The sequence below is a fragment of the Thermococcus sp. genome (assembly GCF_027011145.1).
Classification (GTDB): Archaea; Methanobacteriota_B; Thermococci; order Thermococcales; family Thermococcaceae; genus Thermococcus.
On sequence record NZ_JALVAO010000045.1, the window covers coordinates 1 to 54,179 of the forward strand.

Here is a 54,179-nt window from a genome sequence, read left to right on the forward strand (position 1 = left end):
GCGGGCACTGTCTCAGCTTTACGTTCCTCAGGCGGGAGACTTTGGTTTTTGAATGCCACCCGCAGTTTGTACAAACTAAAACGACCTCGTGCTCAAGGAGTCTCTTCCTGAAGAGTTCTACCAGTTCATCTCTCTCCATAACGCCTGAGAGCAGAAACTCCCCGCTTACCGTCATGTTAAGCCTGGCCAGCTTTGAAGGCTCTTTTCTGAGAGTCGTCTTTACCCTCAGCGAGCCGGCCTTGAGGAGCTCCATGACGAGTTCGGCCCTTTTGATATCCACCTTGTCATGGTAGAGCTCGTTTAAGGTCTCCCGCTCAATCACCGTTCCCTCGAAGAGCCTCTCTATTCTTCTTATCTTCGCGTCCCTTCTTAAAGCCCCAAAGCGCTTCGCCACGTTGAGCATTCTCCAGCGGTACGCGTGGGAATCCCTAAGGGCGCGCGAGACCATAAACTCAACGTTCCCCGGTTCCTGATAGAGGTATCGCTTAACTTCCTCCGGGTTAAGCTGGAAGGGTGTCTTGAACACTATGGCGTGTCCCTGACTCCTCACAGAGAAGACCCTTCCGTAGCGGAGGATTAAAAGCGAGTGCACTATTCTACCGATGGCCTCGTTCGCCCTGCTCCCGAAGTCGGCGTGGATTATCAATGCTTTCGGCGTGCTCTCCACAACAATATCCCTGTCGGTTGGGAACGGCTCATCTTTGATTTCTTCAAAGGCCCTTCTGAGTTCCTTTTCCTCGAACTCAACGCCCTCCAGAAGCTCCTTTGCCCTATCAAAGTCGAAGGCCAGCTCCCTCCTTAGCCTGCCAACATCGAGGGCAACGCCAAAGGGAACTGGAATCATCTCGCCCTCCCAGCTTGGAATTGCACTCTCAAGGCTCTTGCTCTCGCGAACCTTCAAGAGTCTCGCCTCTTCGTCGATTTTGAGCACAATCCAGCTCCGTCCGTTCATAACGAACTCCATGCCCTCCTCAAGGTCCATAACAAAGCTTTCGTCGAGCCTGCCAACTATGTGCCCGCTCTTTGAATCGAACACCCGCCAGGAAACCTCGTCTGGAATCGTCGAGAGGTTCTCGTAGTAGTACTGGAACGCCCCCCTGCGGAGGTAGAGGAGGTTTTTCTCCTCGTCGAAACTGATTAGCCTAGCCTCCTCGAGGATGCTCAGAACGTCAAGGTAGTCCTCCCAGCTCAAATCTCTGTACACGTAAGCCCTCCTCGCTATTTCATAGGGCCTCTCGCGGGGGAGTTTCTTATGCTCGATTAACAGGCCTACGACGAAATGTGCCAAAACGTCGAGGCCACCGATGGGCTCAACGGCCTCAAAGCGCCCTTCAAGGGCCCTCTTGGCTATGATTAGGCTTTGAAGGTAGTCCTCCACGTTGGTCGCTATGATATAACCTTCGCTTACCTCCCCAATCCTGTGCTTTGCCCTTCCGACGCGCTGAACCAAACGGTTGACCTGTCTCGGGCTCATGTACTGTATCACCACATCGACGTCGCCGATGTCTATGCCGAGCTCCATTGATGACGTGCAGATTAGGGCTTTGATTTTTCCCTCTTTGAGGGCTTTTTCGGCCTTAACACGCGCCTCCTTTGAGAGCGAGCCGTGGTGGACCTCAACGGGTTTTCCCCAGGCTTTTAGGCGGTGCGCCAGAACCTCCGCGAACTGACGCGTGTTGGTGAAGACTAGGGCCTTGCCGTGGTTCTCCACGATTTCCCATAGAACCCTGAGACGAGCCGCTATCTCCGGCGAGACGCTCAGCCTCTCGGCCAGCTCCTTGTCCTTTTCCTTCGGCTCTGGATAGAGCACGTGAAAGCGGTAACCCTTTTTCCAGTTTGGCCTGACTATGACTTCCCCCTTCAGCCAGTCCCTCACCTCGTTTTCGTTGCCAACCGTTGCGGTCATTCCTATTCTCCTGAAGTCGGCAATCTCGGCTAAACGCTCAAGGTTGAGGAGGAGCTGTGCCCCGCGCTTGTTGTCCACAAGCTCGGCTATCTCATCGACGATGACGAACTTGACGTTGCCGAGATGCTTTCTCAGGGATTTAACGGTCAAGATAACGCCGAGGGTTTCAGGGGTTATGATGAGCATCTGGGGAGGGTTCTTAACCTGCTTCGCCTTTCTGTACGCTGAAGTATCCCCGTGCCTGACCTCGACGGTTATTCCGAGCTTCTTTCCCCACCATTCGAGCCTCTCGAGCAAATCTCTGTTGAGGGCCTTGAGCGGGGCTATGTAGAGGGCGGAAATCGGCTTGAGGCCGTTCTCAAGGATTTCGTTGAAGACCGGCAGAACCGCCGCCTCAGTCTTTCCAGAGCCGGTTGGGGCTATAATCAGAACGCTCTTCCCCGAACTAACCTCCTTAAAAGCGTCCTGCTGGAGCCTGTTGAGCCTCCCAAAGCGTTCCCTGATGGCCTTTCTCAGGAGGGGGTGCATGGTCGTGGGTTTTGAATTGGGTTTATAACCATAACCACTAACTTTATAAGGCGATATATCGTTCGACATATCGGTGAAGAACATGCAAGTCACAAGAAACGGCGAGACTTATGACCTGAGCTACGCCAAAAAGGCCACCCTTGTTGTAGTTCTCCTGCCCCTACTGGTTATGTACACTGAAGCGATGCTCACCCCGGCGTTGCCGACAATACAGAAGGAGTTCGCGGTAAACCCGAACGACGTCAGCTGGGTTCTCACAATTTACCTCCTCGTCGGAACAGTTAGTGTGGCAATCTTCGGAAAGCTCGGCGACATGTATGGAAAGAAGAAGATGTTCCTCGTCGCGCTGGGATTCTACACTCTGGGAGTTATCCTCAACGGCTTCGCCCCGAGCTTCCAGTGGCTCCTCGTAACGAGGGCCATACAGGGCTTCGGAATGGCAATCTTCCCGCTCGCTTTCAGCCTCGTCCGTGAGGAGTTCCCGCCCGAGATGGTGCCCCAGGTTCAGGGAATGATAAGCGCGATGTTCGGCGTCGGTATGGTTATAGCCCTTCCTCTCGGAGCTTATGTAACACAGCACTGGGGCTGGCGCTGGACGTACCACACAGCCTCGCCGTTTGCAGTCCTGATGTTTATCCTTGCATGGAAAGTTCTCAGGGAGAGTCGTTACATAAACCCCGGAAAGCTCGACTGGCCCGGCGCGCTCTTCCTCACCTGGGCGGTTGTTCCGGCCCTTGTTGCTGTAACCCGCGCCCCAAACATCGGCTGGACGGCGGGGGAAACGCTTACCCTCTTTGGGGTTTCCTTAGTTGGCGCAGTCCTCTTGGTCATCTGGGAAAGAAGGGTTGAAAACCCGATACTTCCCCTTGGCATTATCACTTCCCGGAACCCGGCAATAGTGAACGTTGGAATAATGTTCGCCGCCTTCGGCATTTCCATGATGAGCCAGGCGAACACCTACATCTTCCAGATGAAACCCCCCTACGGCTTCGGCAAGAGCATCCTTGAGAGCGGTCTCCTCATGACCCCCATGGCAGGCGTTATGCTAATCGTCGCTCCAATCGCCGGAAAACTAATGCCAAAAATCGGCGCAAAACCACTGGCGATACTCGGTGCGCTGACTGCCAGTGCCGGTCTTGGAGTCCTGGCCAAATACGCCCCCCAGCTCCCGCCGAACCACCTCTGGACGTTTGTTGGTCTGATAACCCTCGTCGGGACTGGGATAACGCTAATGAACATCTCCCTAATCAACGTCCTTGTGTTCAGCGTTCCGCAGAGGGTCATGGGTGTAGCTACCGGTGCGAACAGCCTCTTCAGGAACTTCGGCTCGACCTGGGGGCCTGCAATAGCGGGAACCGTCATGAGCACCTATTACGTGCTCTTCCACCCACCGGGGGCTCCCTCGTGGGTCAAGATAAAAATCCCGACGACGAAAGCCTACGAGGTGCTTTTCGGGACCTCTGCGGTGATATACCTCTTCCTTGCTATCCTTAGCCTGGCTATAGTCGAGGTGATGAAGGGTGGCAGGATTCGGGACGTTAAGGCGGGCGAAAATGAGGCGCTGATTAATAATGGCTCTTAGAACTTTTTTCCTTTAATATCACGTTTTTGACACTCCTTTTGAAGTTGTCACCTTTCAAGAGCATTTTTCGGCCAATTCGCTGGTTGAGAGTTCTCTGGAAGTTTTTAGTAATGTTTTGTTATTGTGGCACTAATCGTTTTATTCTGCGGTATGATTTGTAACGAAATTTTTTCGAGATATCCAGCGGGGCAATGATCACACCTGTATTTAGCTGAATCCTATGAAAATGCGATGTTTTGTTTGAAAACGTGTTGTAAGGCCGAAAAACTCCATTCAAAGCCCGTTTGTGTTTCTGGAAGTCTCGTGTATGGTTTTGTGCATTGGTGAATTAGGGGGATTATGCGAGCTTGGGTTGGTTGTTATTCCCGTTAAAACACCTGAATTCGAGGCTTCTGGCGGGAGTTTTAAGACCCCTTTGGAGAAAGGCTTATAAGATTCGAGGGTTTTTATTCCTTTGTATGATCCAATCAAGGAAAATTCCGCCCTGTTGCAATAAGACTCTAGAAGAATTGAAAGCCGTGCCCGACGAAGCACTCCAGACTACACCAAGCAGGTTGCAATAAGACTCTAGAAGAATTGAAAGTGGATGAAATTGTCGTTGGGATAAAAGGGTTGGCTAGTTGCAATAAGACTCTAGAAGAATTGAAAGCAGGGCAACTGTCTTCCAATCCACTCCAAAGTACCTCGTTGCAATAAGACTCTAGAAGAATTGAAAGAAAATCATAATCAGGAAACTGATAATCCCCCGCAACGTTGCAATAAGACCCATCAGAACAATCAAAACCCGAGGGACAACGCTTATCAAATTCCTTTCCGAGTTTTACCCTGGTGGTTGTATGAAGGCCCGCGTCATCGAGCGCTTCAAGTTCGAGTCCGCCCACGCGGTTCTCATAGACGGCCAGGCAGAGGAAATTCACGGACACACCTTTAGACTCGAGGTGGCCGTCGAGGGAGAGCTGAAAAAGGATTACATCATGGACTTCCTGCAGTTGAGGGCTATCGTGGGAGATGTCATTAAAAAACTCGACCACCGGAACCTGACGGCGCTCTTCGAGAACCCAACAACCGAGAACATAGCCCTCTGGATTGCCAGCGAGATTGAGAAAAGACTTCCGGATGGTGTCAGGCTTCACCGTTTGAGGCTCTGGGAGGGTGACGAAAACGGAGTTGAGTTGGAGTTCTAGGTTCAAACGTCCTCTGCGAGAGCTTCCGTGATGTTCTCCGCCATGACGATACTGTTTGTTTTCTCAAACGAGACTTTTCCTGAAAGAGGAACCCCCACGGGAATGCTCTTTTTCTTATCTTCTGTTATCTCCCAGCTTATAAGGTCCCCTTCCTCAATCTGGAGAGCTTTTATCAATCCGGCTGGCCCCTCAATTATGTACTTGGCAGGTTTTTTTGGTGAATAGACCCTCCATCTCTTTGCCCGTCTAAAATCAACGACCCTCTTCGTTGAATCCAGCCAGATGACATCGATGTCACTCAGCATAAAAAACATATGAATCGAGGCGTTAAGCCTGCTTTCAACCGGCAGAACGAAAACGAGGGAGTAGTTAACGTTGCTAACGAGCATTAATCCTCTAAACCGCCGGAAAAAGTTGTCAGCCAACCTAACTGCTCCATGCCAGACCCGGTTCTTCGTCTCGTTGATTATCATACTTCCGGGTAGGAGGTTCAAATTAATAAGCCTGCCGGCGAAAAACTTTTAAATAACAAAATGTTACTAAAAAATGAGAACGGGAAGGGGGTGGTGGGAATGGCCGAGGAGAAGAAGGTCAGGACCCTTGAGCAGATTCAGGACGAGATTAGGAGCTACCTCGGTGAAATTGAGTACCTCAGGAGCCAGGTGGGTGCAATCGACGCAACAATCGCTGACCTCAGGACCGTTGATGCAACATTGGCCTACATAAAGGACAAGGGCAAAGGAAAGGCAATATACATTCCACTCGGTGGCGGAATCGCGATAAAGGGCAAGATTGAGGATCCTGAGGACGTTATAATGGACGTTGGAGCGGGAATCCTCGTTGGAGCGACAATTGATGAGGCTAGGGAGAACATCGAGAAGAGGATAAACGCCCTCATGAACCTCCGCCTGGCCCTGCTGAAGAAGATTGAGGAGGACACGAGAAAGGTCAACGAGCTCCTTAAAGAGCTCCAGGAGATGAGCCCTGAGGAGAAGGAGTGATTCTTCCTCGGCCATTCCTTTTTAATTCTCTGGGGGTGGTGGTATGGAGGCAGTAAAGGCCTACGAGCTCCAGCTTGAACTCAGACAGATTAGAGAACTCAGAAAAGCCATCGAGCTCAAGATAAAGGAGCTTGAATACGCGGAAGGAATAATAACAGCAACAAAATCCGAGAGGAAACTTTACAGGGCGTTCTCAGACCTGCTAGTTGAGATAACCAAGGACGAGGCCATCGAGCACATCGAAAGAATGCGCCTTGTCTACAAGAGGGAACTTGAAAAACTCAAGGAGAGGGAGAAGAAAATAATGGAGGAACTCTCAAAGCTCACTTCTTAAGGCCTTCGGCTATCTCAAATCCTTTCTCGAGAGCCCTGACGTTTATCTCTTCCGTCCCGTGGGGGACGGCGTCCCTTACTGCCTTTTCTATCGCTTCCCTGCTTACTATTCCAGTAACACCCACTAATATTCCAAGGGTTAAGATGTTCATGGTCAAGCTCAAGCCCGTTGTTTCCTCGGCTATCTCCGTGAGGGGGAGCGCTATGACGTTGAGCTTCTTTTCGAACTCAAAGTCCCTATGTGGCACAAGATCTTTCTCGACGATAACGGTTGCCCCCTCCTTAACCGTGTGGAGATACTTGGTGTAGGCCTCCTGAGAGAAGAACACGGCGTAATCCGGGTGGAGCGTTTTAGGATAGTCTATAGGCTCGTCGCTTATAACAACCTCTGCCCTGCTCGCTCCACCCCTCGACTCTGGCCCGTAGCTCTGGGTCTGCACCGCGTAGAGGTTCTCGTACACAGCTGCCGCCCTTCCGAGGATGACACTCGCCAGGATAACGCCCTGCCCGCCGAAACCGCTGAAGAGGACTTCCTTCCTCATTGCTCCCACCCCATCATCTTCTTGGCGCGCTTTATGTATTCTTTATACTCCCTAACGAGGCCCGGCCTGTCCCTGTCAACGAACTCTCCTATGACAATCTTGCCCTCAAGCTCCTCCTCGCTCATCTTCTTCGCTTTGGCGAGCGGAACCGTTATCTTCTGATACCAGCGAATTAGCTCCGGAGCGGTCTTCATCCTGTTCCTCCTTCCAAAGCTTATCGGACATGGCGAGAGAAACTCGACGAGGGTGAAGCCCTCCTTGCTCAGGGCCTTCTTTATGCTGTTGATTCCCTGGAGGTAGTTGAAGACCGTCCATCTGGCCACGTAGTTGGCTCCCGCCGAGACGGCCAGCTGGGCGATGTCGAAGGGGTTCTCAAACTGGCCGTATGGAGCGGTTGTTCCCCGGAGGCCCTTGAGGGTTGTCGGAGCCACCTGCCCACCCGTCATTCCGTAGGTGAAGTTGTTGATGAGAATAACCGTAACGTCGAGGTTTCTCCTTATGGCGTGGATTAGGTGGTTTCCTCCAATGGCAGCTGAATCACCGTCTCCCATGAAGGCGATTATCTTGAGGTTTGGGTTGGTGAGCTTTATGCCCGTTGCAAAGGCCAGAGCCCTGCCGTGAGTGGTATGGAGGCCGTCGAAGTTCACAAATCCGGGGACGCGGGAGGAACAGCCTATTCCGCTCACCCAGACTATCTCGTCCTGGTTGAGGCCGAGGTCGTCTATGGCCCTCAGTGTGAACTGGAGAACGCTACCGATTCCACACCCGGGACAGAATATCGTTGGGAGCATGTCCTTTCGGAGGTATTTGTCGCGAATCTCGTAAGCGGACTTCAAATACATCATCCCACCACCCTCTCAACTATCTCCATGGGCGTGTGAACCTCACCGCCTATCTTGCTTATCAGCTCCACCTCGGCCTTTCCATTGGCACCTTCCTTCACGAGGTGATACAGCTGTCCGAGGTTCATCTCGGGAACGTAGATTTTCCTCACCTGCTCGGCGAGCTCTTCAACCATCTCAAAGTCAAAGGGCCAGATTGTGTTGAGCTTGAGTAGGCCGGCTTTAACGCCCCTTTCCCTGAGAATCCTCACTGCCCTTACCGCGGAGCGGGAGACTATTCCGGTGCTTATTATCGCTATCTCTGCATCTTCAAGCATGAACTTTTCGTAGCTTATGATTTCGTCTTTGTGGTCCAGTATCTTCCTGAAAATCCTCCGTATGAGCCTCTCGTGAATTTCCGCATCGACGGTTTTCGGCCTTCCGCGCTCGTCGTGAGTTAAGCCGGTCACGTAGGTGCGGTAACCCTTACCGAATATCGGCATAGGAGGAACTCCATCTCCGTGGGGGTCTCCGAAGGGGAGCTTAGCTTCTTCCTCGTTGGCGGGGAGCTTCCGGTTAATGATTTCAATCTCATCGGGATTTGGAATGTAAACTCTCTCACGCATGTGGGCTATCTCCGCATCAGTAAGCAGGACAACGGGAGTTCTGTATTTTTCCGCGAGGTTGAAGGCCCTAATCGTGAAGTCGAATGCTTCCTGAACGGTTGAGGGGCTCAAAACGATGAGCATGTGGTCTCCGTGCGTTCCCCAGATTGACTGCATTATGTCCCCCTGAGCGGGTAGGGTTGGCTGGCCCGTTGAGGGCCCACCGCGCTGAACATCAACGACCACAATCGGCGTTTCGGTCATTACGGCATAGCCAAGGTTTTCCTGCATGAGTGAAAAGCCCGGACCGGAGGTTGCAGTCATGGCCTTTGCACCGGCCCAGGAGGCGCCGATTATCGCGGCTATGCTCGCTATCTCGTCCTCCATCTGTATGCTCACTCCATCAACGAGGGGCATGTAGAGGGCCATTGCCTCGAATATCTCGCTGGCCGGCGTTATTGGGTAGCCAGCGTAGAAGCGACAGCCAGCAAGGATAGCCGCCCTCGCTATTGCCTCATCACCCTGTATGAAATCGGACTTCCCAACGGGAAACGGATACCTCATTTCAATCCCTCCTCAAATCCGGCTTTAAAAGCCTTGATGTTTATATCCTCAGTCCCCTTCGGGACACGCCTCTTAATGGCTTCTTCAACGCTCTCTTTCTTAACGACTCCCGTTTTGGCAACCAGATAACCCAGAGCCACCATGTTAACCGTTAGGGCAAGTCCGGTAGTTTCCTCGGCTATCCTCGTGAAGGGAGCACCTACGTAGTCCCTATCAGGCTTAACGAGGTCTGTCTCGATGATAAGGAGACCGTCCTCCTTGAGCGAGTCCTTAACCGTGTCGTAACCGAGCTGGTGAAGGGCAACGAGAACGTCAGCCTTCGTGACTATCACGTCGTAAATCGGCTCTTTGGAAATTATAACGTCCGCTATGGAGTGACCGCCCCTACTCGCTGAACTGTAGTCCTGGGTCTGGATGACGTTCAACCCCTCTATCGCAGCAGCTTCCCCCAGAATCACGCCGGCCAGAACAATGCCCTGTCCTCCGATACCGGCGAGTCTAATCTGCATGAGTCACACCCCCTTAAGCCCAAAGTGCTCCTGCACCTCGTCAATCAGCTTGTTAAGTTCCTCCGTGAACTCGGGCCTTTCTCTGTTAACGAACTCGCCGATGACGAACTTACCCTCAAGCTCCTCCTCGCTCATCTTTCTGGCCTTGCTTATCGGGACGCTGTTCTTCAGGAACCAGCGGAGCATTTCAGCGGGCTCTTTCATCCTATTCCTCCTTCCGAACTGCACAGGGCACTGGGAGATGACCTCAACGAGGGAGAAGCCCTTGACGGTCAAAGCCTTCTTGATGCTCTCGATGAGCTGATAGACGTGGGCTGTCGTCCATCTCGCGACATAAGAGGCTCCCGCTGAAGCTATCGTTTCACTTATCTTGAGGGGATGCTCGATGTTCCTGTAGGGGGTTGTGGTTGTCTTTGCTCCAAATGGTGTCGTTGGAGCAACCTGACCACCGGTCATTCCGTAGATGAAGTTGTTGACGAGGATTACCGTTATGTCTATGTTCCTCCTTGCCGCATGCAGGAGGTGGTTTCCTCCTATGCTTGCCAAATCGCCGTCCCCGCTTATGACGACGACCTTCTTGTCCGGAAGACCGACCTTAACGCCGGTGGCAAAGGCTATCGCCCTTCCGTGGGTCGTGTGGAGTGTGTCCGCTAAAAAGTAGGGCGAGGCTATCCATGCCGAACAGCCGATTCCGCTGACAACTACCAGGTCCTTGGGGTCTATCTTCAGCCCGTCAACCGCGTTGGCGAAGGCGTTGAGAACGGTTCCACCGCCGCAGCCTGGGCAGAGGGCCGTGGGAAGGGCCTCTTTTCGGAGGTACTTGATGAGCGGATACTTTGAGTAAATCTCCTTGGCCATCAGGCAACACCCCTAATCTCGCGAAGGATTTCCTCAACTGTTAAAGGAACTCCACCTATCTTGTTGATTCCCTTTAGCAGAACGTCGTCGTTGACGAAGCGCTGAACCTCAAGAATCATCTGGCCGAGGTTCATCTCGGGAACGAGTATAGCCCTAACGCGCTTTCCTAGTTCCCTCATTCTCTCGCCCGGGAACGGATGGACTGTCTTCGGCACGAAGAGACCCGCTTTGATGCCCTCCTCTCTGGCCTTGAGAACGGCCCCAAGGGCCGGACGAGCGGTTACGCCCCAGCTGACGACGAGGATTTCAGCATCTTCCGTGAAGTGCTCCTCGTACTTCTCGTAAACGTCCCGGTTCTTCTCTATCTTCCGGTGTATTCTCCTAACGAGCCTGTCATGGACTTCCGGAGTGTAAACGTCCCTCAAACCGTTTTCCTTGTGGGTCGAACCGGTGACGTGGGTGAAGTAGCCGTGACCGAAGAGTGGCATGGGAGGAACTCCATCTCCGTGGGAGTCTCCGAAGGGGAGCTTGGCCTCTTCCTCGTTGGCAGGAAGCTTGCGGTAGGTAATCTCCACTTCCTCAACGTCCGGAATCTTGACGAGTTCGCGCGTGTGGGCAAGAACGCCGTCGAAGAGCATAACCACAGGTGTTCTAAGTTTCTCAGCTATGTTGAAGGCCCTTATGGTTTCCCAGAAGGCGTCCTGTCCGCTGGTTGGGGAAACGGCAACTATCGGGTGGTCACCGTGGGTTCCCCATCTGGCCTGGAAGAAGTCTCCCTGCGCTCCCTTCGTTGCCTGCCCCGTTGAAGGACCGCTCCTCTGTACATCGACAAGAACGAGTGGCGTTTCGGTCATTACGGCATAGCCAAGGTTTTCCTGCATGAGTGAAAAGCCCGGGCCTGCTGTGGCAGTCATGACCTTAAGGCCCGTCCACGAGGCGCCTATCATCGCCGCTATGCTCCCAATCTCGTCCTCCATCTGGAGGTAGTAGCCACCTAGCTTGGGTAGCTCTCTGGCCATCATTTCCGCTATCTCGCTCGAGGGAGTTATTGGATAGCCAGCGTAGAAGCGACAGCCCGCGAAGATTGCGCCGTAAGCAACTGCCTCATTTCCCTGCATGAAGTAGTTGCCGGGTTTGTAAAGCTTTTTAATGAGCCTAATCTGCTCCGGCTCGTCGCCGCGGATTATCATGAGTCACCACCTTACCGCGATGGCAAAGTCCGGGCAGAGAAGTTCACAGAGCTTACACTTGACGCACTTCTCGGCGTGAACAGGTATAGGATAATGAACGCCCTTTTCACTGAGCTCCTTGCTCCACTCGAAGACCTTTCTCGGACACATCTCGACACAGATTCCACAACCCTTGCAGAGAAAAGTATCAACGTCAATCTCAACAATTCCTTCCGCCTTTCCGACGACAAGATAGCCGTTTTTTTCGACAACAGTGTTCGCGTTTTCCGCCATCAACATCACCCCTCAACAAGGCCGTTTACGTTTGTCAACATTTAAAGCTTTCGCGAATGGACATTGATGTCCAGAAAACATGCATTCGAACAGGACCGTGCATTGGGAGAGAAGTTTAGAAAAGGCCAATAAAATTCCGAAACGATTACCAAGTTAGAAGTTGCCAGTCGAGGAGGCCGTTCTCGACGATGTAGCTCCACCTGTCCTTGCACTCCGGTCTGAGGTTCTCAAGGTAACTGACGTCCTGCGTTGCTGAGAACTTCTTTATGGCCTTTCCTATCACCCTGTCGTAGTCAGTCAGGCAGTTGTGGGGTCCCCTTGGCGAGCCAGCTCCGACGGGGTCGCTGAGGATTCTCTTGTCTGGAAAGCGCTTCTTAGCCCATATGAGAACTTCAACCGCACTCCATAGCCACGGGGGTCTGTACTCCTTCTTCTCCCAGAGCCTTTCGTAAAGCGTCCCCTTCTGGATGTCGGTGATGTTTATTGAGAAGGTATCCGTATAAGGCTCGGCTTTGATTATGCTCTCCTTGGCGTCCCTTATGCCGTCCCTCTCGGAGAGGAATATCGGCTTGAGCAGGAGGTAGGTTTTCACCTTTGCCCCCGCCTTCCGAGTTATCTCCGATGCCCTGACGAAGTCCTCGAAGGTGTTGCCCTTGTTTATAGATACATCGGCAATATCGTCGTTCGCGGTCTCCAAGCCGATAGCGACCTCAAAGTGCTTGTCTGGAACTATTTCGGCGAGCTCTTTAACGGCATCGTATCTAACGAGCTCGCTTCTGCTCTCAATAACAATTTCCTCGACGTTGTCCATCTTTGAAAGAATCTCGAATATTTTCCTCCTGGTTTCTGGCTTTAGCTCACCGTTGTCTAGGAAAGAGCCAGATGTGAATATCCTGACCGCGAAGGGCCCTTTTTTACCCTCGATTTTTTTGAGGGCCTCGTGGACGTAGTCCACTATTGCCTCCTGGCTCCACTTTGTCTTGGGTGCAGAGGTTGGATAGGCGCACATGTAGCAGGCTTTTCCTATTCGGAAGCGGTAGCACCCTATAGTCGGGAGGATTATGAAGAGCGCCTTTCCGGGCTTTCCAGCCACGTTGTCCTCGCTCGTCCAGTACGTCATGCTCTCACCTATTGGTCAGCTTGTGGAGATGGTTTTTAAATATGGTCTATTCGCCCCTGTATGCTTTTAGATAGAGTTCCTTAATTTCTTCGACGCTGGGCTCAACGGGGTTGAAAGCTACCAGTCCATCGCGGTAGGCCTTCTCCGCCATCTCGTCCAGCCTCGCCATGAACGTTTCTTCATCAACGAGCTCCCTCAGTTTGGGAACACCTGTTCTCTCGTTGAGCTCCCTGACTGCCTGAAGGAGGTCCCCCCAGTCCTTTAAGTTGAACTCCCTCGCTATCTCGTCGTAGCGCTTCCTCGCGTATTCGCTTTTGCTTGCGTTGAACTCGATAACGTATGGCAGGAATATCGCGTTTAACAGTCCGTGCGGACCAATCCAAGCCGCTTTGTGGCTCATAGCGTGACAAAGACCGAGGCGCGCGTTGAGGAAAGCTATCCCAGCCATCGTTGAAGCGTAGTGCATCTTCTCCCTTGCCTTTTCGTCGCCCTCAAGACTCCTCTCAAGGAAAGCAAAAACGGTCTTTATCGCTTTTATTGCCATTGCATCGCTGAAATCGTTGGCTACCTTTGTGGTGTACGCCTCTATCCCGTGAACAAGAACATCCAGCCCGGAGTTCCTCGCGACTTCCCTCGGCATCGTCATCGGCAACCTTGGGTCGAGTATAGCCACATCGGGCGCTATCTCGGGCGTTACTATGTTGTATTTGATTCCGTTCTTTTTCAGAACGCTTGCCGCCGAGACTTCGCTTCCAGCCCCGCTCGTTGAGGGAATTGCTATGAGTTTCGTTTTCAGCTTCGGAACCGGCTTGGGCCTTGAAAAGCGGTCCATGAAGGCTATCTCCTCAAAGTTCAGCTCTGGGGCGTCGTAGAAGACCTTCAAGGCTTTGGTGGTGTCTATCACGCTTCCTCCGCCGAGGGCAATTAGGAGATCCGGTTTGAACTCCCTAACATCCGGCAGGAACTCCTCGATGACCTCGACGCTCGGCTCAGCTGGAAGGCCAGTAACTGAGAACACCTCCGCGCCGGCTTCCCTCACGTAGTCCTCGGCCTCGCTCAGGAAGCCGTGTTTTTTCATCGAGTTTGATGCGAGTATGAGAACTCTCTCGTGGTTTCTCACTTCCTTTTTGAGTCTCTCCAGAGAGTTCCAACCTTCAACGACCTTTGTCTTCAGCCAGAACATAAACATCACCATTCAGAATTTTCATGAATACCTTTTAACGTTCACGGGAATTTTTTGAGGGTGTATTACGAAATTCACATTTCTACAGCCTTATTTCTAGAATGCCCCTATAACATCTTGTTTTGAACTTTAAGTTTGGGAAATACCTTTAATCCAGTTTCTGTACTTTTTTCGATGATTGTAAAAGGAAAGGTAGTTGGTGAGAGGGGAATCGCGAAGTTCAGGGCAGAGAAGGACGGTAGGATAGTAAAGGTCAAGGCGGAGTTCCCAGAGGGAGAACCCCTTGAATACTCCGTTGGCTGTCCGTGCCTAGAACCCCTTGAGCTGGTCGGCCTTCTTTTGCCTGCCTTCGAAGAGCGCCTTGGTAAGATAGAGGGTGTTTTTGTTGAGGAAGTTCAGGGTAAGAAATCCCTTAAATCCCTTTTTGAGAGAGTTAGAAAAATTTTTGAAAAGCAAAAAATAAATATTTCATCCTAGGTTCTTGAACAGTCTCTTCAAGTTCCTCTCAAAAGGTGGCCAGACAACGCCCCTGTCAGTTATTATGCCTGTCAGGTACTTATGAGGCGTAACGTCGAAGGCCGGATTGTAGACGTCGACATCGGGGGCAATCTTACAGCCACCGCAGGTCAAAACTTCTTCGGGCTTTCTCTCCTCAATGGGTATCTCCTTCCCGCTCTTAAGCGAGAGGTCTATTGTTGAGAGAGGCGCCACCGTGAAGAACGGTATCCCGTGCTCCCTCGCGAGGACGGCAAGGCTGTATGTTCCTATCTTGTTGGCAAAGTCGCCGTTCGCTACAATTCTGTCCGCCCCAACTATTATGGCATCGACCTTTCCCTGTTGCATCACGAAGCCTGCCATGTTGTCGGTTATCAGCTTGAGCGGAATGCCGTCGTAGTGGTACTCCCAAGCGCTCAGACGGGCGCCCTGGAGAACCGGTCTCGTCTCATCCACCCAGAGGAGCTTAAGCGTTCCATCCTTGTGCATTACCCTCAGAACGGCCCCAACAGTCCCGAGCTGGACTGTCGCTAAGCTACCGGCGTTGCAGTGGGTCAAAACGTTTCCCTCCGGTAAAACTTCAGCGCCGTAGTGCCCCATCCTGAGGTTTGCCTCAACGTCTTCATCGGCAATCTTCTGGGCTTCGCTCACGATGAGGCGCTTTATCTCCTCCAGCGGACTCTCGAGGTGCTCTTCGACAAGCTTCCTAATCCTGTTGAGTGCCCAGAATAGGTTCACCGCCGTGGGTCTCGTGTTCTTGAGCCTGTCGTAAGCGGAATAAAAGCCATCCATGAACTCCTCTTTTGTCTTTGCCTTTGAAGTATCTGCATAGAGTGCCAAACCGAAGGCGGCAGAGGCTCCAATCGCTGGAGCACCGCGAACCTTCATTGTAACAATGGCTTCGGCAACCTCCTCAACCGTTTTCAGCTCAATCATCTTGAACTCCCGGGGAAGGAGCGTCTGGTCAATCATGATGACCTTTCCCTTCTCGTAGCGAACACTCCTGGGGAGTTTCGTTAGTTCCTCCGGCTTATACCTTACCTCCACAGCGACCACCCCAAAGGGTTTAAGGCATCAACTTAAAGCTCCTTCGGTGATAAAAATGGTCAGGGTTTTCGTAACCGGCCCGGCAGGGGTTGGAAAGACGACACTCGTCGAGAGGGTTGCAAGAGAAGTTGAGCGCTGGGGTTACATCGTCGGAGGCATGGTAACGCGAGAAGTTAGAAGGAACGGAAGGCGCGTGGGCTTTAAGATAATCGCTTTGGACACCGGAGAGGAGGGAACCTTGGCGAGCCTCCGCGGGACCTCTCATCTGCCCGGAGTCCCTTTTGGGAAATACATCGTCCACGTTGATGAGCTCGAGCGGGTCGGTGTTTCGGCAATAAGGCGCGCGTTAGTTGAGGCCGACCTGATTGTTATCGACGAAATCGGCCCGATGGAGTACAAGAGCGACGAGTTCATCAAGGCCGTTGGGGAGGTTTTAAAATCCGAAAAACCCCTTTTGGCCGTTGTTCATAGGAAAATGGCGGACAAGTTTAGACCCCTCGGAAGACTCCACGTTCTGAGCTTCGAGAACAGAAACAGGGAATTTGGAATAATCCTCGATGAAATTATGAGAGAACTAAAGGCTAGAGGTTGAGGCTGTCCTTACAGCTCTCACAAATCCACCTCTCCTGACCCTCGATGTAGACCTTGTAGAGGGGCCCGTACTGACCACAGAGTTCGCAGATTCCATAAACTTCAGTCTCCTCGACTTCTTCCTCCTCTTCTTCGCTGTTCATCGCGTTCAATGCCGCGAGAAGGTCAGCGGCAGTGACAAAGCCCAGAGGCTTTCCAAGTCTCGTGACGAGGAGCCTTCTTATTCCCTTTTCCATCATCTTGTCTATCGCGTCACTTATATCGTAGTCGTCCTCGATGGTTATTGGGTTTTTGGTCATAACTTCGCGGACTTTGACGGTTTTTGGGTCGCGTCCCTTGGCGACGACCTTGTCGAGGATATCCCTGTCCGTTATGACTCCAACGATTTCCTCGTTTTCCACAACGACGGCGCTCCCGACTTTGTGTCTTGAGAGTATCTTCGCGACCCTTTCAATGGTGTCGTCGGGTTTTACAATCACTGCCTTTCTCTTGACTACCTGCCCCACGGTCATCATAGCATTCACCTCACAGCGGGGGTTGGTTTGAGTTTCTTAAAAACGTTTCTTAACGAACCACCCAATGGAAGCCACTAAGGCAAAGGTCGCTAAAGCCAGAATTATCGGGATATAACTTCCGGTAGAACTAGGTTGACTGGGAGCTCCCTTTGAGAAAATCCTTATGGTTTCAGTTTGAGCTTTCGAGCCCGTGTAGTGCTTCTTGGAGAGCCAATAAACGAGTAGCGAAAGCCCCGTTGCAATGGAAAGGGTTATTACCTTCAGCCTGTCAAAGGGCATAGTTTTTTCCTGTTTGGCTGGTCTTGGTAGCAGAAGTATTGGCCGGCTCGAGGCTCGGTAAAGCTTTACCTCCTGCAGTCTCTTTCCATACTTCCTCCCAGAGACCTCAACAAGACCCACCCGAAGGAGTTTGTCGAGATGATACGAAACCGTTGACATCGGCATCTTCAGTTCCTTTGAAATCTCGCTTATCGAGAGCTCTCGCTCGCGAAGAAGCCTTAGAATCGCCATTGCCTTCTCGTTGGCGAGAACCTGAGCCAGCTCTTTGACCCTTTCGTCAGTAACGTCTATGGCCTCGTACTCCAAAGGAGCCACCAGAAAGAGGTATGGGTTGATGCTATTAAACCTTTACCAATAAATCCGAAGGAAAAGGAAAGGAATCAGATTCACGGCTTCTCGAGAATGATCTCGATGGTTGAGGTGTTGGCAGTCCTACCGTCGGCGGTTGGAAGCTCTTCAGTACCTATCTTGATCTCCTTGACCCTGACCTCAGGAAGGAACCTGTTCCTGACAATCTCAGCGACGTCAACGGCCCTGCTGATAGCCCTACCGCGAGCCTTGATGCTAACCTCCTTGGCACCCTCGTTGAACTGGGTGATAACGGCCAGGACGTAGTTCATAACCGGCTTCTTTCCGATGTAGACAACGTGCTCCTCAGCCATTTCTGGCACCTCCGGAAGTTTTGTCGTTAGGCTATCGCCGAGATATAGTTAAATACTTTTCGGTTCTGTCTCTGTTGAACGACTTTTATGTAAAGGGTTCATATCAAAACGTCTGTTTGTTAGGGGGCATAGCAAGAAAACATTATTAATCGAATTTATTGTCAGGAAAATAGTGATTACAATGGCAATTCACCCCATCGATTATCGATACGGAAGCGAGAAAATGAAACGAATATGGGGCGAGGAGAACAAACTCCAAAAGCTCCTTGACGTTGAGGCGGCCCTGGCGAGGGCACACGCGAGGCTCGGCAACATACCGGAAGAAAGTGCCCGCGTTATATCTGAGAGGGCCAACACGAAGTGGGTAAAGCTCGAGAGGGTGAAGGAGATAGAGGCCGAGATACACCATGACATAATGGCCGTTGTCAAGGCTTTAAGCGAAGTCTGTGGCGAGCATGGGAAGTACGTTCACCTGGGGGCAACTTCAAACGACATAATAGATACCGCCAACGCCCTCCTCATAAAGGAAAGCCTTGGGCTGATTGAAAGCTATCTTAGGGAACTCCGCGACGTTTTGATGAAGCTCGCTGAAGAGCATAAGTACACCGTCTGCATCGGAAGAACCCACGGTCAGCATGCCGTTCCAACCACATACGGTATGAAGTTTGCCCTCTGGCTCGACGAGGTGCAGAGGCACCTTGAAAGGCTGGAGGGGATTAAAAAACGGGTTCTCGTGGGTAAAATGCGCGGTGCCGTTGGGACTGCCGCCTCCTTTGGCGAAAGGGCCCTTGAGATTGAGAGGCTCGTCATGGAAGACCTTGGGTTAAGGCCTGCCCTAATAACGAACCAGCTCGTCCCCCGGGACCTGTATGCAGAGCTGGTGATGTTCCTGGCGTTGGTTGCGTCAACGCTCGACAAGATAGGCCTCGAAATCAGGAACCTCCAGAGGACGGAAATCCTCGAGGTGAGCGAACCCTTCGGTGAGAAGCAGGTTGGCTCGTCAACGATGCCCCACAAGAGAAATCCGATAAGAACCGAGAAGGTCTGCGGTCTGGCGAGGGTTCTCTACTCCAACGTTATTCCCGCTTTGCTCAACAACCCTCTGTGGCATGAGAGGGATTTAACGAACTCCTCGGTTGAGAGGGTTATTCTCCCCGAGAGCTTTGTCCTGCTCGACGAGATGCTCAGGGTTACGATTAGGGTTCTTAAAGGCCTAGAGTTCTTCCCGGAGAACATAGAGAGGAACCTCTATCTTACGAAGAATCTCATAATGGCCGAACCGCTGATGCTGAAGCTCACTGAGAGGGGCATGGGGAGGCAGGAGGCACATGAGCTTGTTAGACAGTTGGCGATGAAAGCTTTCCGGGAGGGAAGGGACTTCCTTGAAGTCGTTAGAGAGAGTGGGGAAGTTAGAAAGTACTTAAGCGAGGAAGATTTGGCCTCCCTGAAGCCGGAGAATTATATCGGCGTCGCTCCTGAGATAGTGGACAACGTGCTCCGCTATGTCCGCGAGCGGTCTCTCTGATTTTTCTAATTTTTACTACCAACTCTCTTGATTTTTGAGAGAGTGTTTATTATCTAAAACATTAATTTTATAACTTGATTAATTATTAATAAAAAATTTCTAATCACAGTTCTTATTTAACAAAATTCAATTTTATAATTTGTTCTGAGCCATAAAGTTATATCGACCTTTTGTTTATGTTTAATATATAACTCTGAAAAGTATTACAAAATCCGGAAAATCTACCATAGAAAGTGGAAGACCACGAGTAATTTGGGATATTCCTTCTATGGGCCAAATCGATGGGTATAACCAAACTAAGCCCGCATTAATCCCAATTTTCCTTATTACAATTCATCGTAGTTAATAGTGTTGCCAGTTGTGTTCGCGGTTGAATCTGGAGGGCATGCACTAAATGGAGCTAGTATATACTGGTCAGACTTTTACCTCAAACCGCTATGGGCTTCATTGATTAAAGCCGTTTTAGTTCTTTCCCCTGCTGACAAAAGTCCATTGATAAAGGCACCTTATAATGTATAGCTTTGTGCATAGAAATTAGATATAAGGTACATTATATCTCAAATTAATGACCTAAAATATACATTAACAATTGTGGGAACCCCAGATAGGTGGATAATCAGAGAGGTGTTCTTTATGAAGAATATATGGGTAGATGATAGCTCATGCAATAATCCTTTCTCTAGTTGGGAATTGGTAAGTTTTACGGCATGGTAAACGTTGCACTAGGCTGTTTTCTTAGTGTAACTCTAACTTGCATTATTGGGGACAGTTTTCATAGTGTATGGAGCGATAGTTAGCCTTCGTTCGGGTGTATAATTAGGTAAGAGGGATTATGAAATTATATCTGCAATGTATTTTTATCTCCATAAATAGCTCCTCTACTCCACCTCTGGCTTTTTTTAAATTCTTAAACTCATGCATTTCACACCTCTTGATGACCACGTTTAATTGTAACTCGCTCTTGGTTCGTGTAATGGGGGCGTTGAATACTGTTTTTATCCCTAATGAGTTGACATTACTGTTGTGGCTCCTTAGGGCTCCTAGTGGGTGCTTGTATTCATTTTGACGGGGATTTTCTTTGTATTTTAGTAAATTTTCCAAATTTTTTACTTGTTAATTTAAGGTACATATTTTTATTTGTAGTTTTGTTTTATTATTTGTTAAAATTTTATTAAATAGAAAATTATTTAAAGTTATATTATAATTTTGTTGCATTCCTAAATATTTACATTTTAATTTAGTAATAACTCACCTAAAAATCTGGGAGATAAATCCAGCACTGAATTAGGGCAACCTAAAAAATAAAACTTTGCCCATATTCCTCTAATCCCTAAGAATGCCCCTATCAATTTAGAATTCGTGAATTAGAATAGTTATCGCTCTTCTTTGGTTCCCTTCGGAACCTCATTTCCCTGAGGAAGGATTATCAGCTCCCTCCCCTCAACGAGCATCTGGGCAACCTTCTTTCGAGCAGAGTTCAAAGCCCTCCAAACAGTGCCCCTGGAAACACCCATCCTTTTTCCAGCCTCCTCCTGGGTTAGGCCCTCGTAATCAACGAGCCTTAGGGCTTCAAACTCCTCATAGGTCATGAATATCGGGGGCTTTGGCTGAGTAACCGGAGGGAGTGCGGGATAGAAGTGTCTGACCTGAGGAATGAACCCAATCATTCTCATCTTCCGCCTCCTTCCCCTTCCGCGTCCCCATCCAGGTCCTCCCATTGGCATTTCCAGTCCTCCTTTTGCCTCAATTTGTCCAGTTAGGGTTATAACCTTAACGGGAAAACGGCAAAGGGTGGGAGTATGTTCAGGCTGGTGGAAAGGAAGATAGGCTGGCACAAAGACTTCGACAGTTCGCACTTTCTTGCCCTGCCATACGAGAGCAAATGCCTCAGGATACACGGCCACACCTACAATGTTGACGTGGAGATATGGGGTGAGCTTAACGAGAACGGCATGATATTCGACTTCAACCACCTCAGCAATCTAGTGAAGCTCCTCGACCACCGGATTCTAGTCAGCGAGAAGTGGGTTGTCCAGCGAAGCGGGGGCAGGGTCACAGTCGAGAAGAACGGCAAGAGGATAGAGCTCCCCGAAGACGAAGTCGTAATCCTTGACAAGCCCAACGTGACGGCAGAATACATAGCGGAGTGGTTCGCGGAGAGGATAGCCGAGAAGGCGGGAGAAAACGTGAAAAAAATTCTTGTCAAAGTTTGGGAGGACCCAAGGAGCTACGCCGAGGTTTTGCTTGAGCGTTAGTTTTTCCCTCTATATCCTTTTTCAATTCGTTGACCCTCTCAAGGAGTTCGTGGTAGTATTCTTCATCGAACTTCTCCGAGGCTTCCCTTGTGAGGTCCTCGATAAGCTTTGCGTAGGCAAGAGCCATGTCTCCCTCCTCGCGCTCGGCTATGAGGGGTAACATGCTAACTATGTAGCCGATAAAAGACCCTAAAACCCTGTCCCACTCCTTTTCAAAGCCATTCTCGAGTAGCCACCCTTTGAGGGTTAGGAAAACCTTTATGGCTGGCTTCACAACGCTGTAATCCCCAAAACGGCGGTATCTGATGAGAAGATACTGGAGCAGTGAGAGAAGAACTCCTCCAACCGCTTCCTTTCCCACGGTACTCTCGGCAAACTTTTCAAACTCGGAGAGGCCCTTTTTCCCGCTCTCGAGGAATGCTTTCAGGAGGTTCGGATACGGTGGGGAGTATTGCCTGAAGTCGACCTCGTCAAGTTCTTCAAGTTCGGGAAGTATCGCCATAATAGCCTCTTTAACCTCCATCGAACCACCCAAAGCGTTAAATTGTTGCGCTTTTATTAGCTTTGGGGTGGAAACATGGAGTTTGAACCGGGAAGGGTCTTTCTACTCAGGGTTCCGGAAGGGGTTGACCTGCTCGATTTTGTGAACGGTTTCGCCGAAAAGAACGGGATAAAAACCGCCATAGTTAAGGGCATTGGCTCGCTCAGAAACCCTGTGGTTGGGTATTACTCCGAGGAGATTAAGGCCTACAAGAGAATCGAGCTCTTTGGGACGTTTGAACTGCTGACACTGTTGGGTAACGTCAGCATCAAGGATGGGAAACCCTTTGCGCACCTCCACGTTACCCTCGGAAACGCGAACGGCGACGTCTTTGGCGGGCACCTCATGAAGGGGGAGGTCTTTGTTGCGGAGCTCTACGTTCAGGAGCTCGTTGGTGAGCCGCTGGTAAGGAAGGAGAGAGGTAATAACCTCAGCCTCTGGGACGAAGAACCTTTGTGAACCTTTTCCATATTAGTGTGTAGTGCCACGCAACGATTCCGAAGACCCCTACGAACTCGGCGGGTGCAACTCCGGCAAAGTGGTTCCTTGCCCACGTTGCCAGAACCCAGCCGGTGATGAAGAGCGCGACGGTGAACACTGCCAGGCCCTTCTCTCCAGACAGGCCAATCCCGATTCCGGCTATGAGAAGACCAAGGCTTGAAAAGACGAAGAAGCCCCAGCTGACGTAGTAGTGTGGTGAAGTTCCCTCGGGAAATATGCCGATTAGCGCGAGGAAGCCAAGGCCGACGATGAAAATGGCAATTCCTGCCTTCTCAATCAGATTCCTGACTTCTCCCAGAAGGCCAATCGCGTAGTAAATTGCCAAAACCGCAGAGATTACAAGGGAGACGTTTAGAACCCAGTTGTACCTGAGGCCAAGCCTTCCGAGGTCGCTTATCGCGTTTTCCGTGAGTTGCCACCAGGAGCGGTTCAGGAAAACACCCACCCCAATTCCCGATAGCGCGACAATTGGGGCTAGGATTCCCGCGTAGAGCGGGCTCTTTCTCATCGCCACCACATTCGGGTAAAATCAAGGAGACAAAAAGGGTTGCGCTTTGGACATCAGAACACCGAGTTAAGCCTTCCTCCGTCAACCGGAATCATGGCGCCGTTTATGTAGCTTCCCAGCTCGCTCGCGAGAAAGGCCACGAGGTAGCCTATCTCCTCAGGCTTGCCGAGTCTTCCGAGGGGTATCGGCTTTGCATAATCTTGGAGGGCTTCCTCAACGGTCTTCCCTTCCCTTTGGGCCCTGTCCTTGGCCAGCTGTATCATCCTGTCTGTTCTTATTATGCCCGGCATTATCCCGTTGACGGTTATCCCCTTCGGCCCGAGCTCCTTTGCTAGAGTCCTAACGAGGCCGGCCATCGAAATCCTGACCACGTTGCTGAGGGCTATGTTGGGTATCGGTTCCTTTATGGCCACGCTCGTGGAGTAGACTATCCTGCCGAAGCCCTTCCTCTCCATCGCCGGAACGAGGGCCTTTGTCAGGTAGACCGCGGGGTAAAGGAGTAACCTAACGGCGCCTTCCCAGTCTTCCATGTTCATCTCCATAAAGTAGCCCGGCCTTGGCCCGCCGGTGGAGAAGAAGAATATATCCGGCTCGCCTATGTTTTCGAGCTCCCTCACCGTTCTCTCAAGGTCTTCGCGCTTTGTAAGGTCTGCAACTATGTAGTGAACCTCAACGTCGCTCTCCCTTCTTATTCTCTCCTTCGCCTTCCTCAGGTTCTCCTCGCTTCTGGAGAGCAAAATCACGTCAGCACCGGCCTTTGCGAGAACCCTGGCCACGCCGAAGCCTATACCCTTACTCGATGCAGTCGTGAAGGCCAGCTTTCCGGAGAGGTCTATTCCAATCATCGGGGCCACCCTTAGTAATTCGGACCTGAAATAAAAAACCTTTGGGGCGGACGTTTGACCTCGGGTTTAACAAGGGGAAGTCAAAATTCTCGCCAAAAACCTTAAATAAAAGGTCGTTTTTGCTCCGTTAAGGGAAATCCAATGAAGAAGTTTCCGGCGTATCTCGCTTCTTGGGAGGACATTGAAAGATGGGCTAAGGAAGGGGCATGGAAGGTTCTGGAAGATGGCTGGAGGCCGGACGTTATAGTCGGTCTTGCCCGCGGTGGATGGGTTCCGGCGAGGCTCTACTGCGACTACCTCGGCGTTAAGGACCTGGTGAGTCTCAAGGTCGAGCACTGGGGCGTTACAGCGACACCGGACGGCAAGGCCAGGCTCAAGTACGGTAGCAACTACAAGCTGGAAGGCAAGAAGGTTCTCATTGTCGACGATATCAGCGACACAGGTGAAAGCCTAACCCTCGCGAAGAACTACGTGGAGAGCCAGAAGCCGGAGGAGATAAGAACCGCGACGCTACTCACAATCAAGGGCTCGCGCTTCAAGCCGGACTACTTCGGCGAGGAGATAGACTGGGCCTGGATAGTCTTCCCATGGAACTTCGTTGAGGACATGATTAACCTGGTGAACAACATCCTTGAGGAGAAGGAAGCGGTTTCTACCGACGAGATAGTCGAGCTCTTCAGGGAACTCCACGGTATGGACGTGCCAAAGGGCAAGCTTGAAGAGGCTCTCAGGATTGCAGAGAGGAGGAAGGTTTTTAAGTTCCGCGACGGGAAATGGCGCAAAGCCTGAGGGAGTGGTATTTTGGACAGGGAAAAGAAAGTTCAGGAAATCAGGAACCACAGCGTCTACGCGCGGGAAATCTACGACATGCACAGCGAGAGCATAGACAGCGTCATAGACAACTACGAAAGTTTAAAGGAGGACTACCTCAACGACCACTCCCGGGCGAGAATCGTTCGGATAGTCTTCAACGAGGACAACGGCCTGCCCCTGGCTATAGAGTTCAACAGAAAGGACGACTCCTTCAAGGGCTTTACGATAGCCATCGGCAAGCCACACATAAAGAGCGATAACCTCGACGAAAAGAAAGGGGAAGGTCAGGAAGAAACCGGCTGAACGTAGAACCCCAGTTCTATTCCTTCTTTACTCCATATCTCGTAACTGCTGAGGTAGTAGGTCGGGTTCTCGAAGAGCGCCGTCAGGTTCCTGTTCTCGCCGGCGACCCAGACTAGGTAGTTGCTCTCGTTGTATGGATTCCTGATGGCCATTAAAACGCTCGCCCCGGAAACGTTCTTCAGGCTTCCAACGGCGACGGTAACGTTCCCATAGGTCTTTTTCAACGTGCTGTTCTCTCCAAGAAGGAGAAAACTCGTGACGTTCCTCGTGTGGGTCAAAACCCACTCTCCATTCATTTTTTCGAAGCGGAGCGGAAACTTTTCGTCGAGTTCATTTACAAGCCGGTTCGAGACAGGACCACCGACGAGTACGATAACTCCCTCGAGGTCGGACTCCGTAACGTTAACGTCCGGTTTCACAACGACATTTACCGGCGACGTCCACTGAGAGTAGAACTTCTCAAGGTTCTCCGCTATCCTTTCAGCGGTCTCCTTGTCTTTCTCAGTCCCGCTCGGGTCGGGATTGGCCGTTCCGTAAACGACCACAACCCTACCAAGTTCGGCCCCTCTGTCGAAGGCCCTCAGGGGTGTAACCGGAACTTCCCTTGAGTAACCCTCGCTGACGTTCTCTGGTGATGCAAATTTCCTCATCTCGTCGAGGATTTCCCAGACGTAGTCTGAGAAGGGCCTTCCAGTTTTCCTGCTCAGCTTTGAATAGTAGGCCGTCCTGTTGAGGAGCCACCCGACCCAGAACTCGCCCCAGGCCTTCTGCATGTTGATTGCCAGAAGGGTGTAGTTCTCGTCTACGTGACTTATCGCGTAGTCCTCCCAGGCGTCGGCAAAGCCCTCGTAGAGCATTCCAGTTCTGCTCCAGAAGTGCATGTCGTATCTGCTGAGGTAGGGCATGTCTTTCCTAATTGCATCGACAAAGTAGGTAAGGCTTGTCAGGTTTGGATACGAGTAGATTTCCGGGACAGTGACGTCATGCCCGAGCTCGTGGTAGATAAAGCCTAGGTAGAGGAGCTCGTTTAGGTTTTCGCTCACAACGTAGTCCCTGTTGAGGGGCAGGCCGAACATGGTGTCTCTCGCCGTTTTGTAGCTCCAGAGGGTTCTCTGGGGAGTTCTCCTCACGAGGGGAAGCATCCCACCGGCACCCCAGATCTCCGTGCCGTTGATTTCGGGGCTGAAGCTGTGGCCGTGAACTGCGACGAGATATGGATGAAGGAACTCGTAGGTAACGTTGTGAACCCCCGCGTTTCTGGCCATGAACTCATCGGGAGGGAGCATTCTGAGGGCGTTCTCATAAATCCTCAGGTCCTCAGCGTAGTAGTTCTCATGGGCCTTGTAAAAGGCCGTGAAGTTGGTTTCTCTCGCGAACTCCCCGAGGGCCGGGAGAAAAGTGTCCTCGAACCACGGGTAGTTGAGTTGCGTTAGGGGTTCAATCTCAGGGGGATTCGAGCAGAGCAGGAGGTAGTACTCAAGGTTCATAAGCAGGTAGTCCCTTTCGGGAATGTTTCTCGCCTGAGACATGTATGCCTTCAAGAGTAACACCGCCCTTGAGTCTCTGAACTTTCCGAAGTGCTCCTCGACATCGGCCAGATAGCTTCCCCTGTTTATGACGAAGGTGTCGTTTCCAAAGGCGAGGTAGTAGACTATTCCAAGCAGTTCAGCGTTCGGGTCTATTTCAACGCTGACGTTGGGAGTAACCCTAAGTGAAACCGTTCCAGGGATCTCAAGCGACATCATAAAAATCGCCAGAATTACCCACGCGAGGAATCTTTTCATGACATCACCTAGTGGTAGTGAATGGAATGGGTTATAAGGGTTGCGGGGGAGGTTTTAAAACGGACAGTCCGACATGGGTTAGGGTGACCTAAGATGAGAAGGGTGTTAATAGTAATTGCCCTGCTGATGATTGGCCTCGTTCCAGTGAACGGTGTCTCAGCAGAGAAAAGCGTTACTGTGGTTGCTACAATAGCACCAATAGCCTCAATAGTTCAGGAGGCGTTTCCGGGCGTAAACGTCGAAGTTATAGTCCCCCCGGGCGTGGACCCCCACGACTACCAGCTGACGGCTCAACAGGTCGAGCTGTTGTCCCGGGCGGGAGTTATAGTGACCACCGGGGGACACCTGCCGGTTGAGAAGAGGATTGCCGAGCTTGAAAAGGAAGGAACGATAACTGGGAAGGCCCTCTTCGTGGGTGACTACATGAAATACGGCTTTCACTATGCAAAGGAATACTGGTATCACAACAAGGACAACCCACACGGCGTCTGGCTCGACCCATATAACGCTATAGCCATAGCAGAGGCCACTGAAAAAGCGCTGATTGAAGTTGACCCGGCGAACGCGCAGACTTATCAAAGGGACTTCGAAAAGTTCGGGGAGAGGGTTCTGGCAATAGTTAAGGCCTACAAGTCCCTCGCACCAAAAAACGCCACCGCTGTAATCCAGATGCCCCCCGATGAGTACGCCCTCGACTGGCTCGGGATAAAGGCTATAGCGTCAATAAAACCTGAAGAAGAAGTTCCTGCCGTTGGTGTCGATGAACTACTCCCCCAGGCTGAGAGGAGCTCGCTTATAGTCTACGGCTCCGACAGCCCGGAACAGCTTAAAAAAGCCTCTATTGAACTTGCCCAAAAGAGCGGAAAGCCCCTGGCAGAGATAACGGTCTTCTGGAGTTCCGGAAACTATACTGAATGGCTGATAAAGAACACAGCCTCGATACTCAGGGCAATATCAACTCCAAAGAACGTGGAGAAGCCGGAAAAAAGCGAAAACACCGCCGTTACCTACGCTTTCCTTGCCCTTGTTACGGGTGTTGTTCTGGGGACAGCTCTCGGGGTGATATTGAAAAAATGAAAGAATCACTCGCGCTTGTAGGGCCTTCCGTCCCACTTGGGTGGCCTTGCCCTTCCTATTATTCCCGCGACCACTATCAGTGTCACCACGTAGGGCAGGGTCGCTATGAACTGCCAGGGTATCGTTCCGGCGAGCCATGGGTTGTTCTGAATGTAGATGGCGAAGTTGTCGAAGAATCCGAAGAGGAACGCTCCTCCAAGGGCTATCAGCGGATTCCAGCCACTGAAGACCATGTTGGCCAGGGCTATGAAACCCCTTCCAGCGGCTATCGTCTTGGTCACCGTTCCAAGCCAGTCTACGCTGAGGTAAGCCCCTGCAACTCCAGCTAAGGCGCTCGCTATTAAAACTGCAGTGAAGCGGTAGAGCTCGACGTTTATTCCGAGTGCATCGGCCGCTTCGGGGTTCTCACCAACCGCCCTTATTCTCAGGCCGAATGGCGTCTTGAACAGCACCCACCAGGCTATTATCGCGACCGCTATAGTTATTGGCACGAGGGGGCTCAGGGAGTTTCCGAAGGCGTCCATCCACAGCGGGCTAATTTGGGCATTACTGGGAACCTGGTGCTGGCCGGCGGTTCCCCAGTAGGCCCTTATTCCAAAGGCCACCGCACCGTAGCCAAGGAGGTTGAGGCCTATGCCGGGAATCACGTGGTCGCCCTTCAGGTAAACCGTCAAGACGCCGTGGAGGACACCGAAGAGGAGTCCGATAAAGGCACCGCCAAGAAGGCCAATCCAGCCGTTGCCGGCTAACTCTGCAAAGATTGCCCCGAAGAATGCCCCGAACATCAGAATTCCCTCGTAGCCTATGTTGACGACACCGGCCCTCTCGCTTATCACCGCGCCTATGCTCGTCAGGGCTATAGGAACCATCGCCGCGAGTGACCCGAGGAGAAGGCTGATTACCATTGTCTCGTTCATGCCTTCCCCCTCCTGAAGAGCTTTGCGAATATGTCGAGCAGACCGGGAACGGCAACGGCTATGATGATGATTCCCTCGATGACTTTGACCATCTCAAGGGGAACGTGGGCGTACTGTTGCATTGCCGTCGCTCCAGCGCTCAGCGCTCCGAAGAGTATTCCCGCAAAAATTATGCCGAGCGGATGATTCCTTCCGACAAGAGAAACGCCTATTCCATCGAAACCGTAGCCGTAGACGTTGGCCAGTCCCTGGGTTATTGCATAGCTTGGGGGCGTGCCCATCACTATCCCTGCACCAGCTAATCCCGCGGTCATTCCTCCAATGACAAAGGACCAGATTGCCGAGCGCTTGGGGTTTATTCCGCCGTATTCCGCCGCCCTCGGGTTCTGACCACTGGTTCTGAGTTCGTAGCCGAGTTTGGTGTGCCACATCACCACAAAGACAATCACCGCGGTTATTATTGCGATTACAAACGCCCATGAAAGGCTCGTGTTCTTTACAAGGAGAGGCAACCTTGCCGAGGGGGGAACTGGAAGTGTACTGTTGGGGTCCTTAGGGTTGTAGTAAACGCTGACGGCCAGCCAGCTGACGAGGAAGAAGGCAATCCAGTTGAACATTATCGTTGAGATAACTTCGTGAACTCCGCGGTAGACTTTAAGAACTGCCGCTGGAAGGGCCCACAGGGCTCCAATGAGAAGGCCAGCTAGGAGGCCCGCTATTGGGTTCTGGAGATACTGGGTTACTATTATAGCCGCTATCGCACCGAAGTAAACGGTTCCCTCGGCACCGATGTTAAAGAGCCCGGTTCTAGCACCTATCGCGAAGGTTATCGCCGTCAGTATTAGCGGGGCGGATTTGCTCAGTGTTTCCGCAATACCGTCTATTGATCCCAGTGAGCCTTTTATAAGCCAGTAATAGGCGGAACCAGCACTATAGCCACTGAACCAGAGGACGAGTGCTCCAACAAACGCACCTATGAGGATGGCTAGAACGCTCTCAGCAACGGGCTTTGCGTATCCCCTGAGCTCATTTTTGAGGCTCAACTTTAACACCTCCCATCATGAGTCCAATCTGTTCTTCGGTAACTTCATCGGGTTTCACTATGCCCATGAACTGTCCTTCGTACATTATGGCCATCCTGTCGCTGAGCTGGAGAACCTCATCGAGGTCGGCCGAGACGAGAAGAACTGCCTTGTCTTCGTTTCTCAGCTTGACCAAGTAGTTTCTTATGTACTCTGTCGAGGCAACGTCAACACCGCGCGTTGGCTGTGCCGCTATGATAAATTCCGGCTTCTTGCTTACTTCCCTCGCCACTATGAGCTTCTGCTGGTTTCCACCGCTCAGGCTTTTAACTGGTGCCTTGGTTCCCGGAGCACTGACCTCGAACTCCTCAATCAGCCTTTTCGCGTGTTCTTCTGCCCTGTTCCAGTCGAGTAGAAAACCCTTCGAGAACTCCTTTCTCCAGTGCATTCCGAGGATGGAGTTCTCGGTTACTGTCATTTCCAGAATTAATCCCATGTGGGTTCTATCCTCCGGAATGTGGGCCATTCCCATGTCGTAGAGCTCTCTGGGTTTTTTGCCGGTGATGTCAACGCCTTTGAGGTAAACCTTGCCCTTTTCCACCTTTCTCAATCCCGCTATGGCCTCTATCAGCTCGCTCTGACCGTTGCCCTCAACACCTGCTATGCCAAAAATCTCTCCAGCGCGAACCTCGAAGGTGAGCCCCCTTACTGCTTCTTCTCCCCTGTCTCCCTTCACCCAGAGGTTCTCAACTCTGAACACAACATCCCCGGGCTCTTTTGGGGGCTTTTCGATTCTTAGAACGACGTCCCTTCCGACCATCATCCTCGCGAGGAGCTGGGGCGTTGCCTCGCTCGTCTTGACGGTTCCGACGACTTCCCCTTTCCTTATGACCGTAACCCTGTCCGTTATCTCCATGACCTCGTTGAGCTTGTGGCTGATGAAGATGATTGTTTTTCCCTGTTCTTTGAGCTTTCTCAGGACTGCGAAGAGTTCTTTGACTTCTATTGGGGTAAGAACAGCCGTGGGCTCGTCGAGAATCAGAATGTTGACATCACGGTATAGCATCTTTAAAATTTCAATCCTCTGCTGGACTCCGACGGGAAGGTTTTCAACGGGAACGTCCAGCGGAACCTGGAAGTTCAGCTCGTCCATTAGCTTTTGGAGCTTCTTTCTAGCATTTTCCACGTCAATCTTCGAGAGTAAGCCGTGTCCTTCCATTCCGAGGATGATGTTCTCAAGGGCGTTGAAAACCTCAACAAGGGTGAAGTGCTGGTGCACCATTCCAATACCGTTCGCTATAGCATCGGCGGGACTCTTAAAGCGGACTTCTTTTCCCCTAAGAAAGATTTTACCCTTTGTTGGCTTTAGCATACCAAAGAGGATTTTCATGAGCGTGGTTTTTCCGGCACCGTTCTCGCCGAGAAGACCGAGGATTTCACCTTCATAAACCTCAATCGTAACACCTTTCAGGGCTACTGTTCCATCAGGATAAACTTTGACAATGTCTCTCATCTCAAGCACTGGAGTTCTCTCTTCCATTCCTATCACCTCCAAAAGGGAAAACAAAAAAGGGGAAAAGAATTCACTGCTTGTGGTTCTTGTAGTAGTCGAGGGCCCAGTAAGCACCGAAGCGGTAGCCACCCTCGAACTTGTAGAGAACCGGAATCTCCATACCGAGGACGATTCCGATGGTGTCCTTGTGGTCGTTGAGCGCTATAAGTGCCGCGAGGGCACCGGCGAGGGCTGAACCCTCGTTCTCCTTGAAGAGGACCATCTGGACGTTGTGTGGCATATTCGGATCGTAACCGTCAATAATGACGAACCTCTGCTTTGGATACTCCTTGGCAACCTGCTTAACCGCGTTGGTCATCATAAAGCCGACGGCTATTATTATGTCGTACTCTCCGGTCTTGGCGAGGCTCCTGAGGTTCGGGAGGTAGTCGTTCTCGCTGTTGCTCTGTATCTCGGTGAGCTGTAGACCGAACTCCTTGGCGGCCCTTTCGGCACCCATGTAGGCCATGTCGTTGAAGCTCAGGTCACCCCTGCCACCGACGTCGTAAACTATGGCTATCTTTTTGGTGTTCTTCCTCTCGTTGAGGGTCTTGTTGAAGTATGTTTCTGGCTTTGGCTCCTTGGCAGCCCACTCCTTGGCGTATTTCTCCATTACTGTCCAGTTCTGAGCCTTCCTAAGGAGCTCGATCTGGTCTTTAGCTGTAGCCTTGGGGACGAGAATCTTTCCACTTATTATCTCCTGCTGAAGCTGGTCAACCGCCTGCCATATCCATGCCGGAACCTGCTGGCGGGTCTTGTTAAGGTATTCAAGGAGTTGCTCCTCGTTCTGGAATCCGAGGTCCTTAAGCTTCTTCTCCCTTACATCGGGCGGGAGGGAGTCGAACATGGCCTTGACATCTTGAAGTGTGCTGAGTTTGACACCACCTTCCTTGAGGCCAAGTTCTATAACGCCACCTCTAAACTGGTTCTCCTCTGCTTGCTTGACGGCGTTGTAGACACCAACATCAACGCGCTTCATCATGCTTGCTATTATAACTCCTGGCTTGATCCAATCCTGGGCGGAGTCGACACCAATCGCGAATGGTGGGCCCATCTTCTTGTTGTGAGCCTTTAGGTAGTCCCCGACGGCCTCGAAAACACCGAGACCGGTTCCACCTGCGACCTGGTAAATTACCCAAGCACCCTGCTGAAGCTGGGCCTGTGCGGCCTGCTTACCCTTCGCAGGGTCACCAAAGGAACCGGTGTAGGTGTATAGGATGTTTATCTTTGTAGGTACGTTGGTTGCCGTTCCTGTTGAAGTTCCACCACCGCTGATACAGCCGCTGGCCACGACGCTAAGGGCCATAAGGCCCACCAACAACAAACCGAACAGCTTTCGCATAGCCTAACACACCTCATCTTATTTTGTAAAGGTTTATTCGTAAGGGCTCCGATAAATACTTTGCGGTGTCCACCTGTATCCAAACGGACGAAAATAATTTAACCTCGACACAAAAGTTAAAGGGAAGCGTATGCTGAGGGAGATACTCAACCTCGACTCGGGCATTGTGATGGTCTCAGGGGGAGGCAGAAAGATAGCGAGGATTTACTTCCAATCGTGGGTAAAGCGGAGAAGAAAGGCCCTAGCTGAAGGGCTTCCTTTTTCAGTCGAGGGCGAAGTCTACGTTGGAAACCCCTTCCTGGCGGACTTTCCGGTTTATCTAATCGTCAATCCTCTGGCCAGAAAAAGTGTCGAGCGGGAAAAGTTGCTCCACTGGCTTGAACTTAAACGCAAGGAGGAAAAGCTCGTTCTCCTCTATGAGGAGCGCTACGTCGGGGATTCGATAGTCAGATACAGACTTAGGAACTACCTCGACTACCTCATAGCCTACCGGAGGGAAACTGTAGGAGTAGAGATTTTGAACGTTTATAAGCTCGAAAACGGCCGGGTTGTTGAGAGGAAGACATACATAAGGCGCCCGATGACGAGTGGCTTCGGGTCTGAGAGGTGATGACACCAGCTATCGCCGAGGGCTTTTTATATGCCTTCCCCATTTCTTCTCAGGGTGAGAACATGTTTGGAAAGCTCAGGGAAAAGCTCAGGAAGTTCACCAAACAGGTGGAGGAGAAGATAGAGGAAGAGGAGAAAAAGGTCGAGAAAAAAGTTGAAACCGAGAAAAAGCCGGGTATAGTTGAGAGGCTTCTTCAGGTTGAGATTAAGGAGAAAGACGTTGAAGATGCACTTGATGAACTTGAGCTTGAACTCCTTGAGGCGGACGTTGCTCTTGAAACGGTTGAAGCACTCAGAGAGAAAATCAAAGAAAAGCTCGTTGGGAAGAAGGTCCGCATAGGAACCAACAAGGCCAAGCTTATAGAAAACGCCCTTAGGGAGGCGATACTTGAGATTCTGACCCCCGAGAAAAAGCTCGACCTCTTGGAGATGATTCGCTCCAAAGAGGAGAAGCCCTTTGTCATAGTTTTCGTCGGTTTCAACGGCTCGGGTAAGACTACGACAATAGCGAAGCTTGCCCACTGGCTGAAGAAGAACGGGTTAAGCGTTGTCGTGGCGGCGAGTGACACCTTCAGGGCCGGGGCCATAGAACAGCTGGAAGAGCACGCGAAGCGCGTCGGTGTTAAAGTTATCAAGCGCGATTACGGAGCCGACCCGGCGGCGGTGGCCTACGATGCCATACAGCACGCGAAGGCGAGGGGGATAGATGTCGTTCTCGTTGACACCGCCGGGAGGAACGAGCTCAACAGGAACCTCATGGACGAGATGAAGAAAATAGTCCGCGTCACGAAGCCTGACCTCGTTATCTTTGTCGGTGACAGTCTGAGCGGAAACGCGGTTGTTGAACAGGCCAAGCAGTTCAACGAGGCGGTGAGAATAGACGGCGTGATTTTGACGAAGCTCGACGCAGATGCCAGAGGTGGAGCGGCTCTGAGCATAAGCCACGCTATTGGAGCGCCGATACTCTTCGTCGGCGTCGGCCAGGGCTACGATGATTTGAAGCCCTTCGACGAAAAGTGGTTCGTGGATAGGATTTTCGGGGAGGAGTGAGCTGTTTTTATTCTTCCTTGCCCAACGCCAGTTTTTAGTTCTTGTTCTAAGGTCAGGCAATCATGGCCCTTCTAAGATTTCCCGGATCAAGTCAAAATCCACTCTGGCTGTCATGTCTATGTTTATCGGCGTAACGCTGACCTTCCGCTCAACCTTGAGGGCGTAAGCATCGGTTCCGGGCTCGAATTCAGTCTTTCTTCTCCCCACAATCCAGTAGTAGGGATGTCCCCTCGGGTCAATCCTCTCCTCAACCGTTGGACAGTAGCGCTTTCTCGCGAGCCTTGTTATGGCTATCTCGGTCTCTTCGGTTGCATCGCTCGGAACGTTAACGTTGAGCATGTCCACTCCGGAGGGAAGACCTCTCTCAAGTATCGCCCGGGCAATTCTCTTGAGAAAACGGGCCGAAACCGAGAAGTCTATTCCCTCTCCCTCACCGAGGGTTTTCTTCCACTCAACTTCAAGGCTTATGGCTATACTTGGGATTCCGTGCGTGGAGGCCTCTATAGCCGCTGAAGCAGTTCCGGAGACAGTTATTTCTGTGCTCAGGTTTTCTCCAAGGTTTATCCCACTGACGGCCAAGTCAAACTTCCCAAAGCGGGCTATTGCAAAAACAACGCAATCCGTCGGAGTCCCATCTATGCCGTAAGCCACCTTTGCCCCCGGAACGTTCACGCGCTTTGCCCTTATCGGCCGGTGGAGGGTCATGGCTCTACCGCTTGCGCTCCTCTGGAAGAGAGGTGCAACTACGTAAACTTCACCGAGCTCGCTCAGGGCTTTTACTGCATTTCTCAGACCATTAGAATAAATTCCGTCATCGTTGGTGAGCAGTATTCTCATGTGACCTCCCCATGCTTTATTGGTTGGTCATCAAAGAAGAAATTTTCGGGTTTATAATATTCCCGACAAAAATCCCAGTTATCAGTCGAAGTTTTATGTTAAATTGTATATATTTCTTACCTAACTTAATAACTCACCGTAATGTTTAAAACCCGCAGGTCTTATAAGCGCAGGGAACAACGGCATTCGGTGGTTGAAATGGTGCGCTACATGGTTACTTCCGCTCTTCCATACGCAAACGGGCCGATTCACGCGGGGCACCTTGCTGGAGCTTATCTCCCAGCGGACATCTTCGTGCGCTATCTCAGGCTGAAGGGCGAGGAAGTGCTGTACATATGTGGAACCGACGAGCATGGAACTCCAATAACCTTCCGTGCGCTCAAAGAAGGAAAGAGCCCGAGGGAAATCGTTGATGAGTTCCACGAGCACATCAAGACGACATTTGAGAGGGCAAAGATAAGCTTCGACTTCTTTGGAAGGACTGAACTGCCCGTTCACTACAGGCTCAGTCAGGAGTTCTTTTTAAAGGCACTTGAAAACGGCCACCTCGTAAAGAAGGTCACCAAACAGGCCTACTGTGAGCACGACAAGATGTTTTTGCCCGATAGATACGTTATCGGAACCTGCCCCTACTGTGGCGCCGAAAACCAGCGTGGCGACCAGTGTGAGGTCTGCGGAAGGCCCTTAACGCCCGAAATCCTCATAAATCCACGCTGTAACATCTGCGGAAACCCGATAACCTTCAAGGACTCGGCCCACTACTACATCAAAATGAAGGACTTCGAGGAGAGGCTTAAGAAGTGGGTTGAGGGCCAGCACTGGAAGCCCAACGTCAAGAACACAGTCCTTGGGTGGATTAACGAGGGCCTTGAGGAGAGGGCAATAACCAGGGACCTGGACTGGGGAATCCCGGTTCCGCTGGATGATGAGGACGTCAAGGGGAAGGTTCTCTACGTCTGGTTTGAAGCACCTATCGGCTACATCTCCATAACAATCGAGGCCCTTAAGAGGGCTGGAAAAGAGGATGAATGGAAGAAGTTCTGGCTTAACCTTGACGGCGAGACGAGGGTCATACACTTCATCGGCAAGGACAACATACCCTTCCATGCGATATTCTGGCCGGCCTTCCTGATGGCCTATGGCAAATACAGGGACGATGAAGTCGAGGCAGAATGGCTCCTTCCCTACGACATTCCAGCAAACGAGTACCTCAACCTCGAGGGCAGGAAGTTCTCAACGAGCAGGAACTGGGCCATATGGGTTCATGAGTTCCTTGACGTATGGCCGGCGGATTACCTCCGCTATTACCTTACAGCCATAATGCCCGAAACGAGGGACAGCGACTTCTCCTTCGAGGACTTCAAGATAAAGATTAACGAGGAACTCGTGAACAACCTCGGAAACTTCGTGCACAGGGCCATGACGTTCGTGAACAGGTATTTCGACGGCGTTGTTCCCGAGAGGGGCGAGCTGAACGAGTTAGATAAGCGGGCCTTTGAGGAAATCGAGAAGGCCTTCAAGGAAGTCGGGGAGCTCATAATGAGCTACCGCTTCAAGGACGCTCTGAGAAGGGTCATGGAGCTGGCCATTTTCGGAAACCGCTACTTCGACCACCAGAGACCGTGGAAGACCGCTAAAACAGACCGCGAGAGGACGGCCACAACGGTTAACGTCTCCCTCCAGATAGTCAAGGCCCTTGGAATCCTCCTTGAACCGTTCCTACCGGATGCCAGCGAGAAGATATGGCACCTCCTCAACCTTGAGGAGAAGAGGAAATGGGAATTCACGGAGGTTCCAGCCGGCCATCGTGTCAGGAAAGCCTTCCCGATGTTCAGAAAGGTAACCGACGACGAGATAATCTACTTCATCCTGAACTACATAGCCCGTGGCAACCCCGAGAGCGCCAGACTGCTCCTCGATAAGTACTACAAGCGCGATGACGTGGTGAAAGTCGCATACGAACGCTTCAAGAACGAAGACGAGGCGAGGGCAATACTTAAGAGCATCTACGGTGAGGAAATCGAGAAGTCCGGAAAGAAAAAGAAGGAGAAGGAGGCGAAGAAAATGAGCTATGTGAGCTTTGATGACTTCGCGAAGCTCGACCTTCGCGTTGGAAGAATAATCGAGGTCAAGGACCACCCGAACGCCGACAGGCTCTACGTGGTCAAGGTTGACATCGGAGACGAGGTAAGAACCCTGGTTGCAGGATTGAAGAAGTACTACAAGCCGGAAGAGCTCCTCAACAAGACGGTCGTTATAATAGCGAACCTTGAGCCGAAGAAGCTTCGCGGTGTAGAAAGCCAGGGAATGCTCCTCGCGGCAGACGACGGAGAAAACGTTGCCCTGCTGATGCCCGACAAGGAGGTTAAGCTGGGGGCAAGAATCAGGTGAAGATTAGCTCCACCCAGTTCTCCTTTCCCCTTTTGTAGACCCTCACAAGCCCCTTCTCCTCGAGGCGTTTGAACATCCTCCAGGCTGTTGTTTTTGGAATTCCCAGAGCTTTCCTAACGTCCGCCTGTCTCGCCTTTCCACCGTGGTCGTAGACGTAGAGAAGTGCGTTTATTTCATCGTCTGTAAGACCGAGGTTCTCAAGCTTTGCAAGCAACTCCTCCCTCGATACTGGAAGGTTTGTTTTCTGGCTTTTACTCCTTTTCTTGAACAGGAAAGCGCCAATGGAAATCCCCACAACTGCGAGGATTCCAAAGAGGGGAGCATAGCTTTTTCCGTTTGTAGGCTGTGAAGTGTTCGAAGGAGTAACGAGGCTTTTGGAAGGGGTTTGGGGAGTCGAGGTCAAAGTCGGTGCCGTTGTACTGTTCGTTTGGGTATTTGAGGAGGTCTGGGTCTGGGAGGGACTTGGCGACTGAGATGAGGAAGTGGAGGTTCTTTCTGGAGTTGTGACTGGAGGCGGGAGTATGTAGGAGACGCTTTGATTTCCGGGGGGCATGGTTATGGAGTCGGAAGTTATTGTCAGCGGGACGGCACTCAGGGCGACCACTATCGCCCCGGGTGGGAGCTTTACAGTCACGGGATAGGGAAAGCTGTAGCTTAAGTTCCAGATTTCGCTCTTCTTTGCCGTCAGCGATGCCGTGAAGTAAGTTACGTTGAACTGTGTAGTTGAGTTGAGGAGATAGACGGTTAATGTACTCCCGTTCTTTTCGAAGAGAAGGGGCTTACCGTTCTGGTCAAAGACGGACAGCCCTGTAACGTTTGAACTTAAAAGCGGCACGTCTACGGCCACCGAATAATTCGGCGGGACAATAACCTCAGTTACCTTAACATACCCATTAGGGTACACACTAACCACAACTTTTTCAATGCTCTGTGCCGTGACCAAGGGTAGAGTGAGGAGTAGGAGTATTATCACAGGAAGTTTTTTCACGAATCTCCCTCCGGGTTACCTCTTCTCTCCCGGCTCTTTTTCAGGAGGTTTCTTGGATGTCGTGTTCGAGGAACTTTCCATGGAGCTTCCCGGGAACGAAGGATGCCCGGGAATTGTGTGGGTGATTTCCCTGAGCTTTCCTTTCCTCTCCATTTCCCTTAATACCTTTGGAACTTCCCTCAAAAGCTTCAGGATTTCGTCGGAATTTCCACTTTTTAAAGCTTGGTCTAACTCCGCCCTTAGGAGGAGGAGTTCTGTGGAGTTCGTTTTTTCGATTAGCATGTTAATCTTTTGAAGTTGCATCTCCCCAAGGAGCTCTGCCTTTGTTCTCACGGTATTCTGGACGACGTTATTCAGGACATTTTCCAATTTTTCACGGGAGGCATGAAGGAGGGAAATTTTATGAGCCAAATCCTCTGTGTCTTTCTCTTCAAGGGCAATCTTTACCGCGTTGTAGGCAAAAAGCGTCTGGTTATAAGCCAGTTCGAGCTCTTTCAGATTTTCTCCCGTAACATCTCCTGACTTGATTAGTCTTTCCGCGTATTCCAGGGCACTCTGGGCTATTGAAAGCTCGACTCTGGCGTTTGAAAGCAGGCTTTCATTGTATTCCTTTGGCTGGGGCTGTTGGCATTTGGCCAGCGCGGAGTAGTAAAGCTCCATGGCCTTTAGGGTTTCTTTTATACTTTCGTTGTAGCTTCCCGCCTTGTAGAGCTCCCAGGCCTTCATCCTAACCGCATCGGCATCGGTGGAATTGCATCCTATCTCTTTGGTGTAGTTTGCCAGCCTGTCAAGTGTTAAGAGCAGGCCTCTGGCCTTGGTAGACGCTGAAATACTACCGGGGCTAACCCCACCGGAGTAGGGTATTAACGAAAGGAGGAGCATACCTGCAATCACGAGTGAAATCTCTCTCACAGCCTATCACCGTTGTATTTTACAACTCCACCATACATTAGGGAAGCGGTGAAACAAAACGCCCGAAACGTTTCTCCAAGTTCCTTTCAATTTCTCCTTACCTGGGTGTTGAGATAGGAGAATATAACGTTTTCCCTAACCCCTTAACTCAATCCAGTTCTCTTTCCTGCCCTTTACGATTCTGATTAGTTTCTTCTCCTCGAGGCGTTTGAACATCCTCCAGGCTGTTGTTTTTGGAATTCCCAGCGCGTCTCGTATTTCCGCCTGACTCGCCCTGCCACCGTGTTCCAGCAGGTATTTCAGCGCGAGCTTTTCTTCCTCCTTCAGCTCGTCGCTTTTGAGAATTTCTCTGAGGGAGTCCTCAAAGGCGCCTCCGTTGTCGAATCGGTTTTTACCCCTCCACCAGATAAGGACTCCCCCAGCTCCGAGAACAACCCCTCCAAGGGCCAATATAAGTTTAAGTGGGCTTTCTTGTCCGTTTTGAACCGGTGAAGGACTCTCAATGATGTAGGAGACGCTCTGATTTCCGGGAGGCATGGTTATTGATGTCTCACTTATCCTTAGTGGGATGTCACTTAAATCAACAATCACGGAATTCTCTGGGAGGACAACCTCAAATGGAACCTCGGAAGAAAAGTTCAGCGTCCAGACGATTCCGCTCTTCGAAGTTAGGTCGGGTGTGTAGTAGGAAACCCTGACGAGCTCCGTGCTTTCGGGATATATTAATAGCGTTCCGTTAATTGTCTGGAAATCAACGGGGTTTCCCTCCGGGTCCTCTACAATAACGTCCTGGGCGTGCTCCGGAACAGAAACTATGATTGGAACCGTGCGATTATCGGGTATAATCGAGAGCTCCACTTTAACGTAACCGTCCTCGTAAACGATTAGTTTAACAGTCTCCTGGGCGAGAACGGGGGAAGCAAAAAGGAACACGATGAAAACCACTGCCATGCATCGGAGTCCCTTCATTCCTCCACCTCCAAAATGAAAGGGTTAGGAGTGAGCCTTTATGAAGGCCTCCACCTCCTTGAGTAGGGCAAGCGCACTATCAAAGTGTTCCCTGGCCTTCTCCGGGTGTCCTGTGCGAAGCAGACGAATTCCAAGTTTGTACTCGTTCATGGCCACTTTTAGTTGAACCTCTGCCCTCGAAACATCTACACCTTCCCGTTTTAGCCTCATTAACTCTCTGCCGTCTTGGATAAGTCTCCTGTGAAGTTCCCTGAGCTCCTCGACGTTGTTGCTCCACCGGGAGTGGCCTCTTACCTTAACTTTTTCCATCATCAGGTCTCTCTGGAAGTTCCTGATAACGTCCCTCTTCTCGATTATTAAGTTGAGTGCCTCATCCCACCTGCCTTCATCCGCAAGGGCCTTGACATGGGTGTAAAGCTCAAGGAACGCGCTGTACGTCTGGTTCAGCTCGGGACTCGGGTTTTCGCTCAGGGTTCTGTTGGCGAGCTCAATTGCCCTTTCCCCCTTCAGGAGGAAGCGCTCAACGATTTTCTCGGAGTTCTGATGGAGCATCTCGGTTCTAAGCTCCCTAAGGGCCTCGTCGAGCTGGGCTTTTTTCTCAAGGGCGACGTTGTAATCCTCCCGGGCCTTCGTCAGGTTCCCTGAGCGGATGTCCTCAACCACGAGCTTGAACGCATTGAGGGTTTCGTTGTAGAGCTCGCTCGCGCTGGTAACGTTTAGACCCCGCTCCTCCGCAACTGAGATAAGCCTACTGGCGTATCGGAGGTAGGCCATTGCCCTCTCGACCTGAGCCCTGAGCTGGGCGTTTGGACCAATCGCGGGAGTTTTGATATTCACCTCCGAGAGAACGAGCTTGTAATAGTGCATTGCCATGAGCGCATCAACCATCGAGGCGTTGTAGTTTCCAGCTTGAAACTCGCTGAGGGCTTTGTTGTAGTGCTCCTCTGCCAGCTGGTAATATGTCGAGTTAGTCATGTTCTCAGGAACTCTGGCCTCGACGACTTCGGCCAGCTTTTTAAGGTTGTTTATGAGCTTTTCAGCGACTACCTTCTCCTGAGGAATCTCGTCCGTGGCCGAACTCGAACCGCTCGCGAGGGCGAAGGGCACGATGCTTCCAACGAGCAGGGCCACCAACACTACCACGGCCCACCGCTTCACGGCCATCACCGTCACCCAATACTCCCCGGGGCTATTTTAGGGTCGCGGTGAAACGCGCGTTTCAAATCGTTCCTTTCTCCTCAAGCTCCTTTGCAAGGAGTGCAACGGTCAGGATACCCTCCAAGATGCTCCCAAAGTTTGGGGTCTCGCCGAACTGGGCGAAAAGGGTTCCGTAGTTGGGGTGCCAGGCATCAACCTGCTTCCTGTCCCTGGCGGTTATGATGTAAACCACCCAACCTCTCTCCTCAAGCCAGTCAACGAGCTTCCAGGCGTCGGCCATGTTTTCAACTTCGAAACCGAACTTCTCCCGAACTTTCCCGATGAGCTCCTCCATGGAATCACCTCAACCCGCTGATTATCATTCTGATTGCCAGCAAAAGCATGACCATTGCAAAGGCCGTCTTTAGGTTCCTTGCCTTAATCCTTTCGGCGAGTCTCGCACCTATCTGTGCCCCCACAATCAGTCCCGGCACGAGGAGGAGAAGCCAGTGAACGTCCACGTTGCCGAGGTAATAGTGCTTGAGCGCACTGCTCGTTGAAGTGAACACTATCGCAAAGCTTGACGTGGCGACAGCGTAGTGCATCGGCATTCCAAGCCAGACAAGGAACGGAACGTTTATGATTCCTCCCCCAACTCCAAGGAGGCCACTCGCTATCCCAGAGAAGAACCCGCCAATGGGGACAAGCCTGTAGTCTATTTTAATCTCACTGAGCCTGGTCTCATTCAGTTCAACGGTTTTCTTCCGGTAAATCCTGTAAGCCACGAAGAGGAGCGTTACGCCGAAGATGACCTTCAGCTCTCCTGGGGTAACGTACGTCGTCATGACGGCACCGAGGTATGCCCCAACTATGGCGGGAATCGAGAGCAGGACGCCTGTTTTGTAGTGTATCAGCCCCCTCCTTGAGTAAGCTATGGTGGAGCTCAGTGCCGTGAACACGACCGCCGCGCTTGAGGTCCCCACAGCTCGATGAATCCCCACGCCCAGAATGTTTAAAACCGGGACTAACACGAAGCCTCCTCCGAGGCCGAAGAGGGCTGAGACTACCCCAACCGTGACTCCAACGGCGAAGTAAAGGGCGTAGTTGTTCATGGGAGATAGTTCCCCCTCGTTTTTATAAAACTGACGAAAGCCTTTTACTGAAGAGGGAGAAACCATATTCATGGAGGCAAAGGCCATATCCTACTGGTTCATCGTCAGTCTGGGGTTTACACTCACCCAGCCGGGGGCCGTAGCTTTTGCAAACTGGGACGCTCCCTACGGCTTTTACAAAGACCTTTCGGTGTGGCTGAGCTGTGCGGGGGCGTTTCTCGTTCTCGTAACCCTTTACGGCCTAGCCCTGTGGAAAAGAGAAAAGCTGAACCCGGTTCACCCCATTGGTGCAGGAGTTTTGGCAACGCTCACACTCTTCCTCGGCTACTGGGCCGAGGGTTTCATCAGGGGACGGATGGGATACGGAAGTTCCAATGCCGTGATGTTCCTAATCGGCGGTTTTGTGGGACTTTTTCTGGCCCTGATGATACTCCTCATGATGATTCCCCATATCTTTGTTGGCGGGTTAGATGGCCTTTATTACCCCTACGATAGACCCCTCTTAACGGCGTGGGCTATTTCACTGGCCATCTCGCTGGTTCTCCTTGGGCTCTACCTAAAAGCCAGGAGGGAATGGCTAAGGAATGGCAAGGCCGAGGCCCTTGAGAATCATCCTTAATGCTAAAAGGGCCATAACAACGGCGAAGGCCTTTTTTAGGGAAGATGCCCTCGTTCTCTTCGCTATTTTCGCTCCAAGCTGTGCGCCGATTATCAACCCGGGGACGAGGAGGACGAGCCACTGAACTTCAACGTTGCCCATAGCGTAGTGTTTTAACGCTCCAGCGGTGGCCGTGAACACTATTGCAAAGCTCGAGGTGGCAACCGCGTAGTGGATGGGCAGTCCAAGGTACGTGAGGAAGGGCACGTTGATTATACCCCCACCTATTCCGAGTAGCCCGCTCGCTATTCCAGCGAAGAAGCCACCAAGAGGGATGAGCCTGTAGTTTACCCTAACGTCCTCGAGTTTAATCTCATCTGGTTCTGCCGTCTTCTTGCGGTATATTCTCACCGCAACGAGGATTAGGGCAAGGCCGAAAATCACCTTCAGCTGGGAGGCACTTATAAAGCTCGTGAGCCAGGCACCAATGTACGCCCCGATTACAGCCGTTGAAGCCAGCAAAAGGCCGGCTTTGTAGTGTATTCTCCCCTGCCTGTGGTAGGCTATGGCCGAGCTGAGGGAAGTGAAGACAACGGCCGCGCTGGATGTTCCGACTGCATGGTGCATCTCAACGCCGAGGGAATTGAGGGTAGGCACTATTAGAAAGCCTCCCCCCAGACCGAAGAGCGCCGCGAGGATTCCGATGAAGACACCGACGGCGAGGTAGCCAAAGTATCTCAGCATTGAATCACCACTCGAAGGCTATCGCTTCAATCAGCTTTATCAGGGCCTCGGCATCTTTCTCTATGAAGCCTTTCGGAAGGCCTAGTCCCCTCTCATCGCTCCGCTGGTAGTTTATTCCGTTCCTCTCGGCTATTTCAATTACCCTTTCAGGAGTTTTGCCCACGACCGGGCCCTTACCGGGCTCTCCGTTGAGGATTCCGAGCTCGATTACCTCTCCCCTGAACTCCGGGACGACTCCAAAGGCGAAGACGTTCCTCCCCGGAACGTCGTGGTCGGTTAAATCGGCTATCGCTTTGACGGAAACATCGATGAGTGGCCAATCCTCGGGGTTTTCAACCACGAAGGCTAGCCTGTCAGTGAACTCGCCCTCGTCGTCCCCGAATTCGAATATTAGGCCATTACCTTCCTCGAAAACCTCGCCGTAAGGCTCGAGGAGTTTCTTAAGTTTCCCCTTCCAGTCCATGTTTCCTCCCTCACAGCATCTTGACCTTTTCAGGCGGGCGGATTTTGAGGACTTCCCTGTTGACGAGAGTATCTGGAACCTCACCTCGGAGAACTGAGAGAAGGTTCTTTACAGCCTGAAAGCCCATGTCCTCCATGGCCTCCTTAGAGAGGCCCGCATAGTGGGGCGTTAGAACGGTCTCCCACTCGTATTTGAACAGCTCGTGCTCCTGAACGGGCTCTTTCTCGAAGACATCTGTGGCGTAGCCTTTCAGCCTGCCATCTTCGAGGGCCTTGGCGACGGCGTTCTCATCGACGAGGCTTCCCCTGCCTATGTTCACGAGGTATTTCCCCTCGAGGAGCTTCAGCCTTTCCTCGTTGATTATGTGGTAAGTTTCAGGTGTGGCCGGCAGTGCCAAGATAACGATATCGCTCTCCCTTAAGACGTCATCCAGGGGCATGTAAACGGCCCCAACTTCCCTCTCAATATCCTCCTTCCTCGAACGCGACCAGTAGAGTACCTCCGTCCCCATAGCCTTCATTCTCCTCGCTATGGCCTTTCCTATCGCACCCATGCCGAGGATTCCGACCCTTTTGCCGTAAACGGTCTCTATCTCCTTGAAACCGCTCCAGACGGTTTTATGGGAGTCCCACTTTCCGGAGCGAATGAACTTATCTGCGTAGGCTATCTTCCTGAGGAGAGCTATCGTTAAGCCGACCGCGAACTCAGCTACCGCTTCACTGAGCCATCCTGAAACCTTGGTAACGTAAATTCCCCTTTCCGTTGCTTTCTTCACGTCAACGTGGTCGTAGCCGGCTGAGTGACAGCTTATGACCTTGAGCCTCTCGGCTTTTTCTATGACCTCCCCGGGAACGGGGTTCAGTGGGGAAACGATTAGCCCGTCGTATTTCCCTATTATCTTCTTGAGTTCATCAACGCTCGGATAAAGGACAACGTCAACGTCAGCGTATTTTTTGAGCTCCTCCAGCGGTTTGCTCTTCATCTTGAAAAGAACGGCAACCCTGGGTCTCATAACACCACCTTGAGACCTTTATCGAAACGACCCTAATAAGATTTCCGGAGTATTAAGATGCGAAAACAGTCCGGGAAAGCTTAAAAACTCCTCCCTGTTCTCTCTTTAGGTGGTGCTCATGGGGAAGGTAAAGCGCGAAAAGTGGAGCAACGAGTTCAGCGAGTGGTATAACGAGCTCCTCGAAACCGCTGGAATAATCGATAAGCGTTATCCTGTCAAGGGTATGAACGTCTGGCTTCCCTACGGTCTCAGGATTATGCGCAATATAGAGGCCTTCATAAGGGCCGAAATGGAGAGAACAGGCCACGATGAGGTTCTCTTCCCTGCTCTTATTCCCGAAACGGAGTTCCAGAAGGAAGCAGAGCACATAAAGGGGTTTGAGGATGAGGTTTACTGGGTCACACATGCAGGTCTGGACCCGCTCGACGTAAGGCTCATCCTTCGTCCCACCAGTGAAACCGCTATGTACTCAATGTTCTCCCTCTGGATTCGCTCCCACGCCGATTTGCCTTTCAAGGTCTATCAGATAGTGAACGTTTACCGCTACGAGACCAAGCACACCAGGCCCCTCATCAGAGTCAGGGAAATCAGCCGCTTTTTCGAGGCCCACACCGCTCACGCTGACTTTGAAGACGCGGAGAGGCAGATTAAGGAGGACCTTGAGATATTTGATAGACTCGCCAGGTTCCTTGCTCTCCCCTACATAATCTCCAAACGCCCGGAGTGGGACAAGTTCCCCGGTGCCTACTACTCCCTCGGGGCGGAGATAATGATGCCCGACGGCAGGACCCTTCAGATAGGCACGATGCACAATTACAAGCAGAACTTCGCCAAGGCCTACGACATAAAATACGAGACGGAAAGCGGTGACCACGAATACGTTCACCAGACTACCTTTGGAATGAGCGAGAGGCTTTTGGCGGCGGTTATAGCGGTTCACGGAGACGACAACGGAATGGTCCTCCCACCAACTATTGCCCCGATTCAGGTTGTAATCGTGCCCATACCGAAGAAAGAGGCCAGCGTTGACGTCTTCGCATACGCGAGGGAAATTGCCGAGGAGCTTAGAAAAGCCGGCTTTAGGGTTCACGTTGATGAACGCGACATAAGGCCGGGCAGGAAGTACTACGACTGGGAACTCAAGGGAGTTCCCCTTAGAATCGAGGTCGGCCCGAGGGATGTTGAAGGGAGGAAGGCTGTTATAGCGAGGCGCGACACGATGGAGAAGTTCACAGTCGAGCGCGACAATATCGTTGAAGAGGTCAGAAAGACCCTGGATGAGATTCATGAAAACCTCTACAGCCGTGCTAAGGAGTTCCTTGAAGGCCACATCAAGCGCGTTGATACGATAGAAGAAGCCAAAGAGGTCTTCGAGGACAGGCGCGGGGTAGTTGAGATTCCCTGGTGCGGAAGCGAGGAGTGTGGCCTTAAAATGGAGGAAGAGCTCGACGCCAAGATGCTCGGTGTTCCCTACCCTGAGGAGAAGGCTAAAGCTCCAGAGGGCAAGAAGTGCCCGGTCTGCGGTAGGGAGGCAAAGTTCATAGCGAGGTTCGCGAGGACCTATTGATTTCCTTTCCCACCAATATACTTTTAAGTAATTTACTTCTGAGTAAATTACTGGTGAGTAAATTGTCTTGGAAGTTCGTGGACAGGAAGTGTGAGCTAAGCCTCTTGGAAAACCGATTGGGGAGTGGAAAGGGGGAGTTCATCGTAATCTACGGGCGTAGAAGGGTGGGAAAAACTGCTCTTATAACGGAGTTTCTAAAAAGACACGGTGGAATATACCTCCTCGCCAGAGAGACCAGCGACCTGGAAAACCTGAAGCGTTTTTCTGAGAGGATAGCGCTTTACTTTAACGACGAAGTCCTTCTAAAAAACCCCTTCCAGAGCTGGGACGCACTCTTTGAGTACCTTCATCAAAAAAGTCTTGAGGAGAAGCTAATCGTGGCCATAGACGAGTTTCCTTACCTTGTGCTCTCAAACAGGGCTTTACCCTCAATTCTGCAGGAGTACTGGGACACCAAGTTCTATAAGGGAAAGCTATACCTCATAATAAGTGGCTCAAGCGTTTCGATGATGGAAAGGCTCCTCGGCTACAAAAGTCCCCTCTACGGGAGGAGAACGGGTCAGCTGAAGATGGAACCCTTAGATTTTTTCAGCGCCAGGGAATTTCTCCCGGGGTTTACGCTTGAGGACTTTGTGAGGGCCTATTCGATTCTTGGTGGAACGCCGGCTTACCTGCTCGAATTTGAGGATAACCTAACCCTCGCGGAGAACCTTCTGGAGAGATACTTCAGACAGGACAGCCTTCTCTACAGCGATGCCCAGTTCGTTTTGAGAGAAGAACTCGACAGGCCGAGGCTTTATTTTGCAATTCTCGAGGCTATAGCCAGGGGCAGAACCACAGTGGGTGAGATAATGAACGAGACTGGTCTCGAGAGGGCAACCGTTGGAAAGTACGTCTCAGTTTTGATTGACTTGGGCATTGTCCGTCGTGATGTTCCCGTGACTGAGAGCAGGAAGAGCAAAAAGGGAAGGTACTACATAAATGACCCCTACTTCGCCTTCTGGTTCAGGTACGTTTATCCAAACGCAGATTTAATCGAAACAGGTAACGGTGACATGCTTTTGAGAATCGTCATGAACGACCTCGATGAGTATGTGGGGAGAATCTTCGAGGATATCGCGAGGCAGTTCCTGCTGAAGAAATCCCGCGAACTTCCGTTGAGACCAACAAAAATCGGGAGATGGTGGAGCAAAGGTGAGGAAGTTGACCTCGTCCTCCTCGACGAAATCGAAAAAAAGGCCCTTCTCGTTGAGGTGAAGTGGAAGGAGTTAAGAAAGCGCGACGCGTTCAGGGTATTTGAGAAGCTCGCTGGAAAATCTCAACTCATGGGACTTAAGGATTGGAAGTTTGAGTTTGGAATAATCGCAAAAAGAGTTGAGCCCAAGGAAGAACTAAGGGAACTCGGCTATGTTTGGGACCTCGATGACATGGGTGAGGTAGCATGATACTCGGAGTCCACGACGGCCACGACGCCGGAGCCGTTCTGATAGACGGAGACAGGATTTTTGCCGTCAATGAGGAGCGCTTGAACAGAATCAAGAAATACCGCGGTTTTCCTGAGCTTAGCGTGAGGAAAGTCCTTGAAATGGCCAGTGCCACTCCTGAGGACGTTGATGTTATAGCCGTTGCGGGAATTTTCAGGAGACAGAAGCGCCTCCTTGAGCTTGAGGAAAACCTGAGGGCAATCTTTGGTAGGGACTTCAAGAGGAAGGTCATATTCGTCGAGCACCACCTCGCTCATTCCGCGTCAGCTTACTATACATCAGGCTGGCGTGGGGCACTCGCGGTTAGCATAGATGCTGCAGGAGATGGACTGAGTTCCTCGATTTATATAGCGAGAGACGGCGAGATGGTTAGGATTGCCCAGAGCACTTACCTTGATTCTCTCGGCGATTTTTATGCCTCTGTCACAGAACTGCTCGGCTTCAGGCCGATGAGACACGAGGGCAAGGTCATGAGTTTGGCCGCCTACGGAATGCCGACATACGACCTAAGCGCGATAATCGAGCTTAACGGGCTGAGCTTTGACAACCACCTTAAGGTCATCGGCGTTGAAGCCACCAAGAAACTTGCCGAGTTCTTTGGCTATCCCCTTGAGAGCGCAAAGAGAATAGCAGATGAGATGAAACGCGGAAACCTTGATGGGAAGCTCCAGAGGAAGGCGATAGAAATAGCGGCCAGTGCTCAGGCTCACCTCGAAAAGCTCATCGAGGAACTCGGTGTAAAACTTAGAGACAAAGGGCTTCCGGTAGCATACTCGGGAGGAGTCGCCCAGAATGTCAAGGCAAACGCAGTTCTTAGAAAAATCGTCGGCGACGACAACCTCTGGGTCTTTCCGGCTATGGACGACGCTGGCTTGGCTTTTGGGGCGGCGGTTTTTGTGAAGGCCCAGTTGGAGAGGCTTGACGGCAGGTGGAGGTCCTTCAAGCTTGAGCACGTCTACCTCGGGCCGGCCTACAGCAGGGAGGAAGTGGAGGGCTTTCTCAAGGGGAAGGGTCTCGAATACGAGGAGGTAAGCGACGTTCCGTCATTTGTCGCCGACGCCTTGATGGAAGGAAAGCTCGTGGGCTTCTTCCAGGGCCCTATGGAGTTCGGGCCCAGGGCCTTGGGGAACCGCTCGATTTTAGCGGACCCGGGCGATGAAAGTGTCAAGGAAAGGCTCAACGTCGCGCTGAAGAGGGACGTCTTCCAGCCCTTCGCGCCCTCGCTCCTATGGGAGAAAGCCGGAGAATACCTCGAAGACTTAAACGGAACTCCCAACGAGTTCATGACGATGAGCTATAAGGCAAGCGAGGACTTTAGGAGGGAAGCGCCGGCGGTTGTGCACGTTGACGGCACGACCAGACCGCAGGCGGTAAGGGAGGACGTCAACCCGGTGTATTATCGCATAATTGAGGAGTTCCATAAAAAGACAGGGATTGGAGCGGTGCTGAACACGAGCTTCAACATACACGGTGAACCAATAGTCTGCTCGCCGGAAGATGCATTAAGGACGTTCAGGAAAGCCGGACTGGACGTTCTGGTACTCGAGGGCTTTGCGGTGTGGAAAGAGGAATGAATATCAAAGTGGATCAAATCTAAAAAGCTATCCTCTCTATTTCGTCCCAGAGCCTTTCGGCCAGCTCTCTCTTGTTCATCTTTGGCAGTCTCTTAACGCTCTCCCTGGACACGAGCAGAACCTCGTTCTCGTCGCTCCCGAAGGCCTTCAGAGTGTTGGCAACGACTAAGTCGCTTCCGGCGCGGGCAATCTGTTTCCTAGCCTCTTCAACGAGCTTTTCCTCGCTCGTCTCTGCCTTGAAGCCAACGAGAAACACATCGGGCTGGAGGGCTTTCACGATGTCTATTATCTTCGGCGTCGGCTCAAGCTCAAGCGTTAGAGCTTTCCCGCTCTTTATCTTTACCCCAGCCCTGTTCCTGACCCTGAAGTCGCTGACGGCCGCGGCCAGGACGACGACGTCGTATCTTTTGGCCTTCAGTTCGCTCTCTATCGCCTCCAGCATCTCCTCCACCGTCTCAACCTCAATCTGGTTCTCGACGAAGCTCGGAACGCTTCCCTTCGTTCTGATTAGCGTCACCTCAGCACCGCGGAAGTCAGCTTCCTCCGCTATGGCAACTCCCATCTTTCCACTGCTCGCGTTGGTTATGTAGCGAATGGGGTCTATGTACTCCCTCGTCGCGCCTGCTGTGACCAAAACGCGCTTGCCCTCGAGAGTCTTGGGGTGGAGCTTTTTGATGACGCGGTAGACTATCTCTTCCATCGAGGCTACCTTTGCCTTGCCCTCCTCAAAGCGGGGCCCTATGAACTCAACGCCGAGCTTTTTGAGCTTCTCAATGTTTTCCCTTACGATTGGGTGCTCATACATGCTGGAGTGCATGGCTGGGGCTATCATTATCGGTGTGTGGGAAAAGGCGGTGGTCACAACGGTAGTAACTGGAGTATCGTCAATCCCGCAGGCGATTTTTGAGATGGTGTTGGCCGTCGCAGGACAGACGAGGATTAAGTCTGCCTTGTTTTCGTGCTCTCCGGCAAGTTCAACGTGCTCAATGAAGCCCGTTATTTCAGTCACGACGGGATTACCTGTGGCGAACTCCATAGCGTAGGGGTGGATTATTTTTTGAGCGTTCTCGCTCATGACCGCGTGAACTTCCGCTCCGTGTCTTATGAGCTCCCTCGCGAGCTTGACACACTCGACTGCCGCTATGCTCCCGGGAATTGCCAGAACGATTTTCTTGCCGACGAGCTTTCTGCTCTTAGTGGCGTAAATTAGCTTGACGTGATGGAGCATGGGAACCACCGAAAATAGTTTAGAAGAGAGGTTAAGAAACTTCTGACATAGTTCAGATGTTCAGATCAAAACTATCTCAGTGTCTGATGCGCGAGGAATATTTGCCCTGAGTTGTATAAAAAGGCCATCATCTATAATTGAGCTTCTAACTCTTTCTGTTTCAAACAAATTGACTTTTCCGATTGTTAGGTTGAGAACTGTATCAACAAGCTCCTCTGGTGCATTGGCTGATGTTCCTACTATAATTGTATCCGGATAAAACTTGCTGACGTTATAAAGGAGCAGTATGACTACGGGGTATGATCCTGTTGAAACGTCAACTCTAAGGAGAAAAGCTTCATGAATAGCTTTACCTGTTTCCTTTTCCTCAATTATTGTAACCTCCACTGGTACTTCCACAACGGAGGCCAGTCTGAGTAAAAACTTCTGAAGAGCGTTTTTCGAAACAGTTGTCCGTACAACAACGCTCTGGGTATCCTCTCGGTAATAAACCCACTGGAGCTTGGAGTCTTCCCTGAGTATAACGTCCATAACACTGTTGAGCCCCTTGACTGGAATCTCGAATTCCAATGACATCATGGTAACTCCCCTCGTTGACAACAATTGTAACTTCAGTTTATAATTAGTTAGTTTTAATCCCTTATTAAGTTATTGGGGGGACCTGTTAATTATTCCTCATGGATGGCATCTTCTTCAAATTTTTTTATTTCTTCCTCTGTCCCGAACCACACAACTATTGTTGGTTCCACTGTTATCATACCATCTTTTATCATCGGTTTTATTTCACAGATTGCCTTTTCTATTTTAAATCCTCTGTCTACAACCTCAATCACTATGGGCAAGTCTGTTGACAGTCTCATAACGTCCGCGGAATGTACCCTGCTTTTTTTTCCAAATCCATAGATCCCCCTGTAGACGGTTGCCCCAGCGATGCCCATCTTTCGGAGTTTTTCAACGATGGCTTTGTAGAGAGGCCTTCCATCCCAGCGGTCGTTTTCACCTATATAAATCTTAAGCCTTAGGGTATTCCAGTGCTCGACCTCGACCATGGTTTTTACCTCCGGGCAATTATGAATCCAAAGAACACTAGGCTGAGGGTTACAAAAACGTTTGCCAAAACATTAAGTCCCGCGATGAAGTATTCACCATCTCGAAGGAGTGAAAATGTCTCGTATGAAAACGTTGAGAACGTGCTTAGAGCGCCACAGAAACCAGTCCCTAAGAAAAGTCTCCACTCCGGGGTAACGTCAATCCCCCAGAAAAGGAGACCGTAGAGGTAGCCAAGGATAAAGCTCGCTATGGAGTTCACAATTAGAGTTCCCACCGGGAAATCTTTGTATGTTGGCAGTAGACCTGAGATATAAAATCTTGCTAGAGCCCCAACTGCTCCTCCGAGCGCTATTAGGATCATTGGTCTTACGTTCATCTAATCCCCCCTGTTCCACTGGTTTGGATTTATGGATAGAACTGTATCTGGCATCTGAGGTGGCTAATTGATTAGGTCTATTTAAAATTTTTTGGTTTTGTCTCCGAAAGCATAGGACATGTAGTAGTGGATTAACTCTTCTACCTTTGAGAAGTCCCTCTCTTTCAGGCCCAGCATTTTTCTTAACCTTTTGTTCTCGGCAATTAAGCCCGAGAGAGTTATTGCGAGGTTTTGATTGTCTAAGGCGGAATAATAGGCCTTAAACTTTAGGGGCGACCACTTCCCTTCGAGCTCGTAGAGTTGCTCTTCAAGTTTTTCAATGTCTTTTTCAAGCTGAAGTATCTCCTCTTCACTGACGGACTTATCCAAATATCCATTGAGAAGTATTATTCTAAGGGCTTCATCAACTCGGAAACCGTTTCGTCTACATGCTTCCTCTATTTTTCTCCACAATTCATCTGGAACGTTAAATGTTACTTTTCTCCACTTTCCCCTTCCACGTACGACTATTTTCATTTTTCCCACCTATCTGCTTTCTCAGTATTTCGTTTTCCCTGCTCAGCTCACTCCTTAGTTTAATCATATACTCCCTGTCTCGCTTTGCCCTTTTCTCGAACTCAAGGAGTTCCCTGTAATGAGCTTCCATCTCTTGGAGTTTTTTCGAGAGTTTTTCCTTTTGCTCAAGGAGAATCTCATATTTGAGGACTTTTAGAGTTCTTTCAAGTCCTTCAACGTCTTTCAGTCTTTCTTCTATCTCCCTTCTCCTTTTTCTGATTTTGTCAAGTTCCTCTCCACTTACCTCAATTTCAATGGCCATTTCTTTTCCCTCCTTCTTTCCCTGCATTCTGGCCCGACTTCTCTCCCTGAAAAGAACTCGATTGTCTCGGCGAGAGCCCGTCTTTCCTTCTCACTAGGTCTTCTCTCTACCCTGTAATCAAAAGTATCAACAAAGCTTTCAAGCCTCTTAAGGAGTCTTTCCAGTTTTCTCCTCTGGATTTGTGATAGTTTTTCCTTAAGCTTTTCATCACTAATCCTATTTAATATTTCTTCGTAATGTCTTCTGCATAATATAGAGGGGGACTTTTCGTAGGACTCAATAAGAGATGGAAGTCTCTCAGAGAAGGATTCAAGAAGAGTTTCTTCTTTTTCTGAGGAAAGCTTGCACAGAAAACATTCTTCTGTGCTCTGACCCCCCTTGAGGTACCATTTAAGAACGTCTTCGTAGATTACTGAAATACCGTGGGGACCGAGGAGAGGATTTGAAAGGGCGAGTTTTAGCGTCTTCCATGCATGCCTTGGGCATAG

60 protein-coding genes and 1 CRISPR repeat array (1 of these 61 running past the window's edge) are annotated in these 54,179 nt (G+C 51.1%); of the genes, 19 read left to right on the forward strand and 41 right to left on the reverse strand.

All coding sequences use genetic code 11. The features are described from left to right. A partial coding sequence (locus MVG27_RS05250; RefSeq protein ID WP_297556323.1) for a DEAD/DEAH box helicase occupies positions 1-2,434 on the reverse strand: 2,434 nt, incomplete at its 3' end. Positions 2,435-2,516: 82 nt separating this feature from the next. Between MVG27_RS05250 and MVG27_RS05255 the strand changes: the two genes are divergently transcribed. Further along, the gene (locus MVG27_RS05255) at positions 2,517-4,016 is read left to right on the forward strand and encodes an MFS transporter (RefSeq protein WP_297548053.1); all 1,500 of its coding nucleotides are present in this window, start codon (positions 2,517-2,519) and stop codon (positions 4,014-4,016) included. 486 nt (positions 4,017-4,502) lie between these two features. After that, positions 4,503-4,798: a CRISPR direct-repeat array (repeat unit 30 nt; unit sequence GTTGCAATAAGACTCTAGAAGAATTGAAAG). Between the two features lie 54 nt (positions 4,799-4,852). After that, entirely contained in the window at positions 4,853-5,200 is a 348-nt protein-coding gene (locus MVG27_RS05260) for a 6-carboxytetrahydropterin synthase (RefSeq protein ID WP_297548018.1), read from the forward strand. A 2-nt stretch (positions 5,201-5,202) separates the two neighbouring features. Here the strand turns inward: MVG27_RS05260 and MVG27_RS05265 are convergent, their stop codons facing one another. Next, a complete protein-coding gene (locus MVG27_RS05265) occupies positions 5,203-5,673 on the reverse strand; it encodes a DUF192 domain-containing protein (protein WP_297548020.1) in 471 nt (156 codons plus the stop codon). Between the two features lie 99 nt (positions 5,674-5,772). On the opposite strand from MVG27_RS05265, the gene pfdA reads away from it, so the two are divergent. Beyond that, positions 5,773-6,201 carry a prefoldin subunit alpha gene (gene pfdA / locus MVG27_RS05270; protein WP_297548055.1) on the forward strand — a complete coding sequence of 143 codons (429 nt, stop codon included), beginning with the start codon at positions 5,773-5,775 and terminating at the stop codon, positions 6,199-6,201. A 43-nt stretch (positions 6,202-6,244) separates the two neighbouring features. Beyond that, the gene (locus tag MVG27_RS05275) at positions 6,245-6,535 is read left to right on the forward strand and encodes a prefoldin subunit (RefSeq protein ID WP_297548021.1); all 291 of its coding nucleotides are present in this window, start codon (positions 6,245-6,247) and stop codon (positions 6,533-6,535) included. On the opposite strand, the gene MVG27_RS05280 is transcribed toward MVG27_RS05275, so the two are convergent. The 9 genes from MVG27_RS05280 to MVG27_RS05320 all read right to left on the reverse strand — a co-directional run bounded on the left by MVG27_RS05280 (position 6,525) and on the right by MVG27_RS05320 (position 14,199). Further along, on the reverse strand, positions 6,525-7,076 hold the full coding sequence (locus MVG27_RS05280) for a 2-oxoacid:ferredoxin oxidoreductase subunit gamma (protein ID WP_297548023.1): 552 nt from the start codon (positions 7,074-7,076) through the stop codon (positions 6,525-6,527). The genes MVG27_RS05275 and MVG27_RS05280 overlap by 11 nt on opposite strands. Next, positions 7,073-7,918 (reverse strand): 2-oxoacid:ferredoxin oxidoreductase subunit beta, encoded by an 846-nt coding sequence (locus MVG27_RS05285; RefSeq protein WP_297469707.1) that lies wholly within the window; start codon positions 7,916-7,918, stop codon positions 7,073-7,075. The genes MVG27_RS05280 and MVG27_RS05285 overlap by 4 nt, the downstream gene beginning before the upstream one ends. Further along, positions 7,918-9,066, reverse strand: a complete 1,149-nt coding sequence (locus MVG27_RS05290; RefSeq protein ID WP_297548025.1) for a 2-oxoacid:acceptor oxidoreductase subunit alpha — start codon at positions 9,064-9,066, stop codon at positions 7,918-7,920. Before MVG27_RS05290 ends, MVG27_RS05285 begins: the two co-directional genes overlap by 1 nt. Continuing rightward, a complete protein-coding gene (locus tag MVG27_RS05295; RefSeq protein WP_297548027.1) occupies positions 9,063-9,575 on the reverse strand; it encodes a 2-oxoacid:ferredoxin oxidoreductase subunit gamma in 513 nt (170 codons plus the stop codon). Before MVG27_RS05295 ends, MVG27_RS05290 begins: the two co-directional genes overlap by 4 nt. Before the next feature lie 3 nt (positions 9,576-9,578). Continuing rightward, a complete protein-coding gene (locus MVG27_RS05300) occupies positions 9,579-10,433 on the reverse strand; it encodes a 2-oxoacid:ferredoxin oxidoreductase subunit beta (protein WP_297548029.1) in 855 nt (284 codons plus the stop codon). After that, the gene (locus tag MVG27_RS05305; protein WP_297556325.1) at positions 10,433-11,623 is read right to left on the reverse strand and encodes a 2-oxoacid:acceptor oxidoreductase subunit alpha; all 1,191 of its coding nucleotides are present in this window, start codon (positions 11,621-11,623) and stop codon (positions 10,433-10,435) included. The genes MVG27_RS05300 and MVG27_RS05305 overlap by 1 nt, the downstream gene beginning before the upstream one ends. A gap of 3 nt (positions 11,624-11,626) precedes the next feature. After that, positions 11,627-11,896: a 2-oxoglutarate ferredoxin oxidoreductase subunit delta gene (locus MVG27_RS05310; RefSeq protein ID WP_297469704.1), complete on the reverse strand. Its 270-nt coding sequence runs from the start codon at positions 11,894-11,896 to the stop codon at positions 11,627-11,629. A gap of 145 nt (positions 11,897-12,041) precedes the next feature. Further along, positions 12,042-13,016, reverse strand: coding sequence for an archaeosine biosynthesis radical SAM protein RaSEA (locus MVG27_RS05315; protein WP_297548033.1), 975 nt, complete (start codon positions 13,014-13,016; stop codon positions 12,042-12,044). A 46-nt stretch (positions 13,017-13,062) separates the two neighbouring features. Next, positions 13,063-14,199, reverse strand: a complete 1,137-nt coding sequence (locus MVG27_RS05320; RefSeq protein WP_297548057.1) for an iron-containing alcohol dehydrogenase — start codon at positions 14,197-14,199, stop codon at positions 13,063-13,065. Between the two features lie 174 nt (positions 14,200-14,373). On the opposite strand from MVG27_RS05320, the gene MVG27_RS05325 reads away from it, so the two are divergent. Then, the gene (locus MVG27_RS05325) at positions 14,374-14,676 is read left to right on the forward strand and encodes a hypothetical protein (RefSeq protein ID WP_297548035.1); all 303 of its coding nucleotides are present in this window, start codon (positions 14,374-14,376) and stop codon (positions 14,674-14,676) included. Here the strand turns inward: MVG27_RS05325 and mtnA are convergent. Next, a complete protein-coding gene (gene mtnA, locus MVG27_RS05330; protein WP_297548037.1) occupies positions 14,668-15,741 on the reverse strand; it encodes an S-methyl-5-thioribose-1-phosphate isomerase in 1,074 nt (357 codons plus the stop codon). The genes MVG27_RS05325 and mtnA overlap by 9 nt on opposite strands. 55 nt (positions 15,742-15,796) lie before the next feature. On the opposite strand from mtnA, the gene MVG27_RS05335 reads away from it, so the two are divergent. Beyond that, positions 15,797-16,333, forward strand: coding sequence for an NTPase (locus tag MVG27_RS05335; RefSeq protein ID WP_297556329.1), 537 nt, complete (start codon positions 15,797-15,799; stop codon positions 16,331-16,333). Here MVG27_RS05335 and MVG27_RS05340 read toward each other — a convergent pair. From MVG27_RS05340 to albA, 3 genes are all read right to left on the reverse strand, one after another. Then, positions 16,323-16,847 (reverse strand): CBS domain-containing protein, encoded by a 525-nt coding sequence (locus MVG27_RS05340; RefSeq protein ID WP_297548061.1) that lies wholly within the window; start codon positions 16,845-16,847, stop codon positions 16,323-16,325. The two genes, MVG27_RS05335 and MVG27_RS05340, sit on opposite strands and share 11 nt — an antisense overlap. A 36-nt stretch (positions 16,848-16,883) precedes the next feature. Beyond that, positions 16,884-17,441 carry a winged helix-turn-helix domain-containing protein gene (locus MVG27_RS05345; protein ID WP_366078808.1) on the reverse strand — a complete coding sequence of 186 codons (558 nt, stop codon included), beginning with the start codon at positions 17,439-17,441 and terminating at the stop codon, positions 16,884-16,886. A 71-nt stretch (positions 17,442-17,512) separates the two neighbouring features. Continuing rightward, positions 17,513-17,788, reverse strand: a complete 276-nt coding sequence (albA, locus tag MVG27_RS05350) for a DNA-binding protein Alba (RefSeq protein ID WP_013467275.1) — start codon at positions 17,786-17,788, stop codon at positions 17,513-17,515. A gap of 181 nt (positions 17,789-17,969) precedes the next feature. On the opposite strand from albA, the gene purB reads away from it, so the two are divergent. Then, entirely contained in the window at positions 17,970-19,313 is a 1,344-nt protein-coding gene (purB, locus tag MVG27_RS05355; RefSeq protein ID WP_297548065.1) for an adenylosuccinate lyase, read from the forward strand. A gap of 1,373 nt (positions 19,314-20,686) precedes the next feature. On the opposite strand, the gene MVG27_RS05360 is transcribed toward purB, so the two are convergent. After that, positions 20,687-21,037 (reverse strand): DUF134 domain-containing protein, encoded by a 351-nt coding sequence (locus MVG27_RS05360; protein WP_297549077.1) that lies wholly within the window; start codon positions 21,035-21,037, stop codon positions 20,687-20,689. 75 nt (positions 21,038-21,112) lie between these two features. Here MVG27_RS05360 and MVG27_RS05365 point away from each other — a divergent pair, with 75 nt between their 5' ends. Next, entirely contained in the window at positions 21,113-21,568 is a 456-nt protein-coding gene (locus MVG27_RS05365; protein ID WP_297549079.1) for a 6-carboxytetrahydropterin synthase, read from the forward strand. Here the strand turns inward: MVG27_RS05365 and MVG27_RS05370 are convergent. Beyond that, positions 21,516-22,091 carry a hypothetical protein gene (locus MVG27_RS05370; protein WP_297549081.1) on the reverse strand — a complete coding sequence of 192 codons (576 nt, stop codon included), beginning with the start codon at positions 22,089-22,091 and terminating at the stop codon, positions 21,516-21,518. The two genes, MVG27_RS05365 and MVG27_RS05370, sit on opposite strands and share 53 nt — an antisense overlap. 54 nt (positions 22,092-22,145) lie before the next feature. On the opposite strand from MVG27_RS05370, the gene MVG27_RS05375 reads away from it, so the two are divergent. Continuing rightward, positions 22,146-22,568, forward strand: coding sequence for a PPC domain-containing DNA-binding protein (locus MVG27_RS05375; protein ID WP_297549083.1), 423 nt, complete (start codon positions 22,146-22,148; stop codon positions 22,566-22,568). On the opposite strand, the gene MVG27_RS05380 is transcribed toward MVG27_RS05375, so the two are convergent. Beyond that, entirely contained in the window at positions 22,540-23,118 is a 579-nt protein-coding gene (locus MVG27_RS05380) for a DUF998 domain-containing protein (RefSeq protein ID WP_297549150.1), read from the reverse strand. The two genes, MVG27_RS05375 and MVG27_RS05380, sit on opposite strands and share 29 nt — an antisense overlap. Positions 23,119-23,171: 53 nt before the next feature. Beyond that, the gene (locus MVG27_RS05385; protein ID WP_297549152.1) at positions 23,172-23,963 is read right to left on the reverse strand and encodes an SDR family oxidoreductase; all 792 of its coding nucleotides are present in this window, start codon (positions 23,961-23,963) and stop codon (positions 23,172-23,174) included. A 141-nt stretch (positions 23,964-24,104) separates the two neighbouring features. On the opposite strand from MVG27_RS05385, the gene MVG27_RS05390 reads away from it, so the two are divergent. Together MVG27_RS05390 and MVG27_RS05395 are read left to right on the forward strand one after the other, a co-directional pair. Then, positions 24,105-24,752: a phosphoribosyltransferase gene (locus MVG27_RS05390; protein WP_297549085.1), complete on the forward strand. Its 648-nt coding sequence runs from the start codon at positions 24,105-24,107 to the stop codon at positions 24,750-24,752. A 12-nt stretch (positions 24,753-24,764) separates the two neighbouring features. Continuing rightward, the gene (locus MVG27_RS05395; RefSeq protein WP_297549087.1) at positions 24,765-25,079 is read left to right on the forward strand and encodes a hypothetical protein; all 315 of its coding nucleotides are present in this window, start codon (positions 24,765-24,767) and stop codon (positions 25,077-25,079) included. Here MVG27_RS05395 and MVG27_RS05400 read toward each other — a convergent pair. Continuing rightward, on the reverse strand, positions 25,061-26,863 hold the full coding sequence (locus tag MVG27_RS05400; RefSeq protein WP_297549089.1) for a DUF4932 domain-containing protein: 1,803 nt from the start codon (positions 26,861-26,863) through the stop codon (positions 25,061-25,063). The two genes, MVG27_RS05395 and MVG27_RS05400, sit on opposite strands and share 19 nt — an antisense overlap. A gap of 93 nt (positions 26,864-26,956) precedes the next feature. Here MVG27_RS05400 and MVG27_RS05405 point away from each other — a divergent pair, with 93 nt between their 5' ends. Next, positions 26,957-27,940, forward strand: a complete 984-nt coding sequence (locus MVG27_RS05405; protein ID WP_297549091.1) for a zinc ABC transporter substrate-binding protein — start codon at positions 26,957-26,959, stop codon at positions 27,938-27,940. 5 nt (positions 27,941-27,945) lie between these two features. Here the strand turns inward: MVG27_RS05405 and MVG27_RS05410 are convergent, their stop codons facing one another. Genes MVG27_RS05410 through MVG27_RS10165 form a run of 4 tightly spaced genes read right to left on the reverse strand, consistent with a single transcriptional unit; the run spans position 27,946 to position 32,773 of the window. Next, the gene (locus tag MVG27_RS05410) at positions 27,946-28,857 is read right to left on the reverse strand and encodes an ABC transporter permease (RefSeq protein ID WP_297469657.1); all 912 of its coding nucleotides are present in this window, start codon (positions 28,855-28,857) and stop codon (positions 27,946-27,948) included. After that, on the reverse strand, positions 28,854-29,900 hold the full coding sequence (locus MVG27_RS05415; RefSeq protein ID WP_297549093.1) for an ABC transporter permease: 1,047 nt from the start codon (positions 29,898-29,900) through the stop codon (positions 28,854-28,856). The genes MVG27_RS05410 and MVG27_RS05415 overlap by 4 nt, the downstream gene beginning before the upstream one ends. Continuing rightward, positions 29,884-31,419: an ABC transporter ATP-binding protein gene (locus MVG27_RS05420; protein WP_297549095.1), complete on the reverse strand. Its 1,536-nt coding sequence runs from the start codon at positions 31,417-31,419 to the stop codon at positions 29,884-29,886. The genes MVG27_RS05415 and MVG27_RS05420 overlap by 17 nt, the downstream gene beginning before the upstream one ends. A gap of 43 nt (positions 31,420-31,462) precedes the next feature. After that, complete coding sequence (locus MVG27_RS10165) at positions 31,463-32,773, reverse strand: BMP family ABC transporter substrate-binding protein (protein ID WP_366078815.1); 1,311 nt, start codon at positions 32,771-32,773, stop codon at positions 31,463-31,465. Between the two features lie 130 nt (positions 32,774-32,903). Here MVG27_RS10165 and MVG27_RS05435 point away from each other — a divergent pair, with 130 nt between their 5' ends. Together MVG27_RS05435 and ftsY are read left to right on the forward strand one after the other, a co-directional pair. Next, complete coding sequence (locus tag MVG27_RS05435) at positions 32,904-33,383, forward strand: hypothetical protein (protein ID WP_297549097.1); 480 nt, start codon at positions 32,904-32,906, stop codon at positions 33,381-33,383. Between the two features lie 62 nt (positions 33,384-33,445). After that, a complete protein-coding gene (ftsY, locus tag MVG27_RS05440; protein WP_297556331.1) occupies positions 33,446-34,432 on the forward strand; it encodes a signal recognition particle-docking protein FtsY in 987 nt (328 codons plus the stop codon). A gap of 60 nt (positions 34,433-34,492) precedes the next feature. On the opposite strand, the gene surE is transcribed toward ftsY, so the two are convergent. Beyond that, positions 34,493-35,269, reverse strand: coding sequence for a 5'/3'-nucleotidase SurE (gene surE / locus MVG27_RS05445; protein WP_297549099.1), 777 nt, complete (start codon positions 35,267-35,269; stop codon positions 34,493-34,495). A 198-nt stretch (positions 35,270-35,467) separates the two neighbouring features. On the opposite strand from surE, the gene metG reads away from it, so the two are divergent. After that, positions 35,468-37,660 carry a methionine--tRNA ligase gene (gene metG, locus MVG27_RS05450; RefSeq protein ID WP_297549156.1) on the forward strand — a complete coding sequence of 731 codons (2,193 nt, stop codon included), beginning with the start codon at positions 35,468-35,470 and terminating at the stop codon, positions 37,658-37,660. On the opposite strand, the gene MVG27_RS05455 is transcribed toward metG, so the two are convergent. The 6 genes from MVG27_RS05455 to MVG27_RS05480 form a co-directional block, all read right to left on the reverse strand. Beyond that, the gene (locus tag MVG27_RS05455) at positions 37,653-38,648 is read right to left on the reverse strand and encodes a MarR family transcriptional regulator (RefSeq protein WP_297549101.1); all 996 of its coding nucleotides are present in this window, start codon (positions 38,646-38,648) and stop codon (positions 37,653-37,655) included. The two genes, metG and MVG27_RS05455, sit on opposite strands and share 8 nt — an antisense overlap. Before the next feature lie 15 nt (positions 38,649-38,663). Continuing rightward, positions 38,664-39,560 (reverse strand): hypothetical protein, encoded by an 897-nt coding sequence (locus MVG27_RS05460; RefSeq protein WP_297549103.1) that lies wholly within the window; start codon positions 39,558-39,560, stop codon positions 38,664-38,666. A gap of 135 nt (positions 39,561-39,695) precedes the next feature. Then, complete coding sequence (locus MVG27_RS05465; protein ID WP_297549105.1) at positions 39,696-40,529, reverse strand: MarR family transcriptional regulator; 834 nt, start codon at positions 40,527-40,529, stop codon at positions 39,696-39,698. 24 nt (positions 40,530-40,553) lie between these two features. Continuing rightward, positions 40,554-41,693 carry a hypothetical protein gene (locus MVG27_RS05470; RefSeq protein WP_297549107.1) on the reverse strand — a complete coding sequence of 380 codons (1,140 nt, stop codon included), beginning with the start codon at positions 41,691-41,693 and terminating at the stop codon, positions 40,554-40,556. Positions 41,694-41,748: 55 nt separating this feature from the next. Continuing rightward, positions 41,749-42,021: a hypothetical protein gene (locus MVG27_RS05475; RefSeq protein ID WP_297063477.1), complete on the reverse strand. Its 273-nt coding sequence runs from the start codon at positions 42,019-42,021 to the stop codon at positions 41,749-41,751. Positions 42,022-42,025: 4 nt separating this feature from the next. Further along, positions 42,026-42,778 carry a sulfite exporter TauE/SafE family protein gene (locus tag MVG27_RS05480; RefSeq protein WP_297549109.1) on the reverse strand — a complete coding sequence of 251 codons (753 nt, stop codon included), beginning with the start codon at positions 42,776-42,778 and terminating at the stop codon, positions 42,026-42,028. Between the two features lie 70 nt (positions 42,779-42,848). On the opposite strand from MVG27_RS05480, the gene MVG27_RS05485 reads away from it, so the two are divergent. Beyond that, positions 42,849-43,397 (forward strand): hypothetical protein, encoded by a 549-nt coding sequence (locus tag MVG27_RS05485; RefSeq protein ID WP_297549111.1) that lies wholly within the window; start codon positions 42,849-42,851, stop codon positions 43,395-43,397. Here the strand turns inward: MVG27_RS05485 and MVG27_RS05490 are convergent. From MVG27_RS05490 to MVG27_RS05500, 3 genes are read right to left on the reverse strand one after another with little or no spacing between them, the layout of a single operon-like run. Then, positions 43,356-44,120 (reverse strand): sulfite exporter TauE/SafE family protein, encoded by a 765-nt coding sequence (locus MVG27_RS05490; protein WP_297549113.1) that lies wholly within the window; start codon positions 44,118-44,120, stop codon positions 43,356-43,358. The genes MVG27_RS05485 and MVG27_RS05490 overlap by 42 nt on opposite strands. A 4-nt stretch (positions 44,121-44,124) precedes the next feature. Then, entirely contained in the window at positions 44,125-44,583 is a 459-nt protein-coding gene (locus MVG27_RS05495; RefSeq protein ID WP_297549115.1) for a hypothetical protein, read from the reverse strand. Positions 44,584-44,593: 10 nt separating this feature from the next. Next, positions 44,594-45,595, reverse strand: coding sequence for a 2-hydroxyacid dehydrogenase (locus MVG27_RS05500; protein ID WP_297549117.1), 1,002 nt, complete (start codon positions 45,593-45,595; stop codon positions 44,594-44,596). A 118-nt stretch (positions 45,596-45,713) separates the two neighbouring features. Here MVG27_RS05500 and proS point away from each other — a divergent pair, with 118 nt between their 5' ends. The 3 genes from proS (at position 45,714) to MVG27_RS05515 (ending at position 50,220) form a co-directional block, all read left to right on the forward strand. Beyond that, positions 45,714-47,162 (forward strand): proline--tRNA ligase, encoded by a 1,449-nt coding sequence (proS, locus tag MVG27_RS05505; protein WP_297549158.1) that lies wholly within the window; start codon positions 45,714-45,716, stop codon positions 47,160-47,162. Between the two features lie 62 nt (positions 47,163-47,224). Further along, complete coding sequence (locus MVG27_RS05510) at positions 47,225-48,607, forward strand: ATP-binding protein (RefSeq protein WP_297549160.1); 1,383 nt, start codon at positions 47,225-47,227, stop codon at positions 48,605-48,607. Further along, positions 48,604-50,220 carry a carbamoyltransferase gene (locus MVG27_RS05515; protein ID WP_297549119.1) on the forward strand — a complete coding sequence of 539 codons (1,617 nt, stop codon included), beginning with the start codon at positions 48,604-48,606 and terminating at the stop codon, positions 50,218-50,220. The genes MVG27_RS05510 and MVG27_RS05515 overlap by 4 nt, the downstream gene beginning before the upstream one ends. A gap of 19 nt (positions 50,221-50,239) precedes the next feature. On the opposite strand, the gene coaBC is transcribed toward MVG27_RS05515, so the two are convergent. The 7 genes from coaBC to MVG27_RS05550 form a co-directional block, all read right to left on the reverse strand. Further along, positions 50,240-51,448: a bifunctional phosphopantothenoylcysteine decarboxylase/phosphopantothenate--cysteine ligase CoaBC gene (gene coaBC / locus MVG27_RS05520; RefSeq protein WP_297549162.1), complete on the reverse strand. Its 1,209-nt coding sequence runs from the start codon at positions 51,446-51,448 to the stop codon at positions 50,240-50,242. Positions 51,449-51,508: 60 nt separating this feature from the next. Continuing rightward, positions 51,509-52,027, reverse strand: coding sequence for a hypothetical protein (locus MVG27_RS05525; RefSeq protein ID WP_297549121.1), 519 nt, complete (start codon positions 52,025-52,027; stop codon positions 51,509-51,511). A gap of 89 nt (positions 52,028-52,116) precedes the next feature. Beyond that, positions 52,117-52,497, reverse strand: a complete 381-nt coding sequence (locus tag MVG27_RS05530) for a DUF190 domain-containing protein (RefSeq protein ID WP_297549123.1) — start codon at positions 52,495-52,497, stop codon at positions 52,117-52,119. 5 nt (positions 52,498-52,502) lie between these two features. Continuing rightward, entirely contained in the window at positions 52,503-52,874 is a 372-nt protein-coding gene (crcB, locus tag MVG27_RS05535; RefSeq protein WP_297549125.1) for a fluoride efflux transporter CrcB, read from the reverse strand. Between the two features lie 81 nt (positions 52,875-52,955). Then, positions 52,956-53,390, reverse strand: coding sequence for a hypothetical protein (locus tag MVG27_RS05540; RefSeq protein ID WP_297549127.1), 435 nt, complete (start codon positions 53,388-53,390; stop codon positions 52,956-52,958). Next, positions 53,341-53,691 (reverse strand): hypothetical protein, encoded by a 351-nt coding sequence (locus MVG27_RS05545; RefSeq protein WP_297549129.1) that lies wholly within the window; start codon positions 53,689-53,691, stop codon positions 53,341-53,343. Before MVG27_RS05545 ends, MVG27_RS05540 begins: the two co-directional genes overlap by 50 nt. Further along, a protein-coding gene (locus tag MVG27_RS05550; RefSeq protein ID WP_297549131.1) for a DUF6062 family protein crosses the window boundary here: on the reverse strand, positions 53,670-54,179 show its 3' portion. The gene runs 159 nt beyond the window's last position; 510 of the gene's 669 nt are visible here — the last part of the coding sequence; its start codon lies off the right edge, out of view; it ends in the stop codon at positions 53,670-53,672. Before MVG27_RS05550 ends, MVG27_RS05545 begins: the two co-directional genes overlap by 22 nt.

Excerpts from the sequence above, each read along its gene's own strand:
- MVG27_RS05300 (WP_297548029.1), bottom strand. The coding sequence starts at position 10,433 with ATGGCCAAGGAGATTTACTCAAAGTATCCGCTCATCAAGTACCTCCGA.
- MVG27_RS05480 (WP_297549109.1), bottom strand. The coding sequence starts at position 42,778 with ATGAACAACTACGCCCTTTACTTCGCCGTTGGAGTCACGGTTGGGGTA.
- MVG27_RS05400 (WP_297549089.1), bottom strand. The coding sequence starts at position 26,863 with ATGAAAAGATTCCTCGCGTGGGTAATTCTGGCGATTTTTATGATGTCG.
- MVG27_RS05500 (WP_297549117.1), bottom strand. The coding sequence starts at position 45,595 with ATGAGACCCAGGGTTGCCGTTCTTTTCAAGATGAAGAGCAAACCGCTG.
- MVG27_RS05375 (WP_297549083.1), top strand. The coding sequence starts at position 22,146 with ATGGAGTTTGAACCGGGAAGGGTCTTTCTACTCAGGGTTCCGGAAGGG.
- MVG27_RS05265 (WP_297548020.1), bottom strand. The coding sequence starts at position 5,673 with ATGATAATCAACGAGACGAAGAACCGGGTCTGGCATGGAGCAGTTAGG.
- MVG27_RS05390 (WP_297549085.1), top strand. The coding sequence starts at position 24,105 with ATGAAGAAGTTTCCGGCGTATCTCGCTTCTTGGGAGGACATTGAAAGA.
- metG (WP_297549156.1), top strand. The coding sequence starts at position 35,468 with ATGGTGCGCTACATGGTTACTTCCGCTCTTCCATACGCAAACGGGCCG.
- MVG27_RS05485 (WP_297549111.1), top strand. The coding sequence starts at position 42,849 with ATGGAGGCAAAGGCCATATCCTACTGGTTCATCGTCAGTCTGGGGTTT.
- MVG27_RS05365 (WP_297549079.1), top strand. The coding sequence starts at position 21,113 with ATGTTCAGGCTGGTGGAAAGGAAGATAGGCTGGCACAAAGACTTCGAC.
- albA (WP_013467275.1), bottom strand. The coding sequence starts at position 17,788 with ATGGCTGAGGAGCACGTTGTCTACATCGGAAAGAAGCCGGTTATGAAC.
- MVG27_RS05290 (WP_297548025.1), bottom strand. The coding sequence starts at position 9,066 with ATGAGGTATCCGTTTCCCGTTGGGAAGTCCGATTTCATACAGGGTGAT.
- MVG27_RS05410 (WP_297469657.1), bottom strand. The coding sequence starts at position 28,857 with ATGAACGAGACAATGGTAATCAGCCTTCTCCTCGGGTCACTCGCGGCG.
- MVG27_RS05275 (WP_297548021.1), top strand. The coding sequence starts at position 6,245 with ATGGAGGCAGTAAAGGCCTACGAGCTCCAGCTTGAACTCAGACAGATT.
- MVG27_RS05380 (WP_297549150.1), bottom strand. The coding sequence starts at position 23,118 with ATGAGAAAGAGCCCGCTCTACGCGGGAATCCTAGCCCCAATTGTCGCG.
- MVG27_RS05260 (WP_297548018.1), top strand. The coding sequence starts at position 4,853 with ATGAAGGCCCGCGTCATCGAGCGCTTCAAGTTCGAGTCCGCCCACGCG.
- MVG27_RS05525 (WP_297549121.1), bottom strand. The coding sequence starts at position 52,027 with ATGATGTCATTGGAATTCGAGATTCCAGTCAAGGGGCTCAACAGTGTT.
- MVG27_RS05305 (WP_297556325.1), bottom strand. The coding sequence starts at position 11,623 with ATGATAATCCGCGGCGACGAGCCGGAGCAGATTAGGCTCATTAAAAAG.
- MVG27_RS05545 (WP_297549129.1), bottom strand. The coding sequence starts at position 53,691 with ATGGCCATTGAAATTGAGGTAAGTGGAGAGGAACTTGACAAAATCAGA.
- MVG27_RS05325 (WP_297548035.1), top strand. The coding sequence starts at position 14,374 with ATGATTGTAAAAGGAAAGGTAGTTGGTGAGAGGGGAATCGCGAAGTTC.
- surE (WP_297549099.1), bottom strand. The coding sequence starts at position 35,269 with ATGAGAATACTGCTCACCAACGATGACGGAATTTATTCTAATGGTCTG.
- MVG27_RS05490 (WP_297549113.1), bottom strand. The coding sequence starts at position 44,120 with ATGCTGAGATACTTTGGCTACCTCGCCGTCGGTGTCTTCATCGGAATC.
- MVG27_RS05310 (WP_297469704.1), bottom strand. The coding sequence starts at position 11,896 with ATGGCGGAAAACGCGAACACTGTTGTCGAAAAAAACGGCTATCTTGTC.
- MVG27_RS05435 (WP_297549097.1), top strand. The coding sequence starts at position 32,904 with ATGCTGAGGGAGATACTCAACCTCGACTCGGGCATTGTGATGGTCTCA.
- MVG27_RS05475 (WP_297063477.1), bottom strand. The coding sequence starts at position 42,021 with ATGGAGGAGCTCATCGGGAAAGTTCGGGAGAAGTTCGGTTTCGAAGTT.
- crcB (WP_297549125.1), bottom strand. The coding sequence starts at position 52,874 with ATGAACGTAAGACCAATGATCCTAATAGCGCTCGGAGGAGCAGTTGGG.
- MVG27_RS05335 (WP_297556329.1), top strand. The coding sequence starts at position 15,797 with ATGGTCAGGGTTTTCGTAACCGGCCCGGCAGGGGTTGGAAAGACGACA.
- MVG27_RS05255 (WP_297548053.1), top strand. The coding sequence starts at position 2,517 with ATGCAAGTCACAAGAAACGGCGAGACTTATGACCTGAGCTACGCCAAA.
- proS (WP_297549158.1), top strand. The coding sequence starts at position 45,714 with ATGGGGAAGGTAAAGCGCGAAAAGTGGAGCAACGAGTTCAGCGAGTGG.
- MVG27_RS05540 (WP_297549127.1), bottom strand. The coding sequence starts at position 53,390 with ATGAAAATAGTCGTACGTGGAAGGGGAAAGTGGAGAAAAGTAACATTT.
- pfdA (WP_297548055.1), top strand. The coding sequence starts at position 5,773 with ATGGCCGAGGAGAAGAAGGTCAGGACCCTTGAGCAGATTCAGGACGAG.
- MVG27_RS05465 (WP_297549105.1), bottom strand. The coding sequence starts at position 40,529 with ATGAAGGGACTCCGATGCATGGCAGTGGTTTTCATCGTGTTCCTTTTT.
- MVG27_RS05320 (WP_297548057.1), bottom strand. The coding sequence starts at position 14,199 with ATGTTCTGGCTGAAGACAAAGGTCGTTGAAGGTTGGAACTCTCTGGAG.
- MVG27_RS05385 (WP_297549152.1), bottom strand. The coding sequence starts at position 23,963 with ATGATTGGAATAGACCTCTCCGGAAAGCTGGCCTTCACGACTGCATCG.
- purB (WP_297548065.1), top strand. The coding sequence starts at position 17,970 with ATGGCAATTCACCCCATCGATTATCGATACGGAAGCGAGAAAATGAAA.
- ftsY (WP_297556331.1), top strand. The coding sequence starts at position 33,446 with ATGTTTGGAAAGCTCAGGGAAAAGCTCAGGAAGTTCACCAAACAGGTG.
- MVG27_RS05340 (WP_297548061.1), bottom strand. The coding sequence starts at position 16,847 with ATGATGACCGTGGGGCAGGTAGTCAAGAGAAAGGCAGTGATTGTAAAA.
- MVG27_RS05420 (WP_297549095.1), bottom strand. The coding sequence starts at position 31,419 with ATGGAAGAGAGAACTCCAGTGCTTGAGATGAGAGACATTGTCAAAGTT.
- MVG27_RS05370 (WP_297549081.1), bottom strand. The coding sequence starts at position 22,091 with ATGGAGGTTAAAGAGGCTATTATGGCGATACTTCCCGAACTTGAAGAA.
- MVG27_RS05315 (WP_297548033.1), bottom strand. The coding sequence starts at position 13,016 with ATGACGTACTGGACGAGCGAGGACAACGTGGCTGGAAAGCCCGGAAAG.
- MVG27_RS05280 (WP_297548023.1), bottom strand. The coding sequence starts at position 7,076 with ATGAGGAAGGAAGTCCTCTTCAGCGGTTTCGGCGGGCAGGGCGTTATC.
- MVG27_RS05495 (WP_297549115.1), bottom strand. The coding sequence starts at position 44,583 with ATGGACTGGAAGGGGAAACTTAAGAAACTCCTCGAGCCTTACGGCGAG.
- coaBC (WP_297549162.1), bottom strand. The coding sequence starts at position 51,448 with ATGCTCCATCACGTCAAGCTAATTTACGCCACTAAGAGCAGAAAGCTC.
- MVG27_RS05285 (WP_297469707.1), bottom strand. The coding sequence starts at position 7,918 with ATGTATTTGAAGTCCGCTTACGAGATTCGCGACAAATACCTCCGAAAG.
- MVG27_RS10165 (WP_366078815.1), bottom strand. The coding sequence starts at position 32,773 with ATGCGAAAGCTGTTCGGTTTGTTGTTGGTGGGCCTTATGGCCCTTAGC.
- MVG27_RS05515 (WP_297549119.1), top strand. The coding sequence starts at position 48,604 with ATGATACTCGGAGTCCACGACGGCCACGACGCCGGAGCCGTTCTGATA.
- MVG27_RS05360 (WP_297549077.1), bottom strand. The coding sequence starts at position 21,037 with ATGCCAATGGGAGGACCTGGATGGGGACGCGGAAGGGGAAGGAGGCGG.
- MVG27_RS05295 (WP_297548027.1), bottom strand. The coding sequence starts at position 9,575 with ATGCAGATTAGACTCGCCGGTATCGGAGGACAGGGCATTGTTCTGGCC.
- MVG27_RS05530 (WP_297549123.1), bottom strand. The coding sequence starts at position 52,497 with ATGGTCGAGGTCGAGCACTGGAATACCCTAAGGCTTAAGATTTATATA.
- MVG27_RS05405 (WP_297549091.1), top strand. The coding sequence starts at position 26,957 with ATGAGAAGGGTGTTAATAGTAATTGCCCTGCTGATGATTGGCCTCGTT.
- MVG27_RS05470 (WP_297549107.1), bottom strand. The coding sequence starts at position 41,693 with ATGGCCGTGAAGCGGTGGGCCGTGGTAGTGTTGGTGGCCCTGCTCGTT.